This is a genomic window from Paenibacillus sp. 1SOY10 (assembly GCF_056836745.1).
The window spans coordinates 57,672-112,714 of the sequence record NZ_JBXENK010000002.1 but is presented as its reverse complement, the minus strand read 5'-3'; the positions used below and the strand labels follow the sequence as shown (position 1 = coordinate 112,714).

The following is a 55,043-nucleotide window of genomic DNA, read 5'->3' as shown; positions in this document are numbered from 1 at the left end:
CACCACAATCAAGGCGACGATCAGATACACATAATTTAAAATTAGGAACAATTTATCCGTTTTGGATTCTTTGATTGTTGTAACCATAGCCTTGTCCTCCTTTCTCTACCATAGGCTGGTTTCGCTCGTTCGCTTGGCAACCTTGTTGACGGTAATCAGCAAGAGCGCATTAACGATGGAATTAAACAAACCGACGGCGGTGGAGAAGCTATATTGAGCGCTGACCAAACCGGAGCGGTATACAAAGGTTGAAATGACGTCTGAAGACTCCATATTCAGCGGATTTTGTAGCAGCAATACTTTCTCATAGCCGACGCCCAGGATATTCCCCATATTCAGAATCAGCAAAATGGTAATCGTGGGAATAATGGTCGGCAAGTTAATGTTCAGCACACGTTTAAAGCGGCTGGCACCGTCCATAATCGCCGCTTCATGGAGTTGAGGGTCAACCCCCGCCAAAGCTGCAAGATAGATGATGGTGCCCCATCCTGTGCTCTGCCACACGCCAGACAATACATATACAGTCTTGAACCAGCGCGGGTCTGTCAGAAATGTTGGGGCTTCAATGCCAAAGAATTCAATCATGCGCACAATCATACCGGATGAAGGCGACAGGAACGTAATAATCATCCCCGCCATAACCACCATCGAGATAAAGTGGGGGGCATAAGTGACCGTCTGCACGGTCTTCTTGAACGCTCCGTTCCTGATCTCGTTGAAAGCTAGGGCCAGAATAATCGGGAGCGGGAAGCCAATGGCCAGTTCGTAGAAGCTAAGGCTCAGGGTATTCCACAGTAGGTCCCAGAAATAATAGGAATCAAAAAACCGCAAGAAATGATCGAATCCGACCCATGGGCTGCCTGTGATTCCTTTAACCGGCGTAAAATTTTTGAACGCGATTTGAATTCCGTACATCGGACCATAATGGAAGATCAAGAAGTACAGAACCGCCGGGGTTACGAATAAGTACAACTCCCAGTTCTTCAGCATTTTACGGCCGAGGGAGGATTCGCCGGTTGCGTTCCGGGTGATGCCGGATACTGTCCGGCCGCTTTTCTTCATATCGTATTCTCTCCTTTCTCTTTATCCAGCTTGTTCACGTCTGCTTTCGCCCTCCCTTTTTCTCTGTTTGGTTGGGCCGCAATTGCTAACGCTTACAATTCAAATTGTAGGGAATCAGATCTGACACCGTAAATATGTGGATTCTGAATTGTCATGTCAGCAATGCCCTTAAACCCTTTCATATCAAGGTTTTTTTGTTTTTACATTACGTTAACATCTGCCTTCCCAAGCAGCGAAATGTGTCAAACATGCATTCATGAATGCGTATGCAAATGATACATATTGTGATTTATTCAAGGGTGTGTAAATCTGCATACGAATGTGTCTTGACATAAATCCACGTATTTTCGTTTGTTGGGTTTACAAATGAATTAGGAGGGATTGATATGGCGCGGACAACCGCCCACCTGATTTCCCATTCGCATTGGGATCGGGAATGGTATATGCCCTATGAATATCATCATTATCTATTGACCGAGTTAATGGACACGTTGCTTCAGACGCTGGAGCAAGATGACCGCTATCGCCATTTTCATCTGGATGGACAAACCATTATATTGGAGGATTATCTTCAGGTTCATCCGGAAAAGAAGGAACTGCTGCACAAATACATCCGTGAGGGACGCATCAGCGTTGGCCCTTGGTATGTGCTGCAGGATGAATTCCTCACCAGTTCGGAGGCCAATGTTCGCAATCTGCTGATTGGACATCAAGACGCAGAGCAATTTGGAACCGTATGCAAACTGGGCTACTTCCCGGATTCCTTCGGTAATATGGGCCAAGCCCCTCAAATGCTGAAGCAGGCTGATATTGAGGTTGCAGCATTCGGGCGAGGAGTGAAGCCTACTGGCTTCGATAATAAGGTCGAGGACTTCTCTGGTTCTGAGTTTGAGTCTCCGTTCTCAGAAATGTACTGGGAATCCCCCGATGGCTCCGCCGTGCTGAGCTTGTTGTTCGCCAACTGGTACAGCAACGGGAATGAAGTACCGGTGGACGCTGAGGAGGCGACCCGTTATTGGAACAAGAAGCTGGAGGATGCTAAGAAATATGCCTCAACGCCAGAGTTGTTGTTCATGAACGGATGTGATCATCAGCCGGTACAAACGGATTTGCCAGATGGATTAGAACTAGCGAAGCAGTTATTCCCCGACGTAGACTTCAAACACTCCAGCTTCGATGAATATATTGAAGCTGTGAAGCATCAGCTTCCGGAGCAGCTTGCCACCGTAAGCGGAGAGCTCCGCAGCCAACATGCAGACGGCTGGGGAACACTGGTTAACACGGCCTCTGCGCGAATTTATTTGAAGCAGATGAATCAATATGGACAAACCTTGCTGGAGAAGGGGGCTGAGCCGCTCGCCACCCTGGCTTCCATCACTGGAGCGGCCACCTATCCTCACCAGCCGTTGACTTATGCCTGGAAGACATTGATGCAGAATCATCCGCATGACAGCATCTGTGGTTGCAGCGTGGATGAAGTGCATCGTGAAATGGTCACCCGGTTCGACAAGAGTAAGCATATGGCAGAAGCGGTGATTCAGGAGAGTCTGAAGGCCATTGCCGGGAATATTGGCACGCTTGACGTTGAAGCTTGGGATAAGGAAGCCATTCCGTTCACGGTGTTTAACACCTCAGGTTGGGCGCGCAGTGGAACGATCAGTGTAGAATTGATTGTCGCGAAGCGCTACTTCAAGGAAGGTCCTAACCCAGCTGCGATTGCAGCAGAGTTGGACAAGCTGCCCTTGGACCTGCAAGAAGGAAGCCTGCTGGATGACCAGGGTCATGCCTTGTCCGTTCGTGTGGACGACCTCGGGACTCACTTCGGCTACGAGTTGCCGAAGGACCGCTTCCGGCAGCCTTACATGGCCCGCAAGATCCGCCTTACCTTTGAAGCATCTGCTGTTCCCGCACTAGGCTTCCGTACGTTTGCCTGGCATGCGCAGACCGCCAAATCGACCATTCTTCCGGATTCATCGCCATTAGTCGTGACCAGTAACGGCATGGCTAATGAATTTCTAAGCGTTTATTTCCATGAGGACGGGTCTTACGATTTGACGGACCGTCAAACCGGTCACACCTTTCATAAGCTAGGGATTTTTGAAGACTGCGGAGATATCGGCAACGAGTATATGTTCCGGCAGCCGGAAGGCGATATCGCCTTGACGACGCGAGGAATTCCTGCAACCATCACATGTGTAGAGAAGGAAGCTTATCGTGTGACTTATGAAATAGTCCATGAATGGGCCATCCCTGCAGCCGCAGACGAGCGACTGCAAGAAGAGCAGCGCAAAATGATCCAATTCCGGTTGCGTAAAGCCGGAAGAAGCCCACAAATGCTACCCTTCCGCCTGACTACACGTGTGAGCTTGGAGAAATCGGGCCAAGGTCTGCTCATCTCTACGTCGTTTGATAATCAGGCGAAGGACCACCGCTTGCGTGTGTTGTTCCCGACAGGTCTGCACGCAGAACAGCATTTGGCAGATTCTATCTTTGAAGTTGCGAAGCGCGACATCACGCCTGCGCCGGAGTGGACGAACCCAAGCAATGCCCAGCACCAACAAGCCTTCGTCAGCGTGTCGGACAGCCAATTAGGTTTGACCGTAGCTAATAAAGGCTTGAACGAATACGAAGTATTGCGGGATGGAAGCAACACGATCGCTATCACGCTGCTTCGCTCGGTTGGCGAGTTGGGAGATTGGGGAGTATTCCCTACCCCAGAAGCGCAATGCCTTGGCGAGCACACGGTGGAATATGCGATATTCCCTCATCGCGGGGATGCGATCCAATCGCAAGCTTTTGCCGAAGCTTATGCGTTCCAGATTCCATGGTTCCATATCCAGCATGAGCTCAAGGAAGGACATCTGCCGACGACATATAGCCCGTTCACCTGGGACGGGCTAGGTCTGGCCTGGTCGACCTGCAAGCTGTCTGCACAAAATGATGTTGTGCTTCGCTGGTACAATCTGGACGGCAAGGCCGTTAAGCTTGGCATTAAGCCCCTTGTTCCGTTCACTGCTGCTTATCACAGTGATATTCTGGAGCGTCGTCATGACAAATTGGAATTACAGGAAGACACCCTGCAGCTAGAGGTGGGCAAGGCAAAAATCGTTACTGTGGCATTTCCTATCGACTCTACCACTACTCATTCATAACTCACATTACACATTACTAGGAGGAACTGATCATGAAACTACCTGCATCCATCGAACGATTCCTGGACGAAGCCGACGTACGGCTGGCCAATCATCCCAAATTAAAGCAATTGTTCCGCAATTGCTTCCCTAATACGCTGGAGACAACCACCAAGCTGCTGGACGATGGTACAACCTTTGTTTTTACCGGGGATATCCCCGCAATGTGGCTACGCGATTCAGTAGAACAGGTACGCCACTATATCCCATTTGCCAAAGGGGATGAGGAACTGCAGCGCATTATCGGCGGGCTGGTAAAACGCCAGATGTTCTATATCAACATTGACCCTTACACCAACGCATTTAATGAAACGGCCAATGACAAGCATTACCGCGACACCGATGAATGCGATTTGAATCCTTGGATGTGGGAGCGCAAATACGAACTCGATTCCTTGTGTTTTCCCGTACAGCTTGCGTACTCCTTCTGGCGTGAGACTGGCAACGAGACCATCTTCGATGAAGCCAGCTATCAAGCATTGAGCCGCATCGTTCAGGTCCTAAAAACAGAGCAACGTCATATGGAGCAATCCCCTTACCGCTTCGTGCGTCAAACCCATCAGGAGACAGAAACCCTGCAAAATGACGGTATGGGACTTCCGGTCAATTATACGGGCATGACCTGGTCCGGCTTCCGTTCCAGCGATGATGCCTGCCTGTTCGGCTATAACATTCCGGCGAATATGTTTGCCGTGGTCATCCTCGGGCATATCCGCGATATTGCCAAGGAAGTGTACAAGGATGAGCGTCTAGCCGAGCGTGCCGAGAAGCTGCGGAAGGAAATTGATTACGGCATTCGCGCCTACGGCATCGTAAATCACCCGACATACGGCAAGATTTACGCTTACGAAACGGACGGCTTCGGCAACTATTGCCTGATGGACGATGCTGGAACTCCAGGCTTGATGTCCATCCCTTATCTGGGCTACGTCTCGGCCGATGATCCCATCTATCAGAATACCCGCCGCTTTGCCTTGAGCTTCGATAACCCCTTCTATTTCGAAGGTGAATTTGCCAAGGGGATCGGCAGCCCGCATACACCAGGCGGTTATGTATGGCATATGGCCCTGTCCATGCAAGCTCTGACCTCCAATAACGATCCTGAAATCAAAGAGTTAATTGATACACTTATCGCAACGGACGCCGATACCGGCTACATGCATGAAGGCTTCCATCCCGATAATCCGGCTGACTTCTCACGGGAATGGTTCGCTTGGTCTAACAGCTTGTTCGCTGCCCTGATTTGCAAGGCTATGGACAAGGGATTAGTTTAAGCCAACCCTTCGCTACGTTCGCACATAAAAACATCATTAAACATTACAAAATAACCCCCTTCGCAGGCTCCTCTGAACCTGTGAAGGGGGTTGCTCTATTCATTAACTTTATTCGCTGGTAATGCTTAACGTATCCGTTGCCTTGTCATAAATGAGACTGGCACCCAGTCCTCTGGCAACCGCCTGGGCCGGAACATAGGTTATGCCATTGAGTACCTTCGGTGCAGCACTTAGTGTCTCAGCCAACCCATTATAGAAAATTTTGGAGCTGCCGATGGTTAAGGTAATCTCTTGTTCCCCCTTCACGATCCGAATCGTTTGAGTATCGGCATCCCATGAAGTTGCCGCCCCCAAGCTCTCGGCCAATTCGCGGAGAGGAACCAGATTTGTATTCTGCACAAAGATCGGACTACTGCTGAGAGCTACTACCTCGCCGTTAACTTTGAGCGTCAGACTTGATTTCTGATAGGAAGGAGCAGGTGCCTTCTTGGTCGTTTGTTTTGTTGTCTTGGTAGCCTTGATTTGTGTGCTTTTGGTGCCAGAGTCCGAGGACTTCTTGGATTTGGAGCTTCCTCCATTATGATAGTGATACTCTCCATACTCGAGCCCCCATTTCTCGCAGTTCGTCCGGCAGGTGTGTCCACCCTTGGAATCAGTGCGGCCAGGATGCGCCGCAGCGGGAATGCTTGCTGTAACCAGTACAATAATTAAAGTGAAGAACAAAGCCGCTTTTCTCATAGACTTGACCTCCCTGGTTATTCTTTCCTATCCAGTATAGCATGACCAGGTTGGCTTTTTGGGCTTTGTTCTCACTTTTCTCAGCCTATTATATTGTCCTTAAGAGTGGGGCCGGGCCTGCTGTGCTGACGAACTAGCTTGGAGCGTTGCCTTGTTAGGTCTTAGAGCCAGCACAAAGCATAAAATCAGCACGATCGCCGCCGAAATATAAGGATAGTTAATATTCATATCAAACAAGGATCCTGCTACTAGCGGACCGGCAATATTCCCCAAGCTTGTATAAGCCGAGTTCAAACCGGCCACATAACCCTGTTGATCTCCCGCCATCTTCGATAACTGCGTGCCCACGGCAGGACGCAAAATATCGATGGACAGGAACACCAGAAAGGTGATCAGGAAAATTAACCAATAGCGATGAACAAACAACGTTAGCAAAATGCATAAGCCGGCTGATATCAAAGTGATGGAGATGACTCGTTTCTCTCCAAACCGATTAAGAATAGCGCCAAATACTGTGGCTTGCACCACTGCGCCCGAGATGGAGCCAAAGGTAATAATCATGGCTATATCCCGTGGCGTAAAACCAAACTTGTGATCTACAAAGAGACCAAAGACCGTCTCATAATTCGCCAAACCGAATGAAAGCACGAATACAATAATCAAGCTGACAAAATAAGGCTGGCGATAGGAACGCGCCAATTGTACAAACAAGTTCTCTTCTACTCGTTTCGTCCCCTGTTTGCTTTCTTCTTGATTATTTTGCTCACCACGAGATTCTGGTAGCATAAAGCTGGTGACAATTGCTGCCACCAATCCGGCAACGGCTGCCGCATAGAACGGAACACGTATTCCGAATTCGGCAATGTAGCCGCCGATACCAGGGCCGATAATAAAGCCGGTTGTAATAGCGGCATTAATTAGCCCCATGCCCTTAGCTCGTTCTGCTCCAGTGGTTACATCTGCTGCATAAGCCATGACGGCTGGCATGATGAAGGCTGCGCCAACACCCCCAAGCATTCTGGCAGCAAACAGTAACAACGGCGTGCTCGCCGCGCCGAAAATCCATTCCGATAAGCCGAACACCAGCATCCCGGCAACAATAATCTTCTTCCGACCGAGCGAATCCGACAATCGGCCGGCAAACGGTGAAAATAATAGCTGAGTCAGCGAAAAGGCCGCCACCAGCATCCCTACCATACTGCCACTGATATGCAGTTCCGTCATGTAGGTAGGCATAATTGGGATGACAAGTCCAATCCCCATAAACACAAGAAAAATATTGAGCATCAACAGCAAAATAGCACCGTTATTGCGTAGCAGTAAAGACATGATGATTTCCTCCAAATAACATTAGAATAATTTTATCATTATTATATATACTGAACGTTCGGTCTGTATTAAGCGAAAGAAAAAATATCTAAGAAGATATCCCGTTCAGAAAAATCGTAATTGATGCATGGTATAACCGCCGTACTTCTGCCAATTTGACAAGACGAGTCATCTGACTTAAACCCACCATCAGACTTTCCAGCAGCACAGATAATGTCTCCGCATCCCCCTGAAACTCCCCGGAAGCAATGCCTTGTTCCAGCAGGTCCTTGTTAAAGGCAAAATGGTTGGCAAAAATATCAGCCAGTCTGGCCCGAACCTCCTCGGACAAATTATCGCCGCCTACAAACTCGTCCATAGCCTTGGCCATCGGATGATCCACATCCTCCAATGCCATTTGATCCGCCATTGCATACAATTTATCGGTCGCTGTCGGATATAAATGCTCCTTCTCCTTCCAGCGATACTCCCAATCCGCATCCCATTCCTCAATCAGATACAGGAACAGGCCTTCCTTGCTCTTAAAATGGTAATAGATATTCCCCTTGCTGCTGCCCGTAGCCTTTACGATATCCTCGATCGAGGTCGCCTTATAGCCTTTCTTGAAGATCAATTCTTTGGCTGCCTCCGTGATTCGCCTTCTCGTTTCCAAGCTTTGCTGCAGCTTCTTGTTCATAGGAACACCTCACTTTATACTGAACGTTCGTTCTGTATCTTAACAGAAAAAAGACCGCATGGTCAACTGGAAACATGAAACTTGGCGGTAAAGAAAAGAACTCCCAGACACGATATCGTGCTGAAAGCTCTCTCCTCCGTTATAACAACAAAATATTTGCTATTTCAATGAAAGCCTGACAGTCTTGATCTCAAAAGGTCTGAATTCCAGTGGAATCCCCAGGTCATGCACAGACAAGGTTGTTTGAGCCACTTCCCTCATATCGGACTGGTAAGCTTCGGCAACGGGGGCGTGACTTTGCAAGATACATCTTGTCGCCGTACTTTGGGACTCATACATTCTTATAATGACATCTCCGCTTTGATCATCTGCTTGCTTGATGGTCTCTATAATAATGTTCCCATACCGAAAATCGTGGAGGTTGCTGTTCATCGCACGATGATCCATGGAAATGGAGAATAAGCTTTGATCCGGAGTCGAGCCTTGTTGTACATGAACCGGATAATTAAGCTCATATCCATGTTGAGTCGTACCGCTGTCGGCGAAAGACCCGCGATAAGCATAGAAAGAATAAGTAAATGAATGCTTGCCTTGATCAGCATACATATCAGGAACCACGGGGGCTTTAAGCAGAGTCAGGTTGATGCTGTTCCCTTCTACGCTGCTCCCGTACTTGCAATTATTTAATACAGCAAATCCATGCCCTGCTTCCGCCAGTGCTACATATTTATGATGCCATACTTCAAACCGATCCGCATCATATTGACGCGACCGATGCGTCGGACGTTTCACGTAACCGAACTGGATTTCATGGAGGGCCTCTTCCGCATGAACCAGAACTGGAAAATTGACTTTTAGAAGCTTATGCTGCTCATGCCAATCAATCTCTGTCTTGAAATCTACCCGTCGGCTACCTTGCTCCAACCAAATGGTCTGCTGCAGAAGTGACTGATTAAGCTTTCGAGTGACAGAAATGGCAGCAAACAACCTCCCACCATCACTAACAATGTCCACTTGCGCCCGGTCCTCCAGCACCACAGGCATGGAAGCATACATCGTGCCGATCTCCCAGGCATCATACTCCATATTTACGTCTTTATACATTTTGAAATTATTGCACAGCCCATCGGCATACTGCATACCCGTTTCTTTATCCACAATCTCGGTAATCTGCCCCAAGTCATTAAATAACACACGAAGCGACTCATTCTCCAGCACGGCGCCACCGTTCTCCATATAAGCACGGCAGGCAGGAGCCTCTGTCTGTACTTCGCTAACGGCCTCTTCATAAGGATATATCGTGCGATACCCGCAGGGCGGCAGCTCTAACTCTACATAGCTTTTTCCCTCCAGCACTTGCACAGGAAGCTTATTGTCATCGCAATCGACGACTCCTGCCATTCCTTCTGGAAGCTGGACCTGCACACGCCGCTGCCAGGATAAGGAGTTGAACAGAACCAGGCCTGTTTTACCCTCCTGTTCCGGTCCTTTCATCGCCTGCCCAACCAGGGAATAGGTTGCTTGATGAAGCAGACGGGCCGTATCCGCTTGAATAAGAGCATAGTCCTGCTCAGCCTCTTCGTTGACTCTGGTAATCGATGTGCCTGCCAAAATATCATGAAACTGATTAAACAGCAGCTTCTTCCATAGAAAATCCAACGAGTCATGGGGATAGTTTGTTCCGAGTTTTGCTGAGGCAAGAGCAGCCCACAGCTCTGTTTCACGCAAAGCCACTTCAGATTTGCGATTTCCCTTTTTCAATTTGGCCAGAGAGGTATAGGTGCCTCGATGCCATTGAAGATACAGTTCACCCACGTAACGCTCTTGCGGTAACCCTCGCCGCTCGATCGCTTGAAAGAAGTCGATGGGACTCTCCAGTCTTGTTCGGGGTGCTCCCTCCAAATCCTTAACACGAGTTGACAGCTCATAAATATCTCGAGTGGGTCCCCCTCCGCCATCGCCGTAGCCATAAGGAAACATAAAGGTGTCTATGTTCTCTTGCTGGTTACGATCCTCCTCCCAACGTTGGATTAAAAGCTGGGGATCAATGCCCGAGTTGTTCTTCTTGAGCATGTGAGAAAGGATCGCCGTCCCGTCATGCCCCTCCCACATAAAAATATTGTAAGGAAACATATCGCTTTCCGGAGGACAACGCAGCAGCTTCTGTGTGGCAAAATAACGTATCCCGCAGCCAGCCATAATTTGAGGCAAAGCTGCTGTAAAACCAAAGGTATCTGGTAACCACGCCATGACAGATTCAGTCCCGCACTCTTCCTCATACCATTTCCTACCGAAGGTAAATTGCCGAATTAAGCTTTCTCCACCCGGAATGTTGGCATCTGACTCAATGTATAGACCCCCTTCGGGAATGACTTGACCGTTTGCTATTTTGTCCTTGATCCGGTCATATACGTCAGGGTAATGCTCCTTAATGCTCTCCAGAATGGGAGCCTGACACAAAAAGAAACGATATTCAGGATATTCGTCCATCAGCGCAAGCTGCGAGGAAAGTGTGCGGGCCGACTTTCGCTTCGTCTCAGCAAACGGCCATTTCCATGCCAAATCCAGATGAGATTGTCCAAACACAGTAAAGAGCGGTGCCGTAGTTCCGTTAACAGCAGCCAGCAGAGGAGCCAATTGCTCTCTGGCTTGAATGTACCCTGCAATTCTTTGTTCCGGAGGCTGCTCAAAATCTACAATTTGGGTAAACTGCTTCAATCCCTCGGCCACCTTTTGCGCACGTAAGGATTTGGCTTCCAGCGACAGCCTTAATTTATTGAGCGTGTAGACATCCAAAGTAAGCTGGTACGCAGGCTCATTCCAGATCGCAACCACGGCCGCTCCTACCTTACATTGAAATGGAGGCGGTTCTGGAACCGGAATTCTGCCGGGAGGATAAGGCCCTCCATTCTCTAGTCTTAGACCGTGTCCCGCATAGCTTTCAATCAGAATCTCGAACTGTTCACCCACTTGGGCGCTGCGGGTTAAAGTGATGTATTTATGCTCCAGATCGCGAGATCCGGCAAGCTTTCCGTTCACCCAAATCAGCATTTCTCCACCTACATCAGGACTGAAGATGATGCGGTGTCCCTCGGCTTGCGGAGGAAGCGTAATCTCAGTACGGAACCAACCATACTCCCACTTGCCCCCCCAAGGCGTTCCCGGAGGCATCGGCTGAAAATGTTGTTGTACCGCGGCTTCCGGCGTGAGCATCTCTTTTGTCGTGAAACCACTGCACTCTACAGTTGCAATAGGATGCTGGATATCCTGCTGCAACTCGTTTAGCCATATCTCTATCCGCTTATTCCACTCTCTGCTGATCTTCATTCCGCTTTGTCCTGTTGCCTGATTTCGGCCAATCTGGCCTGAATCCGCTCAGGAACCTCCTTATGCAGTTCTGACCAAGTCACATACAATAGGGGATCAATGCGGTATTCTTCAAATTCCATGGAGGGCTTAAATCTGAATTGCTGCAAGTATTGCCGTACTAATTGATCTGTTTCCTCGTCGGTACTGTACACACCTTGAAACGGGCCGGTGACGATAAGCCCTTGCCTTCCTGCTTCCTGATCCGTGCAGATCATCAAATCAGGAATAAGATAGAACATATCTGACCTCGGCATAAATGCATGCTTGCCTGGCTGCGAGTATAATTGGATATGGGTTCCCTCCATCAGATTGCTATGGTCAGGCAACAGCCCCTTAAAGTAATGGCCATGAAAGCTCGCTTCACAATCCAGCACCTCTCCATCAGCTCCCACATAGACCCAGACATGCTCAAGTTCATAGAGGTGTTGGATATCGTAATCCCAATAAATAGCATACTCAATGATTGCCTTAAGCCCTGGTTCATCGAACGGGAATACCCTTCTTGATGAAGGAGATGGGCCTGCTCCCTCCAGCACCGTAATACCTACACGAACAGGATAAAAGGGTTCATTTTGATCAAAGAAAAGATAAGGCGCATAACGAGAAATCCATTCAATATCCATAGGAATCATTCCTCCTGAAATTTTTATTCTTTGACAGACCCCAGCATAGCTCCAGAAATAAAGTATTTTTGCAACCATGGATATACAATTAGAATTGGAACGGTTGCAAACATAATGCTCGCGGCCTTAATACTTTCTGGCATAATGGAGACCAGTTGGTCTCCCTGCATGGATAAAGGATCATTGGTCATGCTGTTGACCACAATCTGATATAGCTTAAGCTGAATAGGATACAACTCTGGCTTGGTGATGTACATTAGAGCATCCATAAACCCGTTCCACCGACCCACAGCATAAAATAGACTTATCGTAGCCAGTGCAGGCAACGATAAAGGAATGACAATTTGCCATAGAGTACGAAAATGACCGCTACCGTCTACCTCCGCTGCCTCCAGCAGCCCATCCGGGAGGGAACGGATAAAATTAATGAGAATGATGAGAAAAAACGGATTGATCAGGGACGGAAAAATCAGCGAGCCTAGATGATTAGTTAAATGCAAGCTACGAATAAGCAAATAGTCAGGAATCGTCCCACCACTAAAAAACATAGTAATTAAAATCATGAACATGATTGCTTTACCGCCCCGCAACCGCTTGGACAACGGATAAGCTGCAGCAAACGTCATGATCATTGCCGAGCCGGTGTACGCAACCGTCAGTATGATGGTCAAAGCTAACGACTTGACCATGGAGTTATCCTGAAGCACGATTCTATACGCCTCGAAATTAAATTCGCGGGGGAAAATAGACACATCTCCCGATAAGATAGCTCGGCTTGAGCTAAGTGACATGGAAGCGATATGAAGCAAGGGAGCAAGGCATAGGATAACGAGCACCGTAAGCAAGCTTATATTAATGATCTCAAAGAGTCGGCTGCTCCCCTTGAGAGCTTTAGCACGTCCAATTTGTTCAGCCTTCATCAAATGACTCCATTTTCAGTTATTTTCTTGGCAATCGCGTTGGCACTCAGCAGCAACACAATGCCCACTACCGCTTGGAACAGCCCCACAGCCGTCGCAATGGAATAATCGCCTGTCTGGATTCCAACTCTATACACGAACGTGCTGATGACTTCCGAAAAATCCCGAACGCTAAAATTGCCGAGGACGTAAGGTCGGTCAAAGCTGATTTGGACAATGTCGCCTATTTTAAGAATCATCATGACTACAACCGTTGAACTAATGCCCGGAAGCGTAATCGACCACATTTTTCGAAATCGTCCTGCGCCATCAACAGATGCTGCCTCGTACACCTCAGGATTAATGGCTGTAATTGCCGCCAGGTATAGGATGGTCCCCCATCCCGCGCTTTGCCAAACCCCAACGGCCAAGTAAGTCGTCAGCCAATGGTAGGGATTGGTGAGAAACGGGACAGGCCCCATGCTAAAGTAATACAGCACTTGATTGATAATGCCTGTATTTGTAGCAAACACCTGATACATGATGCCACCTATAATGACCCAGGAAAGAAAGTGAGGTAGATAGAGCATGGTTTGTGCAAATTTCTTAAACATCTTCTGCCTCACTTCATTCAGCAGCAACGCCAGAACTATTGGAGCCGGGAAAGACACCAACAAATCTAGCAGATTCAGCATCAACGTATTTCTTAGCGCTTTGTAAAAGTCGCTCATTCCGAATACTTCACGGAATACATCCAAACCCACCCATGGGCTTTCCGCAACTCCCTTAAACAAGTTGTAATCTTTAAAAGCAATCAGAATCCCGTACATCGGACCATATTTAAAGATGAGAAAATAGGCGATCGGAAGCACTAGCAGAGTATATAGTTGCCAGTTGCGGGCTAAGTAGCCTCTCATTTCTTCATAGCCTGATAGGCTTCTGTACGTTCCTTCATAATGGCTTCCCCACCACTGGCCATATAGTCCTCGATCAATTTATCGTATAAACTGCTGAAATCTTCAGGCTTGGCCATAATGGTCTTGACGAGAAGTTCGCCATATTTAACCTCCAGAGTAGGCAAATATTTGTTCTCTGCCTCAATCGGAGTCGTAAAATTGGCATACTGAATCGTATCCGTTTGGGATATGCGATACGCTTCCTTCACATATTCACGGAATTTCTCAGGTACTGATGCGGCCGCTGCCTCCCAATTTAACTCGTCATTCCCCAAGTCCTGTCCTTGTGTGATCATCGTAATGTCCACGGAGTTATACATCCGTTTGGTCGTTTCTTCCGATTCAATACGAACAGGAATTCCTTCGACCATATTGTAGTTCTCTCCCTCAATTCCGTTCATCAAGGTAAATAGCACCTCAGGCTGTGCCATCCAGTCCAAATATTTAATCGCTTCTACGCCACGCTTGCTTGAAGCAGGAACCATCAGATAGAATCCCGTCGGAGCATAGACTGGCTTCAAGTGTTTGCCTGCATCGTTGGTATAAGGGTCCATGGGAATTAACTCAGCACCTGGGATGTTCTCCGCCAATACTTTGGCAATTCCCGGTGTGCTAGCATAACTGTTGCCCAAATTATCACTGTACATCCCGATCTTGCCGGTCATCACATCCTGAAATACCTGCTTCTCATCCTTGTCCAGGGCAAAGTCCGGGCTTATTAGCTGTTCATTATACAATTTATTGAGAAATTGAAGTGCTTCCTTATGACCTGGCAAGAGAACAGGAAAGCCCAAGCTCTCTGACATAGTGTAACGCTCTTCTTCGGTTAATCCATCCTTGATGAACGACCATACCACCGGCTCTACGGAGCCCGGTGTAAGTGAGAAACCAAGCGGTATTACCTTGCCTCCGGTGTTGCCCGGGTCCTGCTCCTTGAAAGCCTTTAACGTCTGATAAACTTCTTCTGTTGTTTGAGGAATCGGCAAATTCAATTTATCCAGCCAGTCTTTGCGAATTAATTGCTCATATTTACCAGTATGAACCCGCCGACCTGGAATAGAATACTGCACGCCATCGACTTTGCCGTACTCTAGGGTATCGGCCAAATATTTTTTTAAATTGGGACCATATTCTTCAACTAACGCGTCCAACTCCATTAGTCCCCCTGCCTTGGCATAAGCATAAGGAGTGAGTGGACTGGTGTTGGCAAACACAACATCCGGTGCATCGCCGCTGGACATCATCACGTTTACTTTATCACCAGCATCAGCTCGTGGAATCGGTACAAATTCTACATCAATATTATTGGGTTCTCCGAAATTCTGCTGTACATAATCAGTCCAATAATTTTCTGTAGCCGTGAACCCTGCCGGTGAATTGCCTCTGTCGAAAATTCCAACCTTGAGGGTAACCCGCTCGGTAGCGGTGGAAGTCTCCCCACCTGTTGTCGGATTTGCTGCATTCCCTGCCGAGCACCCGGCAAGCAGACCAACCGCTACGGTTAGAGACAGCATAGAGCGAATCACTTTGTTTCTCGTAAACATTGAAGCACCTCGCTATACGTTTTTTTTGAACTGCAATTACGTTATAGCGTTCTTTTCCATCCCACGACAATTTACATGATTCTAAGAGATATACAAAAAGGCAGTCATGGTCCAGCGTGCTTAGTTTTGTTCTGCCTTATCCAAATTCCGAAGACATACAAAAAATCAGAATCCGTTTTTGGTACTGCTTTCCCATGCCTCAGTAGTAGGGTGTATACGTCCTGGTACCATCATCTTTCGGTAGTCCCCGGGAGAAACACCTACAATTTTTTTGAATATACGACCGAACGAAATAGCATGCTCATACCCTACCTGACGGGCAATTTCATGAATTGATAAATTCGTTTCACGCAACTGCTTCTGCGCTTGCTCCAGACGAAGCCCTATCAGGAAGTCCACAAATTTGACGCCAAAAGCCTCCTTAAACAATTGACTAACATATTTCCCGTTCATGCCAAAACGATCACTTATATGATTTAAAGAGAGATCTGGATTCGTATAATTGTCCTCAATGTATTTACGTACTTCATAAATTAGCGGCTTGCTTTGAGCAGAACTCAGCCATTCTGCATATTTATCGTACAATTCACTAATGAGTTGCTCATACCAACTACGAATTTCGCTTGTCGTTTCTAAAATTCGCAAGGCTGCAAGGAGTTGGATATAAGTGGTTTGTCGCCAATACTCATTGATTTCCGGAGAGATTTCCTCCATCTCACGGGCAAACCTGTGCATAAAGTAATTTAGAATTAACTGCATATCCTCATTCTTAAGCACCCGTTCTTCTAAATGATCAAATATAAGAGCGAAATCATCCCTCCATTGAGAGGAGGGAATTCGAAAATGCAAGACCAAATCATCCAGCCATTTGTAATACATAGATGGAATCTCATGCTCTGTACCTTGAATTTGCGCATGAACAATCACCCGATTGTTCCCAGCCGTCATTTTATACTGAAGTGCGTGTCTGGCCGTGTGATAAGAATTCTTCAAGCAAGTCAAACTTAAAGCCTCAGAACCAACCCCAATCGTTACCGAGAAGGCAAGCTCATCCACACACCACTGGCGCAAACGCTCCAATACCGCATCCAACACATCCATCGAAGAAGTAAATGAAGTTGATCCATCATCAATTACTTGAACAAGTACACTTAGCCGATCTCCTGATGTCCAATCAAGACATAACGTTGTAAGCTTGCGTTCAGACAAATCCTCTGTTGCCTGAGCTAATCGTTCCTTGGAAAGAAGCAGGCCCGGCCGATCCTTTTGAAGCAACGGGACATATTTATCAATCTCCAAAATGACGATGTATAGGCTACCGTCATCTTCTCCCAGACCGAACAAGCTACGATATTGAATCAAGCTATCCGGCTGTATGTCATACCCCTCTTCCTGCAACTCCATGAAGAATTGCTTGCGCTTCACTTTGGAATTCTCAGCCTGATGCTGATCCATAAGATCAATTTGAGTTAGCATACTATCGAACGCGTGCTCAATAATTGAAAATTCATCGCTTCCGGGCGGATGGGTTTCAGATTGGTAGGATGCGGCCCTGCGCACCATTTGCTCAATCGGACGATAACTTTTGTGAATAATCCTCATAATGAAAGCAATGATCACAGCCAAGGCCAGCAAGATAGCCGATAGAGGTCCTGAAGCAAGCATGGCAGCCTGACTCAAATGCCCCTCTTGATAGGTGCCGCTGATAAAACGCCAACCTACATAACCAGACTCCATCCTTGTAAGTGGCTGATCCCTGGAGATGGATGCACTTGCAGTAGAGTAAAGCACCTGATTGTCGGTATCCACAATATCCATATAGCTCTGATTGCCCCTTTGAAAATGATTTGCCATGGACAGCAGAAGCTCTGCTTTTACATTCAGGACAATAACACCTTGACCGCCAACCGATCGCTTGGTTATGGAAATCACACGTTCGGCTGGATCAATAAGCGGAAATTCGGTGTATAAGCGTATAGGAGACCAAGTTGCATCAAGAGGTTTATCTAGCGATTCAAGAATAAAAGCATGATCGGGAAACTCCTCCAACGTGCTGATATAGTTACTAGTGAGTACCTTTTGATCCCGATAGCGGTAGAGGTAAATAGAATGGATTAAGGGATTATTGCGAATTTTCACAATCTCACCGGATGCCCGGTAATTAATGAGGCTTGTTTCGTTGGAAGTTTCGGATAAATAATTGTTGATGGCTTCATTTTTGACGATTTGATTAGCCAGCATCAGTTCGATATTCTTCAGTGCACCTTCCATGCCTTCAACAACCTGGCTGGTATAGGCGTGATTGGCTGCCTCAACTTCCTTCTCATAATTACGATAGGTTATCACAACAACGATTGAGATGATGACGGCTCCGGCGATTAGCATGGTTGCGAAGTGGGACATGAGCAATTGCTTGTACCATCTCTTGTTCTTCATTACTAATTTCATCCTTCCAAATGACCTTGTACCCCCCATCTTACCTAAGCTATGTAAAGACAGTATTGGCTATAAAAAAACTCTTTTTACATAGTGTAAAAAGAGTTTTGGGCAACATGCTATTTATAGTTATCTGGTGTATATGCCTACTTTTATAGAACGTTACTTGGAAGGCTCGTAATGCACATGCACTTCAAGCACTTCTGTGGATTTCTTCAGCTCATTCTCAACATTGGTAGCGACATTATGAGCCTCTTGGAAACCTAGCTCTCCCTTAATCGATAGAACAACGTCCACAATGGCATTACTTCCATAATTTCTGGCCCGCAGTTCTTTAACCTCTTCAACGCCCTCCACCTGCTTTACAGCCTCCTTAAAGGACTGGACAACCGTTTCGTCAAAACCATCAGATAGATGAAGGGACGCTTCACGAAAAATATCCCATGCGGTTTTGCAGATAATAACGCCAACCACGACAGCCGTTACCGAATCTAACCAAGGATATCCAAACTGAGATCCTATAATGCCTATGACCGCCCCGATACTAACCAAGGCATCGGATATATTATCTTTGGCAGCCGCCATAACCGCCTGACTTTTAATTTTAAGGGCAAGATTTTTGTTGTAGCGATACACTAAGTACATAACCACTGCACAAAAGAGGCCCGTCCATACCGATATTAAATCGGGTACCTGATGATTTCGCTGGAATACAGAAACAATGGCTGTGATCAGGACCTGTATCCCAACAGCCATCATAATAAATGAGGCAATTAACGAAGCGATGGTTTCCGATTTCCAGTGCCCATACGGATGATCTTCATCCGCCGGTCTTTGGGCTAGCTTGAGACCAATCAGCACCGCTATGGAGGCAACGATATCTGTTGCATTATTTAAACCGTCCGCTTTCAGGGCTTCCGAATTGGATACTACGCCGATAATTAGCTTCAACGTAGACAAACAAACATAAGCAATAATACTTATGATAGCTCCGCGCTCACCCAATTTTAAATTCTCATAGCGTTGATGCTGCTCCATGATCTATTCGCCCCTATCGCCCTGAACTTCGTTTTTACATACTAACAGACGCGATTTGAGTGGGTCTAGAGAAACGTTTTTATCCAAAGGACGAAAAATGGCCCTGATCAAAGAAGGTTGCACAACGCCAAAATGTTTGCAGACAAGCATTCTTAATCGCCACAAGCATCACCTCCCTTAGAATAAAAGAAAAAAGCCTGCAGCAATGGCAGGCTCATGGTATAATTTGGCTTGTACAACACACCTTGAGTGGGTGCGGTCTCCTCCGGAAAGGAGGTGAACCGTATGAACTTCTCTTTCTCCGATGTAGTCATGTTTGCAGCCTTTATCGTTGCACTTTTAACATACATTGAAAGGAAAAAGAAGTGACCCACTCTAAGGTCGGCACCTGTGAGGGTCACTTCTTCATGAATTAAACTTTCTTGGAGGGCATAACCCCACTCAAGTTGTTTGTACAGAGGACGGTTTGCCGACCGTCCTTGTTTCTATTGTTATCGTAACACATCAGAACTAGATGTAAAACATATATTTTTGTCAACCTACAACAGTCTACAAGAATGAAGTTAAATCTTTGTTGGTAAAGGGCTTTTGCGGTTTCGGGTATTGTTTAGGCTAGCCCAAAAAATATGTGTAAAGTTATGTGTTTGCGGGTAATGTGCGGGTAAGGAAAAGACTCCATCTTTAATTGATGGAGTCTTTATTCATTTGCTAAGAAAGTCAACAAGGTCCATATCTATTTCATATGCGTTTACTAAGGAAATTGCTACTTTTAATGTTATTTTGCTTGGGTTATTTTCAAAATATATTAATTTGTCTCGATCTATTCCTATTTTTTCGGCTGCTACGCGCAGGCTAAACCTTTTTTGCAGCCTAATTTCCCTTATATTTGTAGGCATCATAACACATCCTTGTTGTGATTGTTCAAATAATAGCATAATGATAGAATGATATTGGAACACCTTACCCGAAAGGAGTAAGTTATTTTTGGATATCTCCCGAGGGAGATGCTTACTTCCTGACTTGCTCAAACAAAAAGGATGGACCCAAACCTTTTTTGCCCAAAGGTCAGGTCGCAGCATCCGTATGGTCTCCCATTTCTGCAATAACAAGCGCGCAATGTTGCCGGAGGATATGTATGTGGCAGCTTTGCTGCTGGATTGCAATATGGCTGATCTGTATGAGTGGGTCAGAGAGTGAGCTTGCGGACTCCGCACTCCCTCGGTCGTTTCTGGAACAATTTGTTCCAAAAAATCTTTTATACCCTCGCCATCTTATTATTTCCTTCCTCTATTTTTCCTAGCACCTCCTTAACTGACATCAATTTAAGGAATCCCTATAAATCATATTTAATACCAAATGATGGTGCTTGTAAATTTAATTTCGTCTGACGAATTTTGTGAGTTCGACACCACAATTCGACAACATTCCCCATTCGTTATATGATAAAATGTCCACCGAAATAAAAAAAGAAGCCGTTATGCACGGCCTCTAATAATATCTGTATTTTCACTTGTTCTGTTCGCTAACAATTTTTCAATTCGTTCAAACCTTGACCACGCAATAGTACACCGCTTACCCCTGCGTGTTTCCTCAAAATACACTAGTTTTTTTATTGGGTCTAGCGCAGTTACCCGGTCCAAATTGACCACGTTATTTCGATCAACTTGTCTAAACCAGTACCCACTACTATTTAAAACCGCCGTCCAATACTTGAGCGTGCCTGTACAATAAAACACATCGTCTATTGTATGTATTAGCACCCTGCCAGCATTGCGGTCATACTCCATATAGATAACATCACCGACGCGCAAATTGTGTATGCCCGCTGTACCGTCGGCGTCCCTGGTGACCGTAAGCATTTTATCATCTCCAAGTTATTTTCTTAACAATTCTTCTGGCGGCTTTGGGTTATTGATAAAAATCAAGCTGGCCGGAACCACTGAAGCAGCAGCAATCACACTGAGTATACTCGCAACGGAGCTATACAAAAACGTTTTCATTCCCTCACCTCCTTTCCCTGATTAAGTATAGAATTAAAGTAATCGACTGGATAAAATAAGCCATAGCTGCCAGCGAAGATAAAAAATAAAAGTTGGTTGCAACAAGTATTAATGCAGCTACCTTTAAAGCCGGAAAAAACTTAGCGGGGATTATCGTCTGCTGCTCTACTCCTATCGGTGCTAATATTGCAATAATAACCACACTGATTGCTGTCAGCACTATTATTGATAACTGGTTAAGAGTAACAAAGGCTAAAGCGCCAGCCGAAATAGCAGTCACTATAGCGCAAGTCATGCTTGACTCAAGATGGATGCCTCCCGTAATTTGGCGCAGTAGAGCAAAAAACACGAGTAGCAGCATAGTTTCAACTGTTTTTCCGGTGATGATAGAAATCAAAAGAGACAAGCCCACAACGGTAAAAAAATTGATCATAATTATTAATGAATGCTTCAACACATTTAAGCTCGCTGGATGGTGAGGCACAACACTTTTGATATGTATCGCCATTTTGTTTGCCATTGTCTCAATCATCGATTTCACGTTCCTTTGCTATCCCGTAGTAAATGAAAATGATTGACGCCGCGCCGAAAAAGACAAGACTGACCCATAAGTCACGTTGATACATTGTCACGCCTGTCAATACGTAGGAAGAGATAATAAGTAACAGAACGAGAAGGCGTTCTCCTTTAAATCGTAATTTTTCAAAATCCATCGTGAATCCAATTCCCAGCTTGTACAAAACTAGAGAAAGCAAGAAGGATACTACGCTTGTCACCAGTTGCGTCAACGGGTTCAACTCCATAAATGTCAGCAGTATAGCCTGGATAGTTCCATAAAGAAAAAATCCTGAAAAAGATATTATTGCCGACCAAATGAAGGGTATTTTAATGATCGTTGTTAGCAAAAATACATAGCACATGAGATTAATAATTGTTGCTAAATACCCCAAGTCGTAATCTGATCGCAAAAAGTAGCTTTGTAACCCCATCAAAATAGAGATAATGATGGAATTCCAAACATAGTCCAATGCATTGATCCTAAATATAGATAGCATCAACGTCAGTGCTGCCAGTACCTCTAAAATGCCAAAAAGCAAAAACAAAATTATCTCACTCATTAATGGTATCATCCTTAAATGTATTAGTAATGATGATATTCCACACTTGGTCCTTTTTTCCTGCTTATTCGACATCTCTATCCACTTGATTATATAACAGTTCTGGGGTTAAAATAAGAACAAACGTTCTGTTAAGAGGTGCATATAATGCCGCCATTACTAACCAATGAAGACCAAATAAACGTTAAGCTATATATACTACTACCTATGCTGATAACTGTTTTTGAGCGAGATAAGCAAATAGCGGCCAAGGCGTTTAAATCTCCAGACCCGTACCTTGCGTTGATCGACAAAGCGATTCGGTCAGTCGAGCTTGATGCCCGAGAGGTGCGCCGCAAACTTAGGCTGCTGGGGATAAAAGTATATGAAGAGAGACGAACTGTAGATGGCCTAGAAACCAAGTATCTATGTAGGGGGTATCATCACAACTTTGGGATGTTATGGCCCATGATCAAGGCGGAGTCCCGTATATTGATGGATAGGTATTTAGGGTTGGATGTATCGCAGTATATTAACCCGGCGGTACCGATAGGCAATGATGATTTTGATAGGTTGGGCAAAGGAAAGACCGCCAAGTGATGGCGGCCCTGGTAGGTTTATTGTGCTTCTTCTGCTGCTATCCGGTCACGATGTCGCGTCAAAGCCCGCGTACTGCTGTTGTGCTTGTAAATCGTATACGGTACTTCGATATCGCATTCAAGCTTTCTCACAATGTTTTCAATATCTCCATAATAAATCTCAAACCATTCACCGCGGATACGTTTGTCAGCAAATAAGTTGTGTAATTCGCTCTCTAACCTACTACTGTTAGGTGTGGTCAAAATTAACGTTTCAGTTAATTCATATGGTAGTTTGGCCGTGAAATGATGCATTCTTGATGAAAGATTGATTGTCCTTCCGATTTTGGTTAATCCATTATCTGCCGTAAGAAAATAAACATATTCAATCTTTTTCTCGTCATCGTTCTGCTCGCATTTATTGGGAGTAAACCTTTTATTAATATCATCTTTCTTTACATATCCGACCAATTGTTCAAGCGCATTTTTCAACCTATCCGGAATACGAAAACTTGTACTGGTATGTTGATTGTAATAATGCCTGTCAATGATGGCTACAGCATACTCTGTAAAGCTAGCGGAAAGTTCATCATTGCAACTTAATATATAGTTTACCGTGCGGGCAACATTCGGGATTCTGATACTATCTGAATTTCCGTACCAATGTGTGACTAATATCAATCTATTATTACTAGTCAGCGCAAGATATTCCCCTTTATCTCCAACAACGTATGCTTCGGTTATTTCTTCATCATGATACAGTAAATCATTTATATGTTTAAATCCTAACGACTCTGCAACGCTTTCTTCAACTTCGCGGATATTCATTCAAATGCCCCCATTCAATTTTATAAACAGGATGCTAATTCGTGTTGGGTTAACATCTTATCATAACAGCACAAAATATAACAATGTTCTGGTGTTCTCATAAAAGGCGAACAAAAAAATGCCCGATAGTTATCGACAATTAGTCGAGTTCTATCGGGCATTTTCACCTATGCTTTAGGATTTGATAAGTTAATTATCACCTATTATCTGGAAACCCGCAAGCCCACAGCTAAGGTACGCCACCCCTCTTGGGTAAACTCTGGCTCACTGATCACGCCGCCCAAGTCTGCGGAACCAAACTCCGACACAAACCACTTGGGAGCCGGTACGCGCTTAGCTGCTGTCTCCAACTCTACTACCCTCTTGGTCAACTTACTCAGCTCTTCCTTCATTGCTTCGTCATCCTCTCTATTAATAACTGCTAAAGCTCTTGCCATAGCCGTTTCAGTGGGCTGTCTGCCCGCTCGATACTGTGTCGTGGTCAAACCGAAGCACATCTCAAAGTGAGGATAGTCCTTAAAACTCTTCCAATCCCCACCCCATTCAAATCCAAGAGACTTAGCGATCTCGACCACCATCATCCAGGATGGACCAACTTCCCACGACACTGATTTTCCGTCGGCCCTAAGCAGGCAGAAGTCTACGGCCACCCCAAAGTTGTGATTGCTATAGCCACCTCGGGCATTGGTGACGATGTTTCCCGGCTTAGTACGTCCCTGCGCATACAGTGCGTCTTGCTCCGCTATGGTCCGCAGTCCTTGCGTGATTAGGATAGGCACACCGCAAGCAAAAGAGCGCTCAATTAAGCGCTCCGTAGCCTGACGTACGACCGGATGCAAGCCGGATAGCCTGGCCTGCGACTTACCCTTTACGTAGTCCAGTGTCAGCGTCATTGTCCTGGTCGCCTCCTTTACCTCTCAGTACAGCTATGGCCCGTTGCAGCACTGGCGGGATCGGGGCCCCTAGCCGTCCAGCGTTTTCAAGCAGGCTTAACAGCTCATTAGACAAATAGAAAAATATAGCCGCATCCCTAAATAGGTGGGCATCTCCCAACGCCGTATCAACCAGGTGAGCCATAGCCACAATGACTAAGATCATTACTTTACGAGCGATGCCCAGGTATCCGACCTTGCTACTAAGTTTCCCCTCGTAACCCGCAGCGACCACGCCAGAAATATAATCCACTACCATAAAGACCAGCAAGATTGTAAGCAACACGGACCATCCTCCAAATAAAAAACCAGCTATAACACTAATCACGGGCAAAATTGTTTTGTATACATTATCCATTCTTATCATCCTCTCAAATGCGAATATCCCGGACCATCTCCTAGGTCAGGAAAATTATCCTGGGCATGACAAAAAGGCGCTCCCATTGGAACGCCCTCATAAGTAAATTTTATTTTATTGAACAAGGAAACGCTTGTGCTGCTCTCGTTTGCGCTCCTCGGTGTATTGGGCATATATCTGTGTCGTTGCTGGTGACTCGTGCCCTAGAAGCTGCTGCACGGCTGCTAGCTCCGCTCCATTATTAAGGGTTAGCGTTGCGAAGGTGTGCCGCATCGTGTGAGGGCTTACTCGTTTGTCCAGTCCTGCCTGTGCGGCGATGATGCCTATCTCTCGCTGTATGCCGCGCTTGGATAATCTCCGGTGCGGTTTGCGCTCAGTGACAAATAGAGCAGGGTCATCGTCTGTCCGGGCCATCAGGTATTTTTTGATATGGTACATGGCTTTAAAGCTAAAGTATACCTCCCGCTCCTTGTTTCCCTTACCGATTACGCGGCAGCTCATAGTTTGAGGGTTAATGTCGGTACGGTTGAGCCCCTGAATCTCCGATAGACGGCATCCGGTGGCGTAGAGCGCTTCAACAAATACGCGTTGCCGGATCGTCTGGCATGATTCTCGCAGCAACTCCAACTCTTCAATGCTTAACGCCTTGGGCGCTCGCTTCTCCTTTTTCGGAGTTTTTAGTTTTGCTGTTGGGTCGCGCTGAATCATTTCCTCCGATGTTAGCCAGCCGTAAAAACTCTTGAGTACCGATAGCTTGCGGCCAACAGTGCTCATCTTGAGATGAGAGAATTGCCCCAGGTACATGCGAATGTCTGCCGCTGTGGTATCTGATGTCTTCTTTTTCACTCGATCCGCGAATGTGTTCAGTTCGAGCCGGTAGCCCTTAATGGTTTCCGGGCTCTTTCCCTCGAGTTGAATTGATGCCAAGTACAGGTCAATCTTCTCGTGCAGGTCTGGATGTACTTCATCCTGCTGCACCCGTGTGACATGGAACCTGGACATGACTGCCGACAACTTGCTACGTAAAGACTCAACGTCAATCGATGGTACCATGTTAAAAATCATGGCAACCATTTGGGAGAGCATTTGCTCACCAGCCATTTGCATATTCACTTTTCATTCCCCCGAGAGTAGGATTACGCTTTAGAGGATCGTCCCGCAAAATAAAAGGAAGCAGGAACGCCTCTCGGTGCGTTACGGCCAGATGATCAGTCCAGCCTACCTGCTTCTATGATACCATACCACGAACCTGTTTTGGAGTAAAATGGGAACTTTTGTTCTCGCTAATTGTCCTCTTAATTGTTGCGCTAAATGGTCCCACTGCGTAAAAAACCAGTCATTGCTTATGCTTTTGAAATGATATCACTCAGTTTTGACAACAGATAACTAGGGTAAAAATCACCCAACTGCGTATGTTCTTGATAATCTCCAATATCTAAAACATACGGGATATTCACGCTATCCAGATATTCTGTAAAGGGGATAATATGTCCTTTGTAATGATGATCACCCTTCCCTACATGCAGGTATATTTCTGGGGTATTCACTGTTTTTTTTGCAACATCGAACAACAGATTATTGAGATATTCTTTACTCTCTTGGTCAGTACCTCCTGATATAAACTGTCCAATATGCTTAGATGGCGAATTGCTCCACAGAAGATATTCACCTAACCTAGTCTGCGCCCCGCCCGCTATAATATAACCCAATGAATACTTTAATCCGAAATATAAAGAAGCAAATCCACCTTTACTTGATCCGGCTGCTATTATATTTTTATGATTTATACCGCTTTCATTGGCTATCTTCGTGATCAGAGCAATACATGACATTTCGACTGATGAATCTCTATTAATCCCAAGATAATAAGTAGCTCCAGAGATATCAGTAAAATTGTGGTTATCCAGTATAAAAAGTTTATTACACTCGATATCGTTAAGCGACTTTATATAATTGTACACAGGAGTCTTCCCTGGACTAGGAAATCCCGAAAACACTACTATTAGATGTGAAGAGTTCTTGTCTGATTGATAAATGTATTTGATATCTCTGCTCCCATGGAATACCTTTTCTTCAGAAAACATCAGTTTAAACACCATCTTTTTTTGAACCCATTATATCATGATTAAGTCCCGATAGTACCGAATGTTTTCCATGTTCCCACATCTGTACCATCACCTACGACACATACCCATCCTAAATTTCCTCCAGCAGTCGGAAATAGGTGGTACATAATATCGCCCCGGTGCCAAAATCCAGCCGTCGGACTTGCTGTTCCAAACAATATATTGCGGCTGAATTCCTGCATGTATACCGTGCTGCCTATAACTTGTATTTGCTGATTAACGAGATAACTACCTGAATTGTTTGTAAGTGCTCTTCCATTCATTTTATTGTTCTCGTATTTAATTTTTGCAGAGGCTGAATCTGTTCGAATGGAATATGCCGTAGCTGACGCAGAAGAAATTCTGTTGCCTGAAATTATACCAGTTATTACGTCGCTGTTAATTCGAATGACACTTTCGAAATCATTTGCACTAGTATCAATCATGTTGTTTATGATTGTTAGCTTATTCGCTAATCCAATAGAAATATTTGAACTAGACCCCATACTATTCATGGTTTTAAAAGAATTGTTACTTATGACAAGGTCATTGACAGTGAATGCCAATGTGTCTCGATATGTTATAAACGTTCCAAGATACGACGGATCATCGTTGACCATCTCGTTGTTATCAATACGAACCATATCAATATCCCAGGCATCGCCGGCTCCAGCGCCAAATGCAATGGCTTTATTGGAAACATTGTAAAAATAATTGCCTGTGATAATAGCCCTTTTCCCTTTGATTACTATAGGCTCATCATGCATATATCGAAACGTGTTTCCGTGTATAAGAATATACTCGCAAAACTCTAAAAAATAAATTGCATTATCCCTAACATTTTCATTAAAATTTCCAGTAAAAAATGTTTCATTATTGGGATGAGCGTTGGATTTAGTCAAAGACCAATAATTATCATCTGTTGGCGATATCGATCCTGACGATGTGTGATTTTGAATGCATCTGTATCTATTAATGCTGACGCCGTCATCATAGTTGATGGTGTTCCCTACTTGATAAGATGTACCACTTTCCCAATAATCATGTTCTCCGATTACGACCGACTGAAACACATCGATGAATTTATTTTCTGAAATTGTTGTGCGATTGCAACCTGTATTAACTGAAATGCACCGATATTGAGCATCCGGCATGCTTGTGCCGTCGAAGTCTTGGGCTATATTTTGAAAGCGGCATTCTTTTACTACGCCGAAAGGGGAATCAGATAAGTAAATAGCATGGCGATTTGTTTTGTCAGTTGCCTCTGCCTTGAAATCATGAATCTTGCATCTAGTTACGATAAATCCTTCACATTCAGTAAGATTCAAAATTGACTTACCCGTGTTATTACAATCAAAGTCCATTCCCTCTATCCTCAAGTTGGGACAGTTGTTAAAACTAAACATGTTATCCAGGTCTTCCGTTTCTGTAGTGAGTATAACATTATTAAACGCCATTAAAGTCAAATTCGGAATATCCGATACTTGAATTGTTTGATTGACTACATACGTTCCTGGTGGAAAATAAACCGTGCCGCCTCCGTTTGCTTTGGCGGCATTTAACGCTGCTTCAATCGACCCTAATGTTTTCACGTTATACGCAATATCCGCCAACTGCGCATCACTGGCGTTGAGTCTTGCCCCCAAAACAGGGTACCCTCCGCGAGCGTCTGCCACCTCCGGGCTGCTGTCTCCGCTCTCTATGATGAGGTTATCTATACGCTCGTTTACATCCTCTATGCCAGTGTCAGCATTATCCAGGGCCTGCTTTACGCTGCCTGATCCGTGTGTAATTTGCTCCGACGTATGGGCGGTGTTTGAGGTTAAGTGATTATTGACTACGGCTGCTTTAGCGTCTACATCAGCTTCCACGGCGTCAAAAGCCTTGTTTATGTTATCCCAATCCTCACTTATCTTTTTGCTGCCCGTTATTCCCCCGTATCGACTCACGTTCTTCAGCTCCTTTCTTGAGTATAGCTTGACGTTTCTCCACGGCTTCTTTGACCCCCTGAAGTATCGCTTCTTCTTGTCCGACGTTGTAAGGCAACACGGCCATAATCACTGCGCATATCTCCGGCACGGGCTCCAGCGGGTTAAGCTCACATCTCACTATTGGTTGTACATTTGCCAATTCGGTCACCTCCGAATATATGTTTGCAAGGAAAAACCTCCCTTATTGTCGAAATAGTGGTTACTATCGACAGAAGGGAGGTTTTTGTATGGAAACAGAAAAATTTTATGCCAAGGGTTCTAATATGAACATTACTCACCCATTGCCGGTATTGGATAACTACCAATACCCCATCGAAAATGGAGTGGTTAACGTTTACCACTACCCCGACGACACTGTACTAATTCAAATCGTTCAAGCCGGGAAGCAGCCTGATTTATGGGTTAATAGAAAATTTACAGTAGACTCAGCAACAAACACCGTTACAATCATACCAAAGAGCTCGTGATAGTTCCCACTGAAGCTATTTCTTCTGTCCCCAGCCGTTCCTCGTGAGCGGCTAACTCTTCCTTTACAATCTCGCGAATTTGATCTGCCACATTAGGCTGAGAATTTCCCAACACAACCCCATAATATTTACGTCCAACCTTGCTAAGATCAGCAACATGCTCACTCAAAGATTTTAGAGGACTGATTTCCTCTGGCTGTTTCCCACCTCCAATTTCAGGCGGCATAACTGTTGCGCTATCCACAAACAACGTCACCGTGAGTTGTGCCCCGTAGCTTACTAATTCCTCAAGCTTGTAGTCGATAACGCCTTTTAATGGAGTGTCGTCAAGGTAAATCGTCTTATCCTTAATCTCCAGTTTCATCTTCCTTCACCCTTCCCGGCCAACCAAAAAGGCCCCGCCGATGGCGAGACCTGATTGCTGGCGATATATTTTATTGTTGTAGCGATTGTAGTGCTTCGTTTACTTTGTTTAGTTCTTCGGCGAGATATTCTCTTCTTTCTTCAAGTTGTTTTTTGTCCGCAGCCTTGAATTTCTCGGCAGTTTCCACCATTCCACCCTCGATTAACTCTTCATACCTCTTTTTATATTGTTCTTCTTGCTCAGGTAACTTGTTTATAGAGTTCTCTATGTCCGTCTTTTTGTTTAGCAAGTCATATTTAGTATAATACTTTCCGTCAAAGAGAGTGACTTTATCATTACTTGTTTCGCTCGAAATAATAACCGTCTTCCCCTCCAATTCTATACTAGCTCCCATTGCATCGGATAAGGCCCGGGCTGGAACGTTTGTAACTCCATCAATTATTGCACCTTTACTAGTCAATGCAGTGCCATTAACCACTACAGTCACTTCCCCAACAACCTTTTTTCCGATCAAACTTTTAACTTGTGCATAAGCTTCGTTTCCGGATAAAGCAACGACGGCCCCTAGAAAGAACGCAACGGTTATATACAGCCATTTTCTCACGGAATTACCTCCACTTCATATATTTAGGATCATTATATCCTATCAATACATGTTGGTAAATCCTACAATCCAATTACTGTTGCATCACTAAAATCTACAATTCCATCAAATTTCACAGTACCTTGGAACAAGGTTATTCCGAATGACCTAAAGAACAACTCGTTTTCTGCAATTATATGGAGCGCGTTACCGGGGCTGGAGTATATTTGTCCTGCGTAAGCCTCTGAAGGCCCTCGAAACACAAACCCGGCCATTCCAGCTTCGCTGTTAAAGCTTAACGTTACTCTTTCGCTGCCGGAACTATCAATAGACCCAAGACCCATGGAGTTCATGATTATTCTGCTACCTGATGCTGATGTTCTTATGGTGCTACCAGTAATGGTACCGCCTGTCACGGTTGTCCCGTTGATCTGTCCACCAGTTATAACCGATGCCGATATTGTACCGCTAAATTCAGCTCCTACCGCCACCATATGCCCGGAGTTATTGACGGAGAAAGAACTTCCTATCTGGATACTACCCCCGATAAACTGTCCGCCTTGGATTGTGCCGCTGAATATTCCGTCTACGCCCTCAAGCCTGCCTGTAAACTTGAGACGGTTGGCTTGAGCGTCATAGTATAGACTTGACTGACCATTTACTTGCCAATCCATTACGTCACTGTTAAGCGTGAGTTTGCTTTTGTGATCCTCTCGCTCGACAACAATCCCCTCTGTTCGGCTGTGAGTGATCCCATAGTAAGGTTTTCCGTATCGTACTGCATTCTGATTCAACTTATTTACTTGTTGGGTAAGCGAACCCTCAAGTACAAATTCGCTTTGTTGATCCGACTTGCTGGGAGCTTCAATCTTGTGCGTCAATCCTCCCTTAAAGCTATAGGTCTGGCGCAAGATGTAGCTGGTATAACGCTGGATACCGTCCCAAGGTATGTGCAGACTATCCCAGGATAGATTCGTATCCAGCCAGCTCCCGCCCTCACGTTGCTCAAAAGCTATACAGTCGCCCTGGTCAAACTGAGGAAAGCCACGGGAATTCATTTCTACAGGCAAGTACGTCAGCCCATTGAGCTGCATATACAGAGCGTTGACCTGAGTTTGTGTCATAAACGGATTCTCAAGCTTCAGCGTGTGGTTCTCATCTCCTGAACCCGCCTCGTAGGTCAATTGATCCTCTGTGTTGTATGTGACGACAACCCGTGTAAATGTCTTGATAGGGTTTAATTGTTTGGCCCTCACATAGTCCGCTGTAGTCATCTCTACCGCTGCAGGCTCATTGGCAGCAAAGCGTTTAAATCGCATCGTACCATCTTTGGACATGTAAATGCTACATCCGTTTGCCCCGGCGATATAGGCCAGCACTTGACGACATGTGTACCCCGCTGGCCCGGCTTGTATCTGGTAGGAGGGATTGATCATCACGCTACTGTCATACGTCAATCCTATGCGACCGCAAATCTCATCAAATACGGCCCTTTGTGTCGTTGGGTAACTGAGCTGCGAGATATAAGCCACATCTGCCGTGATCAGCTTGTCATAACAGACATACGTCCAGACATCGTTGATCTTTTCTCTGGAGTCAATATAAAACTCGCCCAGCGGTAGCCACTCCGTAGCCCCCGACACCCACGGGACGGACATCTCATCCCACGGATAAGTAGCCTCAACCCAGCTCATGCTTTCCAGCGATAAGGCCAGATAAGGGATAACCTGGGCGTTAGCTGGTATCGGATCCGGCAGGCGTAACTTGATGGTGAGTTTAGACGGGATGGCCGTCCCTACCTCAAACTCATCAGCCGCTGCCAAAAGGTTCTCCACGCTAAACTCCACGATACTGGCGCTGGTATACTCCGCCCCATCGATCAGCGCCATGACCTTATAGGTCTTGTCTCGCCTTTTGATATAGTCATTAAATATCGGTGATATTGGATACATAGCATCACTGCTCCGTTAAGGTTACTTTTAAGCCGGTCCACATAATCTCGTTGTCCTTGGCTACCGCAAACGGTGCCGGACGATTGCCGACATAAAAGGTCTTGGTCTCATACTTGCCTGTCATGGGGTCCGGGTAGGTGACTGGGAAAAATACGTCTTCCATTGACCGCATAATGGATGAAATCTGCCCCCAGGTGAGCGGGCCCCAGCTCATTTCAATTTGTCGTTTGACCGCAATCCGGTCCCGGCTTAGCTCTCCGTTAGTGGTGCGGACAGATGACTCCCCATCATCCAGATCAAGCACCGTCACCGTAAAGGCGGACGGATAAGCAGCGACCTCTTGACCATCAATCTCTAATCTCATCATGTCCTCCTAGCGGGCGAACAGCGGTCTGCCAGCCTGTCTTTCGGCAGCGCCAATAGCCTGCGCGGCCAACCGCCCAAACTCTGTTTCTCCAATTTTTAGTATCGTTTCCTTGTCCCCGCTGCGTAGTGCATCCAGGATCATCAGCAACACATCCACTACCATCTGATTGCTGCTAGAGAGCATGTCTTGCAGTGTGGATAGTGGCGAGATGACTTCCGGGTCCGCCGCTGCGCCTTTGTTATCCCCTACCATTGCCAGCGTAGGGCCATAAGCCAGACCGCCTTTAGCAAGCTTGGGGATCGTCGGGACGCTCATGCCAAGGGACTTGCCGCCAAGTTCTCCCGGTACCCAGTCCGGGATATCAATTTTAATCTTGTTGACCTGTTTGATCAGCCAGTTGATAGATTCAATGATGGAGTTAACAGCACCTTTAAAGATGCCCTCTATGGCATCGCCTATCCCGCCCATAAAGGTCTTAATGCCGTTCCAGGCTTTCTCCCAGTCCCCCGTAAACACTCCGGCAATAAAGTCAACAATACCGCCTAAGGCTTTAATGATACCTTTGGCCGCGTCAATGATGCCACCTAGCGCAGTGCCTATAACGGTTACTACGCCATCAAAGACTTCGGCAAAAACGGGACCTAGCTTATCAACCAGCCACGTGACGAGCGGTAAAATGAATTTATTGAATATATCCTGGGCGGCGGTAATCAACTTACCTGTAAAGTTTACAACCTCAGCAACCAAGTCCTTCAGATGTTTATCCCAAAGGTCCTTGAGAAACTTCAACGCTGTTTGGGTTATGGGTTTTAGGAATTTCTCCCAAAGGGTATTCCAAAGGTTCCTTAATCCGTCCACCGTCTCCATTACTCCTGCAATGATCTTGTCGCCCCACTCGTCCCACCAGTCGAAGATAATATCTAAGGTGTCCTGAATGATTTGAGACAAGATTTGCATGGCCGGATCAACCGCATCCATCCAGATGTCGTCAAATATCTGTTTGACCAGATCAAACAAATTGCCCAGGATATCCAAGGCCCCGTTGAGTAGGTCAGTCAGGATCGGCAGGCCCTCAGTAACGAGCTTTGACCAAATGGGAAAGGCGTTAGCCCAAAAGCTCTCTAGGGTCAATAGTATAGAGTCCATCACGCCAGCAACGATATGCCCGAGGAATGTAATCTCCCGCTGCCAAAAAGGGACAAGGTCATTCATTACCCAGTTTTTCAGCGGCTCGCCCAGCGTCATAATGTCGTTAAACATTATGCTAAACTGCTCTTTCCATCGTACTAGCACCGGGGATATCTCGCCCCATGCCGTGCTAAGGGATGGCCCGAAGGTTGATACTGTCCAAGCCCAGCCGGATTGTATACCTGACCAGGTCTTATCAAATACGTTCTTTATGTCAGCTGCCAACGTGTCCATCTTAGATTGGATGCCTGTGATGTCCATATCTGGCTGCTGCATCGTAAAGCCATCAGAGCCGCCACCGCCAGCATCGGCTGCATCGCTTTTGCTAAAGTCCAGCGTGTTAAGCTCATCAAACCCGGCCAGCGCTCCTTTTGCTTCCTTGCCCGCCTTTTTGGCTGATTTTCCGTAGCCGGCCATTGCCTTTTTGGCGGTCTCTATCCCCTTGGCTGCTTGGTAGGACTGTTGATAAGTCTTACCAAACAACGCCGATATAAAGGCCGCAATATAGGCTGTGATCTTAGCCAGAGCGCTCATAAACGCATTGATCGCGGGTAAGATCGCGTCATAAATCGGCTGAAAGGCTACTCGCAAGTTGGTCTGTATGGCATTGAGACTTGCCGCATATTGGGCATTGGTTTTAAGGCTACTACCCAGGTACTCATTAAACCCCCGGATAGCTTTATACAAAACCGCGAAGACAAACACCTGCTTAAGGATACGACCGAACGCCCTTGTAAAAGAGTTGCCCATCCGCCCAGCTCCACGGCCAGCCGATCCCAAAGATTTACCCGCTCCGGCTGCGGCCTTGCTTGCCTTGTCAAGACTCCCTTTGACTTGCCGTAACGGCTTATTCGATTGGGTAAGCTTCTGGCCTAAATTCCCTACAGGCTTCTCCGCTTGTTCAGCAGCCTGACCGGCATTCTTCAAACTGTCTTCCAGATCCCATATTTTCTTGGCGGTCCTGTCACTGGTCGCCGTTAATCGCAGCAAAGTAGCTTCGGTGTTGACGATCTTTTCATTAAGTTTACTTTTCCCAGCCTCGTTAAAGGTCTCAGCGTAGGCCTGCTTCAGGTCCGCTAGCTTGCGCTGTTGTATCTCTATCTTTTTATTAACGTTAGATAGGATAGCGTCCAGACCTTCAATTTCCGCATTGACCGCCGATGTATCAACCTCTAGGGGCTTAGTCCTTACCGCTTTTGCGGTGGGCATTACCGGCGTTGCTGCAGCAGTTGCAGCAGGCTGTATATTGGGCATAACCATCTTGCTAAAAAAGGACGGAGCCTTTAGCCCGCCCAATTTAGCACCGATGCTATCAATTGCCGTCTCAGCAGCAGTCCGGTTATCAGCAATAGACTTCTTCATGGCCTCGTCAGCCGCGGATATTGTCTTGAGTAGCCGCCCCTCTACTGCGGCTACTGATTGCTCCATACCGTCAACAATACCCTTCATGGCCGTTTCCGTCGTATCCTTGAGCGTGGCAGATATGTTACTGGCAAAACCCTTTAAGCTAAACCCACCAAAGGTAGATTGCAGGGACTTGGTTAACTGCTGACCGATAGCCCCGGCAGCTACTGTGATCTGCTTGCTCAGGTCATTTCCCCCGACAAGTTCCAGCCCTAAACTGACTTTTCCTACTTCATCCGACATTCGTTCACCCCCTTGCCGGACAAATCAAAAGGCGGCCCCTATTTTGGAGTCGCCCCGAATGCTTGTTGTATGATCTTCTGGAATTCCTGTATCTTGCTGGCCTTTTCTTCGTCTGACCATTGCTCTGTCTGCTTAAGTCCGCGCGTTCGCCAGTCATTACGGATCCGCTTTTGCTCCGGACTGAATTGCTTCAACTTCTCTCGGTCATTTTCTGAGCGGATCTGCACGATTTGCCCCAACGGTGTCTCCGGCATAATGCCAGCCAGCAACGTGCAAAACTCATCCCAGCTCATATCTGGCTCACTACGCAACCTGATGCCGTATTGCATGGCTATAGAGGACTCAATGAGCCCCCAATCCTCGTACAGGTCATACCATTGGTCAGACCGTTTGCTTGGCCTTGAGAAATCGGGCCTCAATGACATCGTAATCCTCGCCCAGCGCTCCGGCCAGAGTAGCGATAAAGATAATCTGATAATCAGCAAAAGAAATATCTGATTCATCAATTTCCTTCGCTGCTTTTTCGCCCAATGCTAGAACCAGTACTTCATTCATTAAATTGGTACTTCCTTCTCCCTCATCCATCTTCTCCTGGATCATCAGCACCGTATTTTTCCGGTTATCAACCGGGTATTCCTTGTCGCCTAACTTTAAAATCGGGCGATCATTTGTCAACTTACTTGTAATATCAATGGTTTTTGCTGCCATCTTTTATCATCTCCTATTATAGTATTAGGCTGCTGTATATACTGGCTTGCCGTCGCTCATCAATTCGCATTCCAAGGCCGACACCGCAGTGCTGTCACCACCATTAGGGGCCGTAACATTGATGATGCAGTCAAAAGCCAACTTCGACCCATCGGGGAATTCAATCTCGGCTTTACTTGAGCAATCCAGACCAGACTTCCAGGCCGTCTCTGCAACATAGTCATTACCTGGATCGCCTACATGCCGCTTGCCGTTTAAGGTAATGGAGAAGCCTTTACCCGTCATCAGGCGGCGTACCCAGCCTTCTGTCTCCATAGGAGTCCATTCTTCAACGTTACCGTCAATGGCAATTGTGAAGGTTTCCATCTCTTTGATGAGAGCCATATCTGCCTCTACGCTGGCCCGACCTTCTGTACCAATCTTAAACGCGATATTAAATACAGGGAAAACCCCGCTCGTTACTAATGGCATCTATCTCACCTTACCTTTCGTGATAAATATGAACCTCAATTACATACTCGAAAATGCCCTCTGAATCTGTACCGACATTAACCGGCTGTGGCGTGACCATGTTAAACATAGCAACGCGCTTTCCGCCAACCAGCACCCCAGAAACACCGAAGAAGGCATTATATACTTCCTGCGCTTTACGCTCTGCCAGATCCGCGTTGCGTCCCCAATGTACGAGAATAGAAATAGGCTTGATAACATACCCCGTAGCATCCAAGCCCCCTACAGCAAGCCTGGACTGCGCTCCAGTTGTGTTATACAAGCCTATGCATTGATCTTTCTTGCCGATCTGCCCAACATACCAGTTCGGACAGTCTACCACAGTTTCCAGCCAGCTACACACATCATCAAGTGTCATTTGATCAACCCCTTGCTGAGCTGCTTCACAAACTTACCGAAAGTATCCCGGACAAACTTCTGCTTATCCCCTACGTGGTACGACTCCATCCACTTACCTTGCGCATTCGGATTCTTGTCCTTGCGGAAATTATATTCAGGATGCCAGTACAAGCGGCGGGCATAGGGAGTATCGTAAACGATTCTTGCCTTGCCTGGTGCGACTACGACATGAGCGCTACGCTCAAGCTCGCCTTTATCCTTCGGCACAACTGCTGAGGTGACTATATCCGTCTTGACGGCTTCTGCCGTCATCTCTACGGCCTGCTGCTTAATCTGCTCCAGTTGCTTGAGGGCAGCTTGGTTGACGGTGACCTTCACATTGACCTTCATCAGCTCAGCTCCAACTCGGTGCTAAAGACGGTACCGTCAGGATTGCGTGGCCGCTTGGCTCGATAGATGTTCTTACGTTCATCACCGATCAGGACATAGCCCTCAATCACCTTGCCTGGGTTAATGTCTCCCTCAATGATGATCAGACCAGACAGCAGCACTAAGCGCCGCTCAGCGTCAAGGACTTGGCGTGACTTCTCGTCGTAGAAACATTTGTCGTCATAGATCAGCGTCTCAACCTCGCCATGCCGCCCCTGCTCCGTCTGGTAGACTTGCACAGGCGTGACCTGCGTCCAAGTAGGAAAGGGGAATCTCATTAGCAGAACCCCCTATTACTTAGCCCTGTAGGGCGCAGTAGATCAAGCACAGAATCAGATGTCCGTACACCGCCCGTTACGCTTGCATCCTTATCAAACCCCATCGATATACTACCAGCTCCAAAGCTAGCAAATGGGACATCCAGGAACGCTCCATACTTAACGGTGAAGTCCGCTTGATGGCACACAGCCTTGACCACGCTAGTACGCTGAAAAGGCGAGAGGCTATCAATCCCCCTCGCCACAATACGATTGTATGTCAGCCGGTCAATCTGGTCAGAAGCTCGTTCAAGCGCCTTGTCTAGCTGTCCTGTTGGGATCGAACCATCCCCATATAAGGCGTAGTCAGCTTCAGTTGCATAGGCCATGTGATCACCGCCTATTCGTCAACAGGAGGCTGATCATCACCAGTTTGCTGACCTTGTTCTCCTTGATCGTTCTGCTGGTTACCCTCGTCGTCCTGTCTTTTCTGTTGGATCACCTGTAAAATGTCTTCTTTCTTGGTTGCTTCGCCTAGTTCGATTTTGTTCTGCTTGGCGTAATCTTTGAGTTGAGAAACAGTCATTTTCTCAATAGGGATATCCTTCTGCTCTTCCTCAGCCCACTGGATTTCATACCCTTTGGACCCAAACCAGGCTAACAGGTTCGGATTATCCGTCTCACCTACACCGTTTACAAACATGACTGTTGCCGACAGGCCGTTATATTGCTTATTAGGAGCTATAACCTTCGCCATTACGGTGTGCCCCCTTCCTCTTCGTCATCCTCTTCTGCCGGTTCTGGGTAATTCGGTTCCAACGCGTCCGGCGTGACCGTGCCTTGCCTTACTGTACCGCGAGGTACTTCATAGCCATCGGCGGCTGGTTCTAGTTCGTCCTGCGTCGGTGAGCCCTGCCGAATCCCGACATAATAACCATTTACATAGCCATTGGCTAAATCGTCTTTATACTGCATGTGTCATCCCTCCTTATTGAACCTTGATTTTCCGCATTACGCCAGCTGCCTTCGTGGCCTTAAGTGCTACGGCGGCAACCATTTCGGCTTCACCCTTTTTAACTGCTCCAGCCGTGGAGAAATCAGGTAGCCAAGCCTTAACAGGTGGGTGACCTGCCATGCTCACCCCATGGAATCCATCCAGACCAAGACGAGCAACATACAGCGACGTTTCACCTGTAGCGATATTGGTTCCGACAACAGGGTCATTAGTACCCGCCTTTTCCCCCAAGTCGATCAAAGGAATTTGACCGTAGTACTCAACCTGATCACCAAACTCATTCAATTTTGTCATATACATACCAGATCGACGAGCAACGGCGCGAATTTTGGCAATCAGCTTGAGGTTACCCATGATCGCAGATGGCGTACCATCCAGCCCCATCAAAAATTCATCCAACACGTCCAAAAACGATTTGTAGTTAGTATCTACAGCCGAAGACGAAGACAGGTCAATAGCGGCTGTCGGAATCAATTCAGTAGAAGAGCCTGTTAGCGCCTTGTCCAATCCGTCGAAATATTCAGCATCTACGGCACTGTCACCATTAATAACGGTGTCGTTAAACAGCGCCTGAGCTGCTTTGATTTTCTGGCTCATTTGTAATTGCACTTCATCTGCAATTCCACCCATACCTGCAATGATACGATCAAGTTCAAACGAACCGCCGAATACTTTCAAATCTACGGTATAACGTTGCTTCTTAACTTCCTGCGGTGTGTACTCACTGTTCACGGCCCGGAATTGTGCTGTCGGTTGCGTAGTCAACCTGGTATAACCATAAGTCAATGTAGCTCCACCACCAGTTGGGCTGACTGCATCATCAAAGGTCATGTTCTCCAACAAGAAGTTATTCTTGCGGAATTCATCAATTACGCCCACTGTAAGGGCATCTTGTACATTCTTTTTTGCTTCAGACAATGTTACTGCCATGTTTGATCACCTCATAATTTATTTTGTAAAATGTGCTGCGATTGCATCTTTAAGGGACGCACCTGCAGCCGGCGGCGTAGAGTTGCCTGGGGCGCCTACCTGGAAGCCCGGCGGCTTTTGCTGACCTCCATCCTCTGGTTTAAAGAGGAATGACTTGTCCGTCTGCAGCACCTTAAGCTGCTCCTCCAAGCCGACAACCTTGTCACCATCGACAACCAGCTTCGTCTTGTCAAACAGACCAGCTACAAGCCCCTCGTCATGTACTTTGCCATTGAGCGCGGACTTGATAGCATTCGTAAGTTGCAGTTCCTTAAGTTCGGCAGCATGTCTCTCGGCAGCAGCCGTATTCTCAGTTGTCAGTGTTTCAATTTGCTTCTTAAGCTCCTCGGATAGCCCCGCTGTCTTGCCAAGCTCGGTAATCTGATTGTCACGGTCAGCGACATCCTTCTCGGCCTTCTTCTTAGCTTCGTTCAGCTCGTCAAAACGGGATTTCGGAATAAACCCCTCAAGTTCTTTGGCAGATGCAGCAGCAGCCTTCGTGGCCTGTTCCTCAGTAAATCCTAATGCAACAAATTCCTCTTTTGTCATCTATAATCCATCCCTTCATCTTCACTTGTTATCCCGGTCGTGTCCGGTGATGTCTTGTTCTTTAACGTCTGCAATACCAAAAAGACGAGTTATCACTTCCACTTTGTACCTAAAAGACTCAGCACAATTAAAGTGCTACAAATGATTGCAGTAATAAGCACGCCATCGGACATATACTTCACCTCATTTCTTGACATAAAAAAAGTACCCCGGCCTATGCTTGGGTACCATCTTCTAAAGCTAAAACTTTCTTCATTAACGCCTTGCGCTCTTTTGCCGGGACTTCGCCGTCAATGCGTTCTCGCCTGCGGTCATGTCGCAATTCTGGACGCTCTGCAAGATGGTTCTTAAGCCGATCCTGCCACTCAATCACCTTCGCCCCATATTTGGCCTGATTGCCTTTGTCCAAACTTCCAAGTTCAAGCAGTTTGTATCGTCTGATCTGGCGTTCCATATACCTTTGTTTCTGTTCTGCTTCATAGAGCGCTACGGCCTTTTCGGGATCCGCAGGCTTCGGCATCTGGCTAATGCCTGGGAACCACGTAGCCAAAGTATGACGACAAGCCGGATGAAAGGCGTTCTGCTCCATGGCATAGGAGAGCAGCAAATACCCGGTGTCTCGGCTTAACTGCTCAGCCTGCTCCTTGCTGATGGATGTGTATACATCATCAATCATGACGGTGCCCTGAAACGGCAAGCACCACGGAGAGCAGTTATCATGACTGCTCATTACTACGGTGTACACGCCCCATTCGTCGCGCTTAGACCCTTCACCCAAAAACGTAGCCCGCTGGCTGGCTGTTCGCAATGCCATCTCGGCATAATACGGAAGTGGCACCCGGCGGCCATCGCTATAGACTATAACATCCAAACCGCGCTCCAGAAAATCCTTTGTCGCCATATCTACCGCCTGGTCAAGTGTCTTAGCCCCAGCGGCCATGTGCGCCTCCGCTTTAAATATCACCTGCCTGTACACATCGTCCATCTTGCGCAATGCCCCGCTACTCCCCTTGGCAATATCCTCCTTAACACTATCCTCAAGCGCTTTAAGCTTTTTCTCGTTCATCCCAAAAAAATCATTCTCAGGAGGAGCTTGAGGCAACTGGCTATGTGGCTTCGGTAATTCGGGTAGCGGCTGATCCATATCCAGTATCGGACTTGATGGCTTAGGTAATTTAGGCTTTGGTGAGCTGACAAGTCTTTTGAAATCCTGCGGAAAGTCAATTTCACCACTCATTTTAACGGCCTTCTCCGCTACGATCTCTACACTCTCTTCACCGAACTTGAAGCTTTGCTGCAGCACGTCCTCAACCAGGTCTATGGCTTCTTTACTAGCCTCCTGAACGATCTCCCTGTTCTTCTTGCGGAACACGTTCAGGCTCCGCAGTTTAGCAAGCTGCCATTGATCAAAACGAAAACCGACTCGCTCCTCTTCTCGTTCGTGGCGAGATAAGTTCCGCTTAAGACTGGCGATGAGCCCCATGGTCATCTCTTCAAAGATAAGCCGGATATCGTATGGATCCTTTGCCATTACTCATCACCGTCCAGCGTCTCCGGCGGTTCATCCTTCTCCCTTACCTCAGGCTCATCCACATTGACCTGACCCGACTCCTCTTTCAACCTCTGAATTTCTTCGGCCTTCTCGGCATCGGTCAGACTATCCCCGTACAACTCGTCAATGGCCCGCTCCACGGACATGATACCGTAAGTACGGGCCTTACCGACCGTCTCCACCACCGTATCAAATGACGGTGAAGCGTATTCCCCGAAGCTCACAGTTACGTCGTATTCTCCGGCGTTGTGGGACTGCATTGTGTCATATACCTTCATAGCTGTTGAGACCAGCTCCGGCACGACCTGATTCAGCCGCTCCACGATCTTGCCGCGCGTGTAGAGAGTAGCCTTCTCTTTTTCCCGCTGGGCCTCTGCGTTGTCCATCTTTTTTAGGTCAATCCCCAGCGTAGAAGGGCTGATGATGCCTTGTAAGCACATATCCAGCGCGGATGCGTAGGAACTGACAAACGCTTCGTAAAGGATTTGTGGCTGCACGGTATTGATCTGTCCCTTGGCATCCTCAGCCATGACACTACCGACGCGGATAAACTGGTTATCGAATGGATTAGGCCGCAGCAGAGAGCCGTCCGCAGGGTTGCGTGGGATCATATCTTCCGGGATGTACTTTTGCACTCTCCCAGCTCGGATAGCATCAATCCATTGGCTTATAACCTCATCCAGCGCATCAAAGCTATCGGCCTTGCTGTCATAGATGGACTTCCCCCGGCCGGGCCACTTCTTACTCCTAAAAAACATCAGAGGCACGGCCATAAGAAAGTCACCTGTAAAAGTAACCTCTGGAGCCAGCTTGGCAGTCTCCGGCAGCAAGGTAAGCATGACCTCTTTGCCCTCAGCATTGAGTAGTCGGCAACGGATATACCCCCGGCCAAATGTCTCCTCCAGACGATAGTCTTTATCCTTGTAGCGATAGTCCGTGTAGAATATAACCTCTTGCAACCTACCACGCTGACGCTTGTATTCAACCTGATCGCCACTGTAAAACTCAATGATCGGGTATTCCGTCACATCTAAATCAACGGTGATCTTAAAGGCTCCATCGCCCGTGACCAGTGCCTCTCCGATGCTGTCACCCAATAGCTCATCAAAGCCGTTATCCTCAGCAATCTCCTGCCAGGTATCTGTCTGCTGCTTGTTGGCAAGCTCGATGCCGTCCAGATCCGCGATGACGATATCGGCCAGGCGCTCAACTATCATTGCCGGCAGTCCGCTGTGTATCTTACGTATCTGCAAGTCTGCCGAAGGAACTGCCGCCCAGAAGCGAGATTTACCGACTGCGCCGCTGGCATCGGCAACCTGCTTATAAAACTGGTCCAACTCAGACGGATCGCCACGATACCAGAGCTGGTTGCGTAGCACATTGGTGCGATAGCTAAACGGCTCCGTAATCGTGATGATCCGATTATCTGGTGCTGGATTGATACGCAACATCTTCATGACCATATTCTTTAACCACCCCATTCCTATACCTCCAATCTCGGCTTGAACGGCTGCACAGCGTACTCACTACTATCCAAGCAGTCAACCGGATAGCTGCCATCATCTGTCCGAACCCATTCTCCTTTTTGGCGCTCATCCTCATCCCATGTCGCATTCTCCAGCGCCTCAATCCAAGGCTTCAGGTGCTGCATGACCTTGTACCGTCCCTGATTGATCAGGATGTTGGTCAGACGGATACGGTCAACGATGCCCTCTTTCTTATAAGCCGGTACAACTGGAATATTGATACCCCGACGCTTCAGCTCATTAGCAAGCGCCTGACGAAAGAGCTTATCCGCTGACTCGGCAAAGATATGAGCAAACGCAAAAAAAGCAGGGTATGTTTTACCCCACTCTACAATCTTATCGACAACCTCTTTAGCATATCGGTCATGCGTATATCCGCTCTCTTTGCCTTGCCTATGGTAGTAGCCATCAAGTAAGGCCACATCCTTGTACTGCAGCGTGAAGCCAGTTAGTGTCGCCACGGTCGCATCTGTACCGCCGATATCGATCCCGATAGAAAACTCCAGGAACCTTTTATCCTTCGCCCAATCTCGTGTGACGATAACCTCTTTGCTGATGTATCCGGTATATATCCGCCCTGTAGCTGCTGTACGCTTGCCCTTAATGTCAGCCTGATACCAAAGACTAGACTTATCGTAGGTCGCCAGCACACCCTTCAAACGGTCGTCGGGAATAGACAGGTTATCGAACAGTGTGAAATGCTCGTAATTATATCCCGGATTCTCCCCGCGCTTCTTGGTCTCGTCCTGATAATCCAGCACATCCCGATAAAACCAATGCGCTGGCGGCTTCGGGTTAAGGTCGAAGAATAACTGCCGCTTGGAGCTGGCGAGCGTCCGGTCAAATACCTCTTGAACAAAAGACTGATGACACTCGTTAACCTCGGTAATGTATACCGTGCCGTAGGAATTACCCTTGATCCTCGCTGCATCATTGGCCTTACCTCCACCCGCGATAATAACGATCTTCTCGCCGGCCTTAGTCTGGATGTATAGCGCGTCTCTGTTCTTGTATTCACCTTCCCGGCAACGCCCAGCAAATAGGTGCTGTAGACCGAAACCGTTGGAGTCGATTGCGTTCATCTTGGCCGCTGCCAGCGAAACCCCCGCGACCAGGTGTAACTTATCCGGATGGATCTCCAAACACATGGCATAGGCAATCAGGTTGATAATGTTCTTCCCTGCCCGTTTACCGCCCTCAGCTACATTGAGCCATGAGTCGGTGCAACGGCGTATATAATCAGCCTGCCTGGCCGTTAAGGGTGCATACTCAATCATCATCAATCACCCGCTCAGGGGCTGGGTTGTTGATCAGATCCGCAAGGGCTGTAATCTGCGCGTTAGGGTTAATACCGTCTTTATTTGGCACCTTACTACGCAGCACCTCGATACGGGCGCGTTGCTCGTCCGTAGCCAGATCAGTCCGTAATAACTCATCATACTGCCGGATAAGACTCTGCAGCGTCGCCATAGCCCGGCTCTGAGCCTGCAGGAAAGTTGCCTGCTTATCCCATGCCTGTTGTACTTCCCATTTCTCCCCCCAGGACTTCTCACCGTTGGTCTCGCTTGTCTTAGTTGTCGTTACGTCGTCCCGATCCTTGACATACATAATCTGCTGCGCCCGAATAATGGCCGTGTACTGAATCATGATGTTGTCCCAAACGATATCAAGCGCTGACCGCTGCTGGAGCTGCTCCATGATCTCAAGCGATTCAGCGGGAAGGTATTTCTGGAACAGGCCGTGAGTGACCGCGTTACTGTTCTGCGGCGGTGCCCCTCCTCTGTTGCCTATGGCATTCTTATTGCCTGGTGGTGCACCCGGCTTTTTTGTATGCACACCTTTTTCAGAGGGCGCACCCTTTTGACGCCGCCATCCGTGCCGCTGCTTCCAGCTCTTCACGGTATTGATCGACACGCTATATTTTTCGGCAATGTCCTTGTACTTCATACCGCGCTGATAATCGGCCTCAGCCTTCCTGTGCATATGTCACCATCACCACCTCCAAGGTTGAGTTGTTTTGGAAATAGAAAAAGCCGCCATTAGGCGGCTAGTTATACCTGCTCAGCAATTCAATTACTAATTCCCTTTTAGCTATCAGCTTTGTGCGAGTGTTGTTTGTATCTGGGTCATCACTCAAAGCTATGCTGTGTAATTCATCGGTTAACGAAGTCAACAAACCTCGTAGTTCTTTTATAATCTCATCCATTCGTATCACCTCAAAGAGATAATAACACAAACCGCTTTACTTAGGCAGCGGCAGCCTCGACGATCCACCCCTTAGCCGCTGTCGTCACGGGCAAAAGGAGGCGCGCTTTTATGTCGTTGCGCATTTAGGCAGGGATGGAGTAAACGATATGTTAAGGTTATGAAACTCTATTTAACGCAAACAACGGACCAGATCATTCTAGTCCGTCATTCGCTTGCACATGATTATGTGCCTCTATATATAGGTGGCAAGCGACAAGGTAAAATCAAGCAATCGTCAGGAATAGATTATTTCGGAGACTGTCATTTATCTTTGCCTCTGCACGCTTAATGTTTTGATGTACTGCCTGTTGCGACGTTGCAAGTAGTCTCGCTATCTCTCTCTCTGAGTAACACTGTCCATACTTAAGCATATAACAGTCACTCTCTCTCGGTGTAAGCGTACACATTGCCTCATCAAGCCTGAACCTCTCACTATCCGTGATTGTTGTCGGGCTACCACAAGCGGCGGGGTTAGCGTATGATTGCATCTTTAGCGGATCCATCAACACTTCCCGCTGTTCTCTCGAGCGTCTGTGTATGGCTCTCCTTGGATTAGGTGCGTGTCCTCGACTCAACCATGAGACAACGTACATTACGTTGCTGATAAATGAGTTGATCGTGTCGCAATAATCTTGTGCAGCATCCCATTCCGCCTTGTTTGATTCGGTGGCACTCTTTTCGAACGCCTCTTTTGCCTTGTCTCGCTCTGAGTCTGCTCTGATCTTTACTTTTTGGAGATCATATAATGTCTCCCGGTAGCTTTTGAGCAGGTCCTGCATAGTTATCACCCCTTATTTTTTACTGCACATCTTCGTATTGCCAAAATCCCTTAAGCATTAAGTTATATACAGTCTCTCCCCTGTGTTGCTCGGCATGGCATAGATCACATAGGGTCACCAAATTATTCATTTCATCCTTCCCACCTTCAGCCCGGTGGATTATATGATGCACATGCAACTTTTTTCTCGACCCACATTTAGTACATTTCCTTTTGTCTCTCTTTAAGACTCTTGCCCGCAATTCTTTGTCAATTTCCCTTCTCTTTCTCTTCTTTTTACGTCTTCGATTAATGAAATCGTCATTTCCCTTGCCCCTTACTACTCTACCTCTCGAAACCCCTATTTCACCTTGTAATTTACTGCAGCAAAATCGGTCAAAAAGTAAATTTAGAGTCCTCCCACATTTATAGCAAGGGAATTCATTATTGTTCATTCTGCCCTCCTATAAAATCAAACAAATCAGCCTGCCCTGATTCCTTATACTCCGACCGATCCACGATTAAACCGCCATCCAGCCACTCTTTAGGCGCATCCTTGACGTAATGCGGCCACACTGTCTCCCCAGCTCTATGACGTTTAGGCTCCTGTTGCTCGGCTTTATCTGTCCATACCCACTCCGTTGTTGCTCTTACGGTCAAGTGTGTCATATCTAAACCTCCTTACCCTAAGATATATACGGCCCCCGCTCTGCTGGGTTGATTCAGTCGATTGAGGGCCTTCGGCCTATTGGTGTTATGATGGGGTATTGACTAGATCATCTATTGCTTTGATAAACGCCATAACAGGAAATATTTGTGCTGGGAAAACAGCATTGCCTAGTGCCTTTACTCGATGTTCGTCCATCCTTCGGGAAACCCCATAGCCTTCTCCACTAAAGTCGGAGGGGGATACTTGAGTCCATACACCTGTCTGCAATAGTCCCTGAAATTGTTTTTCGATCCTCTTCCGCATTTTTTCGCTGCTTCTGGAGACCTGCCTCCACGGAAATCGCTCGCCGTAGGTGTGGGAAAGAATAAATACCCTGTCTCTACGGTGTAAGGCTCCGATGGCTGTAGCTGGAATAACAACCGGTTGCGAGGTGTATCCGATGCTATCCAAGTCAGAAAGCACGTCGTCGAGGCCCAAAGAGATGTGTCCAGCAACATTTTCACCAACAAACCAATGTGGTCTAATTTCTTCAAGTAGGCGCTTAACTTCCGGCCAGAGTGCGCGGTCATCATCCGAGCCTTTTCGCTCCCCGGTAAGACTATAAGGCTGGCAAGGGTATCCCCCTGAAATAATGTCAATTGTTCGACCTGGGCCAATGATTCCATCCTCCTTTAGCCGATCTGCTGTTAATTCACACACATCATCGTATATTGGTACATCAGGCCAGTGCTTCTTTAAAACTTTCTGCGGGTATGCCTCTCTCTCACAAAAGGCTACTGTCTCCATGCCGGCCCAATGAGCTGCTAAATCAATACCGCCAATGCCGCTAAACAGGCTGAGTTTTCTCAGAATATAACCTCCCCTAGTAATTCAGGGTTATCCCATCGGTTACCGATAAGCATAATGGTATCTACACTCTCTGAAATGAGAGCAATTTCATCTTTACCCCATACCCATGCACCTGTTTCATTATTCCAAACAACTCTATCGACTAGTTGACCAACATCTTCTCCGTAGGAGTTATCTAAAATGATATCCCCCTCATAAATCTCCTTGCCGTTGCGATCTCTAAGGCCTGTGTATTGACCTACTGTTTCGGGATCGACCTCATAATGGATGTTGAATACCTTCTGGGTATCTGTAATGCCATCATCGCCAATATCGTAGTCCATAATATAACAGCGTCCTTCTACTTGACGCAGGTCTCCTCGCACCCATTTGCCGCTTTTGATTTCCTTGCCCCTGAATTTAATCTCTCTCATACCTTTTGTCCTCCCATAGTTCAGGATTATCATGGATGTTTCCAATTACCTCTGAATTATTTAAACGCCCATCTGACTCCAACAAGTGATATTTACTTGGGTTGCGCGTGAACACCATAAATGCGTAATGTTCCTGCACCCACTCCACTTCCCCGCGCCCCTCACCATCCTGCATAACATCCCCCTCATAGATATCTCTGCCGTTGCAATCTTTAAGGCCTGTATGTCTATCACGAGATGCAAGTTGGTATCCATCGTCTTCCCAATCAGGTATCGCTCCCCATTTATTTTCTTCCATATCGTCTATTGTGATTATTATGGATTTGACATCGCCTGTTTGGTGATTTTTAAAAATGTAACGGAATTTATAGTTGTTCATACCTTTTATCCCTCCCTAACTTATGGGCCTCCATACCGGAGGCCTGTGACGCTATATTTTCGAACTATGCAGTAAGTCGGAGTTATCATAGATATTTCCGATCACTTCTACCGCCGACCTATCGTGTTTGTCAACTATGTTTACATAGCAAATGTAGGTATCCCCGCGCGGCTTGCTGTGTCTCCCGATGTAACGGGAATTGTCTGCGTCCCAAGTTACGGCATACACCCAGCCAAGACTATCCCTGCAAATATCACCAACGAAAATCTGTACTCCGTTCCTGTCTGAAACACCTAATGACTGCCCTGTTGTATCAGTATCAACCTCATATGAGTACATAGCCGACGCATGAGACGGCATTATAAATGCCTTGCCGATATGATCACCGTGGTCTAATTCGTGATACCAGCCCTCAACCCATTCACCGTTGTCTTTCCGCTTTCCCCTATATGGTCTTTGTGTCACTGCGATTCACTCCTTCGCTTTTTGGGTCTACTGTGCCTTATCCAGCCACATTACAAGCTGTTTTGCGTCTAAGTCGTAGACTAATTCAAAAATCTGGAACCGTTCATCTATTTCCATTTCTACGAAATCTACATGCTTTAAGGCTACAATCTCATTTTCCGACAACCATATTACCTTCTCTTCAAAATCATCCATTGTGGATTTGATTGTAACTTTGATTGGTTTCATGAGGTTTTCTCCTTTCCCTTGTCGCCTTACACCTTAGCTAGAGCAGCACGAGCAACCCTGCCAGATTCTCCGCCTGTTGCGTAATGACGTAGTGCAGATATCAATATTTGGTTTTCCTCATGTAGCTCTCCAGCCGTCTTATCATAGGATTGATGTGTATGGAGGGCTTGTAGGCGTTCTACTTCTGATAGGAGATAGGCTATGTCCTCAGGGTCAGCGGCCCACTTTACTCCGTCTTTGTATCTTTCGTTTATCTCTTGTATCCGTTCATTCATGGGAAGCCTCCTTAACTTGCGGCTTAATGCCCCATATTTGTTCGTATCTGTCCAACCACTCTGCAAGCTCACTTTCACTCTTGATTTCCTTTACATCCAGCAGAGCCACTTTGTTATTGGCATCGTATGAAAAGTGGTAGACGTCCCAATATTTAATGTTTTTCATAGTTACTTTTTGGTTAGTGGTCTTTTGTGCAGATACCCATTGCTCTCCAGTTTCGATGTTGCGAATTAAGCTAAAAGTAAATCTAGTTGGGTATTTAAAGTTGAGTTGATTCATCCGTTACCCTTCCTCTCATAGTTTCAATCCCTGTATACTCAGGTTTTTGCTTGTGACGGTCTGTGAGGCTTTTTAAGGGGCCTCTTCGGCTTACCCTCCCGTTTATGCTCGCCATTGCCATAAGTCTCTTAAATCATGGTCTACGGCGCTTAAAACGCTATAGTCAGATCACAACCTCAAACTCTATTTCGATCCTCGGGTTCTGGCGGTCAATTTGATAGTCAATCACTTGGGGCAACGCAAACTTATCATCCTCATAAATGCCTCCGTCTTCTAAGGCATCTAGCAGGGCCTTGAAGGCGTTGTGTGTGTCGCGCCTCCGATTGTCCGGGAAGTAGAACCAAAGCCGTACAACGACCTTTCTGGAAGCCGTAGGCCATCTGTTATCTAGTCGCCATTGGATGGCGCGATACACGGTATCATCAAACCAATCTTTTGCCGTTGGCGTTAACACTTTCATTCTCCGGCCTTTTACATAGGCGTTGTTGTACATGTGGTTAACGCTGGGAGCTATGCCGGGCAATATTAATCTGCTCATACGATGTTGGCCCCCTTATAATAATTTGGCCGATCCAGCACATACCTACTGTCACCTAGCTTGAGTGCTAGGATAGTTCCGTTTTTGACGTTGGCTACCGTGACCGTCTTTTTATCACCGGCACTCGTTACCTTCCATGGAGATAGATCGCGTATCGATTCAAACACTGGGCGCACATCGATTTTCTTTCGGTAAAACTCTATCGCTTCATCTGCCAAATCAAGTTGGCATCTGTTGCATACTGGCACCGTAGCCCAATATACAGTGGCGTGGTTTTTACATCCCGGTACGTTACATTGCATTGCTTCGTCCCTCCCTTTTGTCTGCTATATCCTTGATCATGCTTATTAAGCAGCATGTATTCAAAGGATTCAAATATCTCGGTTATCTCCTTCTTCTGCCGGTTCGCTTCGTATATCTTGTTTTTCAAACTCATACGTTTCACGACCTATCTGCAAAAATCTTTCGAAATCCTTGTCAATCAACTCGTAGTCGTCAATGTTATCCACCGTTACACCTCGTCTCTCAGGCGATAATTCAGCCCCTCTTGATCAAGCACCACTTTGTAATTGCGGCACATTTCGTTGATTCGGCTGCCTGTCGCCTCGTCAAACTCGCACATTTTGGCAATCGTCCATTCGCTGCTGATCATGACAGGCAATTGATTTAAATAGCGATAGTTTATAATTCCGAAAATTTGTTCGAGTTGGAACGGAGTTGGCTTTTCGCGGCCCTTGAATAGGTCGTCTATAAAAAGCACCTCTACCCGTTGCAGCCTGTATACCTTGTCTGCCAAATCATCAAAACTTGATTTTAAATCCGCAAATCCTTCAATCCACGGAAAGTACAGTACTTCGATGTTGCGAGATAGGAGGTTGTTTGCTGTCGCCATCAGCAAATGAGTCTTGCCAGCTCCAGGACGGCCAAGGAGGCATATCCCGTTGCTGCGGCTCTTACGGACTGTTTGAAAATTAGTGGCGTACTCAGCCGCTACTTTAAAGGCATGTTGGACAATAGTCGGTCCACCTTTAGCCTCAAAGTTAGCGAAGCTCATCTCCCGGAAACTATCTGTGATCTGGCTGGACTGGATTAGTCGGTCCTGCCGTCGTCGCAATACGCATTCGCAATCGCGCCAATACCAGTTGTCATCAACCCTGTAAAAACTCCCTTCTTCTCCCCGGCACTTTGGGCACGTATCAGAAGAGTCCCATTGCTTTGAGGTCGATTCCGTCAAGTTCTCTTGGGTCGAAGGGCTTGTTTTTGTCTGCCGAAGCAAATTTACTCGGGCTTGTAGGTCTGTCATTAGGTCCTTCATGCTTTCCAGACGCCTTACCTCCCCTCTGCTTTGTAACTGCCTCTATAACCCATCTCCTAATGGTCAGGTTGTCTGATTTGGTTTTGTAATTCTTTTCGGCCTTGTAGGAAGTTAGATAGTCGATAGCTCTTTTGGTTATTTCCTCACCAAACTCCGAAACCAGTCTATCGTGTTCAACCTGTGTCAATGTAACCGATTCGGAAAATGAGATTTTAGGTATAATATCTTTAATACTTTTCTTTTCTTTTACTTTTACTTTCCTTTTACTTTGTGTACTTTCTTCCCCTGTTTCTGCGTCAGAAACTTCACAGGAATTAGGAAGTAACTCAACTTCCGCGCCATTACGGGGTTTGTTGCGCATCTTCACACGCTTATCAACCACCACTTTTGACCGCTTTTTGACCCCTTCTGATGTTAAAACACATCTTTCTTGGTATGCCGTAGGATCAAAACACTCTCTTTTTATTGCCGTTTGAAGCATACTGTTGAATTTCTCCTGTGATACTTCCACTTTCTTGGCGAGTATCTGAATAGTTTCTGCGTCAGAAACGTCTAACTCAAAATCAGGCTGCTTGTAAATGAGTTCCAAGAGTATAAAGTAAAACGCATATCCATCATTTCCGTACAGCATTCTCATTGCTTCGATTTTGGTATCATTAACGGCATCTGTATCATGTGGAAAGTAATCCATACCTTCTTTTCGAGGCCGCGCCATCTTATCACCTACTTGCTTTAGATCGTAATTTTTCAAGTGCCTTCGTCGGGTCTCGGCCTGCCTTTTTAGTTGCCAAAAACTCAAGTAACAGCGGCTGCCATAGCCTTTTATTGGAGTGTACAAGGGTATGCATTTCGGTAGAGAGCAGCACGCAGTTCCAAATTTCGTACTTTCCGTTGCCGCCGCCCATACCGCTGTAAACAACCCGGTGCAGATGTAGTCCTGGACCGGGCTTACCGCTAAGTAAGCACCAGTCTCCATCCCGCTTCTTGACTACCGCCCTAACCTGTTCTTTGGTAAATTCCTTTTCCTTGCTACGCTTCCGCAATGGAGTTTCTACCTTATTGCGCCGTCCCAACTGTTCTTCTTTGGAGTATGGTCTGAATCCAAAGTCCATAAGGATCACCTACATATCCGTTTGGTATTTGAGTATTGTTTGTAAAGCTGATACTTGCACCTTGATAGCGTCAGCAGCTTCGATGCCAGCCTTAAACTGCGCCTCCGCTAAATCACGTTCGAAAAGTTTGTCAGACACGTTGCCTTTGGCTAAGTCCGTAACAATCGATACTGGTATATTGTCTGCACGTATTCTTACAATCTCCTGTGCAAGCGCTAGGCGGTAATCTCGCTCTGCTTCGGCCTTTGCCCTACCTAATCCAAACAATGCGTCAGCGGACTTGCTAAGCCGCTGAGATGCGGCGTGTATCTCTTGAGTGATATTAACTAGCTCCATGTATCTCCTTTCCGGCATTTTCAAGCCTTGAGCATAATTCGTCATATTCTTGCTTAGTTAGATCCTCCGCTTGTGTCTTGTTGTAATCTTTCATAAGAGCCTTCTTAACATCTGCGGTATTGATTCCCTTGCTGTTTGCAATTGCAAATAATCTCTTCACCTGATTTTCTGATAGTTTCTTTGGACCATACTCCACTTGATTTCCAGAAACGCCGTTGGCATCATCATCTTTTTCAGTCGATATTCCCGATATAGCAGACAATGAGTAGCGCTTCATGTAGGTTATTTGCCCGCCCAAATCCTGCATATTGTTACTAGCAGCTACACTTAGCGGCTCAGACTTTACCCATTCCCCGGATTCGTGTAAAAGCATCGTCTCTACGGAAATCATTAAGTTTCCATCTTGAGCGAAGGTCTTAGGCGTTTGTAACACGGCTATCCCATTTTCCTTGTACACACCCTTTAGAGCATCGAAAATACCGTCTAAATCGGTGTAAGAAAATTCATACGTGCCTCCGGATTTAGTTTTAACAGTTACGTTAGTATTGTGTTTAGGAGTCTCTACGGCCCCCCATGCAACAACCAGAGACTTAGAAATAGATTGATTAGATTCGGAAAAAATCATTGTCACACCTCCGGTTTAATCACAAGTTCGTCTCCGCGATATTCCACCGTGATTCCTTGTACTTGCTGTCCATCTGGATCGACGACAGCCCCGGATTCGCTGGGAATAAATAATTTTTTAATCTCACTCTTTGCGGGCTCTTTTTTAGTGCGGATCAACTCATGCGCCCCATTTTCTTCTAGCCAGGCGACTAATTTTTCATCATCATAGTTCCACTTTGGTTGCTGCTTTTTAAAACTAAACGACCCATAAGGCGTTTTCTCTGATTTAAACTTAGGATCAGTTGCGCGGCGTTCGGCTGCATATTCGGCCACAAGGCTATCGAAATATTCTGTATCGCGTTGAAGTTTCTCTAACTCTCTGGTTCGATATGATTCAATTCGATACTTTTCAGCATCCGCCACCTTGTTAATCTCGGACTTTTTAGCCTCAATTGCGGCCAGTTTGCGCATTACCCAAGTTAAGGATTCAAGGTCAGTTACGGAAAAGCGCTGGCGTTCCTCTTCCTCTTGCGACTGCATTTCATCCAATTCCTCTTGCAACAACGGATTGATCATCCCTTTACAACCTCCTAATAATCGTGTTATTGTTTACGTGATAATTTTTTAAAGCTTTTGACCTCTGTTGGCGCAGTGGTCATTTTCTGTTTTTAGGACCTGTTCGGCAGTTTCTAAAGCGGCGATTACCTTAACAAGATCGATAGCGATAAAGTCTCCGGTTATTTTTAAGGCAGTTGCGGCCGACACGTTTTCTAGGTCCATTTCCAGTTGTTTCAACGGGGCCATCCCCTTTTGTAGCCACTCCATTCCGTTCATGTTCTTCCTCCAAACTCCGTCTAATGCGGTCGTATTCGGACCGCTGTACGGCATTTTTAAAGACAAATTTGGGATGCGGGCCTTTTGTACGCGTTGCGCCTACAAAAGGCCGGGCAAACTCAGATATAAAGTCATCTTTCGCCGCTATCCGTATCTGCATGTTCAACTGGTTCAATCCTCCCAACTAATATTTGACCGTTAGTTTCCAAGGCTTCCGACAGGCACATCGGGCAATGAGGCTGTTTGATTTCGTAGACAATGTATTTTGCCTCCCTGCCACACCCGCACTTCAC

68 protein-coding genes (2 of these 68 cut by a window edge) are annotated in these 55,043 nt (G+C 46.5%); 4 read left to right on the top strand and 64 right to left on the bottom strand.

All coding sequences use genetic code 11. The annotated features are described in order from the left end of the window. Window positions 1-87, bottom strand: the beginning of a protein-coding gene (locus AC1VOR_RS06435; RefSeq protein ID WP_482616614.1) for a carbohydrate ABC transporter permease. Its footprint begins 825 nt before the window's first position; the window shows 87 of its 912 coding nt (coding positions 1-87); it begins with the start codon at window positions 85-87; its stop codon lies off the left edge, out of view. A gap of 18 nt (window positions 88-105) precedes the next feature. Continuing rightward, entirely contained in the window at window positions 106-1,062 is a 957-nt protein-coding gene (locus AC1VOR_RS06430; protein WP_482616612.1) for an ABC transporter permease, read from the bottom strand. A gap of 386 nt (window positions 1,063-1,448) precedes the next feature. Here AC1VOR_RS06430 and AC1VOR_RS06425 point away from each other — a divergent pair, with 386 nt between their 5' ends. Together AC1VOR_RS06425 and AC1VOR_RS06420 are read left to right on the top strand one after the other, a co-directional pair. After that, entirely contained in the window at window positions 1,449-4,214 is a 2,766-nt protein-coding gene (locus tag AC1VOR_RS06425; protein ID WP_482616611.1) for an alpha-mannosidase, read from the top strand. A 32-nt stretch (window positions 4,215-4,246) separates the two neighbouring features. Continuing rightward, window positions 4,247-5,527, top strand: coding sequence for a glycoside hydrolase family 125 protein (locus AC1VOR_RS06420; RefSeq protein ID WP_482616609.1), 1,281 nt, complete (start codon window positions 4,247-4,249; stop codon window positions 5,525-5,527). Window positions 5,528-5,635: 108 nt separating this feature from the next. Here AC1VOR_RS06420 and AC1VOR_RS06415 read toward each other — a convergent pair whose 3' ends face one another. The 15 genes from AC1VOR_RS06415 to AC1VOR_RS06345 all read right to left on the bottom strand — a co-directional run bounded on the left by AC1VOR_RS06415 (window position 5,636) and on the right by AC1VOR_RS06345 (window position 22,253). Next, the gene (locus AC1VOR_RS06415) at window positions 5,636-6,265 is read right to left on the bottom strand and encodes a stalk domain-containing protein (protein ID WP_482616606.1); all 630 of its coding nucleotides are present in this window, start codon (window positions 6,263-6,265) and stop codon (window positions 5,636-5,638) included. A gap of 99 nt (window positions 6,266-6,364) precedes the next feature. Next, window positions 6,365-7,594: an MFS transporter gene (locus AC1VOR_RS06410; protein WP_482616603.1), complete on the bottom strand. Its 1,230-nt coding sequence runs from the start codon at window positions 7,592-7,594 to the stop codon at window positions 6,365-6,367. 88 nt (window positions 7,595-7,682) lie between these two features. Then, window positions 7,683-8,270, bottom strand: coding sequence for a TetR/AcrR family transcriptional regulator (locus tag AC1VOR_RS06405; RefSeq protein WP_482616601.1), 588 nt, complete (start codon window positions 8,268-8,270; stop codon window positions 7,683-7,685). A 159-nt stretch (window positions 8,271-8,429) separates the two neighbouring features. Then, a complete protein-coding gene (locus tag AC1VOR_RS06400; RefSeq protein WP_482616597.1) occupies window positions 8,430-11,597 on the bottom strand; it encodes an alpha-mannosidase in 3,168 nt (1,055 codons plus the stop codon). Next, window positions 11,594-12,262 carry a hypothetical protein gene (locus AC1VOR_RS06395; RefSeq protein WP_482616596.1) on the bottom strand — a complete coding sequence of 223 codons (669 nt, stop codon included), beginning with the start codon at window positions 12,260-12,262 and terminating at the stop codon, window positions 11,594-11,596. Before AC1VOR_RS06395 ends, AC1VOR_RS06400 begins: the two co-directional genes overlap by 4 nt. A 23-nt stretch (window positions 12,263-12,285) precedes the next feature. Continuing rightward, complete coding sequence (locus tag AC1VOR_RS06390; RefSeq protein ID WP_482616594.1) at window positions 12,286-13,182, bottom strand: carbohydrate ABC transporter permease; 897 nt, start codon at window positions 13,180-13,182, stop codon at window positions 12,286-12,288. Further along, window positions 13,182-14,078, bottom strand: a complete 897-nt coding sequence (locus tag AC1VOR_RS06385) for an ABC transporter permease (RefSeq protein ID WP_482616593.1) — start codon at window positions 14,076-14,078, stop codon at window positions 13,182-13,184. The genes AC1VOR_RS06390 and AC1VOR_RS06385 overlap by 1 nt, the downstream gene beginning before the upstream one ends. Next, entirely contained in the window at window positions 14,075-15,661 is a 1,587-nt protein-coding gene (locus tag AC1VOR_RS06380; protein ID WP_482616591.1) for an extracellular solute-binding protein, read from the bottom strand. Before AC1VOR_RS06380 ends, AC1VOR_RS06385 begins: the two co-directional genes overlap by 4 nt. A gap of 165 nt (window positions 15,662-15,826) precedes the next feature. Further along, on the bottom strand, window positions 15,827-18,097 hold the full coding sequence (locus AC1VOR_RS06375; protein WP_482616589.1) for a helix-turn-helix domain-containing protein: 2,271 nt from the start codon (window positions 18,095-18,097) through the stop codon (window positions 15,827-15,829). A 162-nt stretch (window positions 18,098-18,259) separates the two neighbouring features. After that, the gene (locus tag AC1VOR_RS06370; protein WP_482616588.1) at window positions 18,260-19,135 is read right to left on the bottom strand and encodes a cation diffusion facilitator family transporter; all 876 of its coding nucleotides are present in this window, start codon (window positions 19,133-19,135) and stop codon (window positions 18,260-18,262) included. A gap of 701 nt (window positions 19,136-19,836) precedes the next feature. Next, window positions 19,837-20,214, bottom strand: coding sequence for a helix-turn-helix domain-containing protein (locus AC1VOR_RS06365; RefSeq protein WP_482616586.1), 378 nt, complete (start codon window positions 20,212-20,214; stop codon window positions 19,837-19,839). 396 nt (window positions 20,215-20,610) lie between these two features. Continuing rightward, window positions 20,611-20,994 (bottom strand): LytTR family transcriptional regulator DNA-binding domain-containing protein, encoded by a 384-nt coding sequence (locus tag AC1VOR_RS06360; protein ID WP_482616585.1) that lies wholly within the window; start codon window positions 20,992-20,994, stop codon window positions 20,611-20,613. Window positions 20,995-21,009: 15 nt separating this feature from the next. After that, the gene (locus tag AC1VOR_RS06355) at window positions 21,010-21,135 is read right to left on the bottom strand and encodes an AgrD family cyclic lactone autoinducer peptide (RefSeq protein WP_482616583.1); all 126 of its coding nucleotides are present in this window, start codon (window positions 21,133-21,135) and stop codon (window positions 21,010-21,012) included. Between the two features lie 4 nt (window positions 21,136-21,139). Further along, window positions 21,140-21,667, bottom strand: a complete 528-nt coding sequence (locus AC1VOR_RS06350; protein ID WP_482616582.1) for an accessory gene regulator B family protein — start codon at window positions 21,665-21,667, stop codon at window positions 21,140-21,142. Next, window positions 21,660-22,253, bottom strand: coding sequence for a hypothetical protein (locus AC1VOR_RS06345; protein ID WP_482616581.1), 594 nt, complete (start codon window positions 22,251-22,253; stop codon window positions 21,660-21,662). The genes AC1VOR_RS06350 and AC1VOR_RS06345 overlap by 8 nt, the downstream gene beginning before the upstream one ends. A gap of 147 nt (window positions 22,254-22,400) precedes the next feature. Here AC1VOR_RS06345 and AC1VOR_RS06340 point away from each other — a divergent pair, with 147 nt between their 5' ends. Next, a complete protein-coding gene (locus AC1VOR_RS06340) occupies window positions 22,401-22,832 on the top strand; it encodes a YhjD family protein (protein ID WP_482616579.1) in 432 nt (143 codons plus the stop codon). A 17-nt stretch (window positions 22,833-22,849) separates the two neighbouring features. On the opposite strand, the gene AC1VOR_RS06335 is transcribed toward AC1VOR_RS06340, so the two are convergent. From AC1VOR_RS06335 to AC1VOR_RS06305, 7 genes are all read right to left on the bottom strand, one after another. Further along, window positions 22,850-23,638, bottom strand: a complete 789-nt coding sequence (locus AC1VOR_RS06335) for a GIY-YIG nuclease family protein (RefSeq protein WP_482616578.1) — start codon at window positions 23,636-23,638, stop codon at window positions 22,850-22,852. A gap of 203 nt (window positions 23,639-23,841) precedes the next feature. Next, window positions 23,842-24,531: a M15 family metallopeptidase gene (locus AC1VOR_RS06330; RefSeq protein WP_482616576.1), complete on the bottom strand. Its 690-nt coding sequence runs from the start codon at window positions 24,529-24,531 to the stop codon at window positions 23,842-23,844. Further along, window positions 24,500-24,928, bottom strand: coding sequence for a phage holin family protein (locus AC1VOR_RS06325; RefSeq protein WP_482616574.1), 429 nt, complete (start codon window positions 24,926-24,928; stop codon window positions 24,500-24,502). The genes AC1VOR_RS06330 and AC1VOR_RS06325 overlap by 32 nt, the downstream gene beginning before the upstream one ends. A gap of 114 nt (window positions 24,929-25,042) precedes the next feature. After that, window positions 25,043-26,035 carry a site-specific tyrosine recombinase/integron integrase gene (gene xerA / locus AC1VOR_RS06320; RefSeq protein WP_482617647.1) on the bottom strand — a complete coding sequence of 331 codons (993 nt, stop codon included), beginning with the start codon at window positions 26,033-26,035 and terminating at the stop codon, window positions 25,043-25,045. A 236-nt stretch (window positions 26,036-26,271) separates the two neighbouring features. After that, window positions 26,272-27,012, bottom strand: a complete 741-nt coding sequence (locus AC1VOR_RS06315; protein WP_482616572.1) for a Two component regulator three Y domain-containing protein — start codon at window positions 27,010-27,012, stop codon at window positions 26,272-26,274. Between the two features lie 41 nt (window positions 27,013-27,053). Then, window positions 27,054-28,982 carry a hypothetical protein gene (locus AC1VOR_RS06310; RefSeq protein ID WP_482616571.1) on the bottom strand — a complete coding sequence of 643 codons (1,929 nt, stop codon included), beginning with the start codon at window positions 28,980-28,982 and terminating at the stop codon, window positions 27,054-27,056. Further along, window positions 28,939-29,163: a hypothetical protein gene (locus AC1VOR_RS06305; protein ID WP_482616570.1), complete on the bottom strand. Its 225-nt coding sequence runs from the start codon at window positions 29,161-29,163 to the stop codon at window positions 28,939-28,941. The genes AC1VOR_RS06310 and AC1VOR_RS06305 overlap by 44 nt, the downstream gene beginning before the upstream one ends. Before the next feature lie 88 nt (window positions 29,164-29,251). On the opposite strand from AC1VOR_RS06305, the gene AC1VOR_RS06300 reads away from it, so the two are divergent. Next, on the top strand, window positions 29,252-29,491 hold the full coding sequence (locus AC1VOR_RS06300) for a hypothetical protein (protein WP_482616569.1): 240 nt from the start codon (window positions 29,252-29,254) through the stop codon (window positions 29,489-29,491). Here AC1VOR_RS06300 and AC1VOR_RS06295 read toward each other — a convergent pair. The 40 genes from AC1VOR_RS06295 to AC1VOR_RS06100 all read right to left on the bottom strand — a co-directional run. After that, entirely contained in the window at window positions 29,472-29,855 is a 384-nt protein-coding gene (locus tag AC1VOR_RS06295) for a hypothetical protein (protein ID WP_482616568.1), read from the bottom strand. The two genes, AC1VOR_RS06300 and AC1VOR_RS06295, sit on opposite strands and share 20 nt — an antisense overlap. Before the next feature lie 70 nt (window positions 29,856-29,925). After that, the gene (locus AC1VOR_RS06290) at window positions 29,926-30,459 is read right to left on the bottom strand and encodes a stalk domain-containing protein (RefSeq protein ID WP_482616567.1); all 534 of its coding nucleotides are present in this window, start codon (window positions 30,457-30,459) and stop codon (window positions 29,926-29,928) included. Between the two features lie 62 nt (window positions 30,460-30,521). Further along, complete coding sequence (locus AC1VOR_RS06285) at window positions 30,522-32,390, bottom strand: hypothetical protein (protein WP_482616566.1); 1,869 nt, start codon at window positions 32,388-32,390, stop codon at window positions 30,522-30,524. 4 nt (window positions 32,391-32,394) lie between these two features. After that, a complete protein-coding gene (locus tag AC1VOR_RS06280; protein WP_482616565.1) occupies window positions 32,395-32,757 on the bottom strand; it encodes a DUF6711 family protein in 363 nt (120 codons plus the stop codon). A 6-nt stretch (window positions 32,758-32,763) separates the two neighbouring features. After that, window positions 32,764-35,592: a phage tail protein gene (locus tag AC1VOR_RS06275; RefSeq protein ID WP_482616564.1), complete on the bottom strand. Its 2,829-nt coding sequence runs from the start codon at window positions 35,590-35,592 to the stop codon at window positions 32,764-32,766. Window positions 35,593-35,630: 38 nt separating this feature from the next. Continuing rightward, a complete protein-coding gene (locus tag AC1VOR_RS06270) occupies window positions 35,631-36,017 on the bottom strand; it encodes a Gp15 family bacteriophage protein (protein ID WP_482616562.1) in 387 nt (128 codons plus the stop codon). Beyond that, window positions 35,974-36,300: a hypothetical protein gene (locus AC1VOR_RS06265; RefSeq protein ID WP_482616561.1), complete on the bottom strand. Its 327-nt coding sequence runs from the start codon at window positions 36,298-36,300 to the stop codon at window positions 35,974-35,976. Before AC1VOR_RS06265 ends, AC1VOR_RS06270 begins: the two co-directional genes overlap by 44 nt. A gap of 24 nt (window positions 36,301-36,324) precedes the next feature. Then, window positions 36,325-36,771 carry a phage tail tube protein gene (locus tag AC1VOR_RS06260; RefSeq protein ID WP_482616559.1) on the bottom strand — a complete coding sequence of 149 codons (447 nt, stop codon included), beginning with the start codon at window positions 36,769-36,771 and terminating at the stop codon, window positions 36,325-36,327. A 10-nt stretch (window positions 36,772-36,781) separates the two neighbouring features. Further along, complete coding sequence (locus AC1VOR_RS06255) at window positions 36,782-37,168, bottom strand: minor capsid protein (protein WP_482616558.1); 387 nt, start codon at window positions 37,166-37,168, stop codon at window positions 36,782-36,784. Beyond that, window positions 37,165-37,539, bottom strand: a complete 375-nt coding sequence (locus AC1VOR_RS06250) for a minor capsid protein (RefSeq protein WP_482616556.1) — start codon at window positions 37,537-37,539, stop codon at window positions 37,165-37,167. The genes AC1VOR_RS06255 and AC1VOR_RS06250 overlap by 4 nt, the downstream gene beginning before the upstream one ends. Then, complete coding sequence (locus AC1VOR_RS06245; protein ID WP_482616555.1) at window positions 37,539-37,856, bottom strand: hypothetical protein; 318 nt, start codon at window positions 37,854-37,856, stop codon at window positions 37,539-37,541. Before AC1VOR_RS06245 ends, AC1VOR_RS06250 begins: the two co-directional genes overlap by 1 nt. Beyond that, window positions 37,856-38,224: a head-tail connector protein gene (locus AC1VOR_RS06240; RefSeq protein ID WP_482616554.1), complete on the bottom strand. Its 369-nt coding sequence runs from the start codon at window positions 38,222-38,224 to the stop codon at window positions 37,856-37,858. Before AC1VOR_RS06240 ends, AC1VOR_RS06245 begins: the two co-directional genes overlap by 1 nt. 11 nt (window positions 38,225-38,235) lie before the next feature. Then, window positions 38,236-38,592 carry a hypothetical protein gene (locus AC1VOR_RS06235; RefSeq protein WP_482616552.1) on the bottom strand — a complete coding sequence of 119 codons (357 nt, stop codon included), beginning with the start codon at window positions 38,590-38,592 and terminating at the stop codon, window positions 38,236-38,238. Continuing rightward, entirely contained in the window at window positions 38,592-38,810 is a 219-nt protein-coding gene (locus tag AC1VOR_RS06230) for a hypothetical protein (protein WP_482616550.1), read from the bottom strand. Before AC1VOR_RS06230 ends, AC1VOR_RS06235 begins: the two co-directional genes overlap by 1 nt. 13 nt (window positions 38,811-38,823) lie before the next feature. Then, window positions 38,824-39,768, bottom strand: a complete 945-nt coding sequence (locus tag AC1VOR_RS06225) for a major capsid protein (RefSeq protein WP_482616548.1) — start codon at window positions 39,766-39,768, stop codon at window positions 38,824-38,826. Window positions 39,769-39,798: 30 nt separating this feature from the next. Then, complete coding sequence (locus AC1VOR_RS06220; protein ID WP_482616547.1) at window positions 39,799-40,368, bottom strand: phage scaffolding protein; 570 nt, start codon at window positions 40,366-40,368, stop codon at window positions 39,799-39,801. A gap of 214 nt (window positions 40,369-40,582) precedes the next feature. Beyond that, window positions 40,583-41,899 (bottom strand): phage minor capsid protein, encoded by a 1,317-nt coding sequence (locus AC1VOR_RS06215; protein WP_482616546.1) that lies wholly within the window; start codon window positions 41,897-41,899, stop codon window positions 40,583-40,585. Further along, window positions 41,899-43,401: a capsid protein gene (locus AC1VOR_RS06210; RefSeq protein WP_482616545.1), complete on the bottom strand. Its 1,503-nt coding sequence runs from the start codon at window positions 43,399-43,401 to the stop codon at window positions 41,899-41,901. The genes AC1VOR_RS06215 and AC1VOR_RS06210 overlap by 1 nt, the downstream gene beginning before the upstream one ends. Window positions 43,402-43,403: 2 nt before the next feature. Then, complete coding sequence (locus tag AC1VOR_RS06205; protein WP_482616543.1) at window positions 43,404-44,726, bottom strand: phage terminase large subunit; 1,323 nt, start codon at window positions 44,724-44,726, stop codon at window positions 43,404-43,406. After that, window positions 44,716-45,429, bottom strand: a complete 714-nt coding sequence (gene terS, locus AC1VOR_RS06200) for a phage terminase small subunit (protein WP_482616542.1) — start codon at window positions 45,427-45,429, stop codon at window positions 44,716-44,718. Before terS ends, AC1VOR_RS06205 begins: the two co-directional genes overlap by 11 nt. Window positions 45,430-45,917: 488 nt before the next feature. Next, window positions 45,918-46,181, bottom strand: a complete 264-nt coding sequence (locus AC1VOR_RS06195) for a sigma factor-like helix-turn-helix DNA-binding protein (protein WP_482617646.1) — start codon at window positions 46,179-46,181, stop codon at window positions 45,918-45,920. Between the two features lie 310 nt (window positions 46,182-46,491). Further along, window positions 46,492-46,905 (bottom strand): HNH endonuclease, encoded by a 414-nt coding sequence (locus tag AC1VOR_RS06190; protein ID WP_482616540.1) that lies wholly within the window; start codon window positions 46,903-46,905, stop codon window positions 46,492-46,494. Further along, on the bottom strand, window positions 46,895-47,119 hold the full coding sequence (locus AC1VOR_RS06185; protein WP_482616539.1) for a hypothetical protein: 225 nt from the start codon (window positions 47,117-47,119) through the stop codon (window positions 46,895-46,897). The genes AC1VOR_RS06190 and AC1VOR_RS06185 overlap by 11 nt, the downstream gene beginning before the upstream one ends. Window positions 47,120-47,204: 85 nt before the next feature. After that, window positions 47,205-47,954, bottom strand: coding sequence for a DNA cytosine methyltransferase (locus AC1VOR_RS06180; protein WP_482617644.1), 750 nt, complete (start codon window positions 47,952-47,954; stop codon window positions 47,205-47,207). Window positions 47,955-47,965: 11 nt separating this feature from the next. Continuing rightward, on the bottom strand, window positions 47,966-48,382 hold the full coding sequence (locus tag AC1VOR_RS06175) for a YopX family protein (protein WP_482616537.1): 417 nt from the start codon (window positions 48,380-48,382) through the stop codon (window positions 47,966-47,968). Next, window positions 48,369-48,761, bottom strand: a complete 393-nt coding sequence (locus AC1VOR_RS06170; protein WP_482616535.1) for a YopX family protein — start codon at window positions 48,759-48,761, stop codon at window positions 48,369-48,371. The genes AC1VOR_RS06175 and AC1VOR_RS06170 overlap by 14 nt, the downstream gene beginning before the upstream one ends. Window positions 48,762-48,812: 51 nt before the next feature. After that, complete coding sequence (locus AC1VOR_RS06165) at window positions 48,813-49,226, bottom strand: YopX family protein (RefSeq protein ID WP_482616533.1); 414 nt, start codon at window positions 49,224-49,226, stop codon at window positions 48,813-48,815. A gap of 27 nt (window positions 49,227-49,253) precedes the next feature. Next, window positions 49,254-49,454, bottom strand: coding sequence for a hypothetical protein (locus tag AC1VOR_RS06160; RefSeq protein ID WP_482616531.1), 201 nt, complete (start codon window positions 49,452-49,454; stop codon window positions 49,254-49,256). 26 nt (window positions 49,455-49,480) lie between these two features. Further along, the gene (locus AC1VOR_RS06155) at window positions 49,481-49,729 is read right to left on the bottom strand and encodes a hypothetical protein (protein ID WP_482616529.1); all 249 of its coding nucleotides are present in this window, start codon (window positions 49,727-49,729) and stop codon (window positions 49,481-49,483) included. Beyond that, a complete protein-coding gene (locus AC1VOR_RS06150; RefSeq protein WP_482616528.1) occupies window positions 49,722-50,009 on the bottom strand; it encodes a hypothetical protein in 288 nt (95 codons plus the stop codon). The genes AC1VOR_RS06155 and AC1VOR_RS06150 overlap by 8 nt, the downstream gene beginning before the upstream one ends. Before the next feature lie 163 nt (window positions 50,010-50,172). Then, window positions 50,173-50,547, bottom strand: coding sequence for a RusA family crossover junction endodeoxyribonuclease (locus tag AC1VOR_RS06145; RefSeq protein ID WP_482616526.1), 375 nt, complete (start codon window positions 50,545-50,547; stop codon window positions 50,173-50,175). A gap of 371 nt (window positions 50,548-50,918) precedes the next feature. After that, complete coding sequence (locus AC1VOR_RS06140) at window positions 50,919-51,056, bottom strand: hypothetical protein (RefSeq protein WP_482616524.1); 138 nt, start codon at window positions 51,054-51,056, stop codon at window positions 50,919-50,921. Between the two features lie 2 nt (window positions 51,057-51,058). Next, complete coding sequence (locus tag AC1VOR_RS06135; protein WP_482616522.1) at window positions 51,059-51,850, bottom strand: DnaA ATPase domain-containing protein; 792 nt, start codon at window positions 51,848-51,850, stop codon at window positions 51,059-51,061. After that, window positions 51,744-52,553, bottom strand: coding sequence for a DUF4373 domain-containing protein (locus tag AC1VOR_RS06130; RefSeq protein WP_482616521.1), 810 nt, complete (start codon window positions 52,551-52,553; stop codon window positions 51,744-51,746). Before AC1VOR_RS06130 ends, AC1VOR_RS06135 begins: the two co-directional genes overlap by 107 nt. A gap of 28 nt (window positions 52,554-52,581) precedes the next feature. Next, on the bottom strand, window positions 52,582-52,974 hold the full coding sequence (locus tag AC1VOR_RS06125; RefSeq protein ID WP_482616519.1) for a hypothetical protein: 393 nt from the start codon (window positions 52,972-52,974) through the stop codon (window positions 52,582-52,584). 9 nt (window positions 52,975-52,983) lie between these two features. Further along, window positions 52,984-53,310, bottom strand: coding sequence for a hypothetical protein (locus tag AC1VOR_RS06120; protein ID WP_482616518.1), 327 nt, complete (start codon window positions 53,308-53,310; stop codon window positions 52,984-52,986). Next, the gene (locus AC1VOR_RS06115) at window positions 53,297-53,935 is read right to left on the bottom strand and encodes an ERF family protein (RefSeq protein ID WP_482616516.1); all 639 of its coding nucleotides are present in this window, start codon (window positions 53,933-53,935) and stop codon (window positions 53,297-53,299) included. The genes AC1VOR_RS06120 and AC1VOR_RS06115 overlap by 14 nt, the downstream gene beginning before the upstream one ends. Before the next feature lie 2 nt (window positions 53,936-53,937). Further along, on the bottom strand, window positions 53,938-54,492 hold the full coding sequence (locus AC1VOR_RS06110; protein ID WP_482616514.1) for a host-nuclease inhibitor Gam family protein: 555 nt from the start codon (window positions 54,490-54,492) through the stop codon (window positions 53,938-53,940). Window positions 54,493-54,540: 48 nt separating this feature from the next. Next, on the bottom strand, window positions 54,541-54,750 hold the full coding sequence (locus tag AC1VOR_RS06105; protein WP_482616512.1) for a hypothetical protein: 210 nt from the start codon (window positions 54,748-54,750) through the stop codon (window positions 54,541-54,543). 198 nt (window positions 54,751-54,948) lie between these two features. Next, on the bottom strand, window positions 54,949-55,043 hold the final stretch of the coding sequence (locus AC1VOR_RS06100) for a hypothetical protein (protein ID WP_482616510.1). The gene runs 127 nt beyond the window's last position; 95 of the gene's 222 nt are visible here — the last part of the coding sequence; its start codon lies off the right edge, out of view; its stop codon occupies window positions 54,949-54,951.

Excerpts from the sequence above, each read along its gene's own strand:
- AC1VOR_RS06110 (WP_482616514.1), bottom strand. The coding sequence starts at position 54,492 with ATGATCAATCCGTTGTTGCAAGAGGAATTGGATGAAATGCAGTCGCAA.
- AC1VOR_RS06340 (WP_482616579.1), top strand. The coding sequence starts at position 22,401 with ATGCCGCCATTACTAACCAATGAAGACCAAATAAACGTTAAGCTATAT.
- AC1VOR_RS06230 (WP_482616550.1), bottom strand. The coding sequence starts at position 38,810 with ATGCAGTATAAAGACGATTTAGCCAATGGCTATGTAAATGGTTATTAT.
- AC1VOR_RS06315 (WP_482616572.1), bottom strand. The coding sequence starts at position 27,012 with ATGTTTTCTGAAGAAAAGGTATTCCATGGGAGCAGAGATATCAAATAC.
- AC1VOR_RS06335 (WP_482616578.1), bottom strand. The coding sequence starts at position 23,638 with ATGAATATCCGCGAAGTTGAAGAAAGCGTTGCAGAGTCGTTAGGATTT.
- AC1VOR_RS06195 (WP_482617646.1), bottom strand. The coding sequence starts at position 46,181 with ATGCAATCATACGCTAACCCCGCCGCTTGTGGTAGCCCGACAACAATC.
- AC1VOR_RS06400 (WP_482616597.1), bottom strand. The coding sequence starts at position 11,597 with ATGAAGATCAGCAGAGAGTGGAATAAGCGGATAGAGATATGGCTAAAC.
- AC1VOR_RS06115 (WP_482616516.1), bottom strand. The coding sequence starts at position 53,935 with ATGATTTTTTCCGAATCTAATCAATCTATTTCTAAGTCTCTGGTTGTT.
- AC1VOR_RS06235 (WP_482616552.1), bottom strand. The coding sequence starts at position 38,592 with ATGGCGAAGGTTATAGCTCCTAATAAGCAATATAACGGCCTGTCGGCA.
- AC1VOR_RS06130 (WP_482616521.1), bottom strand. The coding sequence starts at position 52,553 with ATGGATTACTTTCCACATGATACAGATGCCGTTAATGATACCAAAATC.
- AC1VOR_RS06155 (WP_482616529.1), bottom strand. The coding sequence starts at position 49,729 with ATGAATGAACGGATACAAGAGATAAACGAAAGATACAAAGACGGAGTA.
- AC1VOR_RS06260 (WP_482616559.1), bottom strand. The coding sequence starts at position 36,771 with ATGCCATTAGTAACGAGCGGGGTTTTCCCTGTATTTAATATCGCGTTT.
- AC1VOR_RS06415 (WP_482616606.1), bottom strand. The coding sequence starts at position 6,265 with ATGAGAAAAGCGGCTTTGTTCTTCACTTTAATTATTGTACTGGTTACA.
- AC1VOR_RS06300 (WP_482616569.1), top strand. The coding sequence starts at position 29,252 with ATGGAAACAGAAAAATTTTATGCCAAGGGTTCTAATATGAACATTACT.
- AC1VOR_RS06145 (WP_482616526.1), bottom strand. The coding sequence starts at position 50,547 with ATGAGCAGATTAATATTGCCCGGCATAGCTCCCAGCGTTAACCACATG.
- AC1VOR_RS06375 (WP_482616589.1), bottom strand. The coding sequence starts at position 18,097 with ATGAAGAACAAGAGATGGTACAAGCAATTGCTCATGTCCCACTTCGCA.
- AC1VOR_RS06205 (WP_482616543.1), bottom strand. The coding sequence starts at position 44,726 with ATGATGATTGAGTATGCACCCTTAACGGCCAGGCAGGCTGATTATATA.
- AC1VOR_RS06295 (WP_482616568.1), bottom strand. The coding sequence starts at position 29,855 with ATGAAACTGGAGATTAAGGATAAGACGATTTACCTTGACGACACTCCA.
- AC1VOR_RS06405 (WP_482616601.1), bottom strand. The coding sequence starts at position 8,270 with ATGAACAAGAAGCTGCAGCAAAGCTTGGAAACGAGAAGGCGAATCACG.
- AC1VOR_RS06250 (WP_482616556.1), bottom strand. The coding sequence starts at position 37,539 with ATGAAGGTCAATGTGAAGGTCACCGTCAACCAAGCTGCCCTCAAGCAA.
- AC1VOR_RS06220 (WP_482616547.1), bottom strand. The coding sequence starts at position 40,368 with ATGACAAAAGAGGAATTTGTTGCATTAGGATTTACTGAGGAACAGGCC.
- AC1VOR_RS06160 (WP_482616531.1), bottom strand. The coding sequence starts at position 49,454 with ATGAAACCAATCAAAGTTACAATCAAATCCACAATGGATGATTTTGAA.
- AC1VOR_RS06390 (WP_482616594.1), bottom strand. The coding sequence starts at position 13,182 with ATGAAGGCTGAACAAATTGGACGTGCTAAAGCTCTCAAGGGGAGCAGC.
- AC1VOR_RS06430 (WP_482616612.1), bottom strand. The coding sequence starts at position 1,062 with ATGAAGAAAAGCGGCCGGACAGTATCCGGCATCACCCGGAACGCAACC.
- AC1VOR_RS06385 (WP_482616593.1), bottom strand. The coding sequence starts at position 14,078 with ATGAGAGGCTACTTAGCCCGCAACTGGCAACTATATACTCTGCTAGTG.
- AC1VOR_RS06395 (WP_482616596.1), bottom strand. The coding sequence starts at position 12,262 with ATGGATATTGAATGGATTTCTCGTTATGCGCCTTATCTTTTCTTTGAT.
- AC1VOR_RS06270 (WP_482616562.1), bottom strand. The coding sequence starts at position 36,017 with ATGTCATTGAGGCCCGATTTCTCAAGGCCAAGCAAACGGTCTGACCAA.
- AC1VOR_RS06345 (WP_482616581.1), bottom strand. The coding sequence starts at position 22,253 with ATGAGTGAGATAATTTTGTTTTTGCTTTTTGGCATTTTAGAGGTACTG.
- AC1VOR_RS06240 (WP_482616554.1), bottom strand. The coding sequence starts at position 38,224 with ATGGCCTATGCAACTGAAGCTGACTACGCCTTATATGGGGATGGTTCG.
- AC1VOR_RS06120 (WP_482616518.1), bottom strand. The coding sequence starts at position 53,310 with ATGGAGCTAGTTAATATCACTCAAGAGATACACGCCGCATCTCAGCGG.
- AC1VOR_RS06425 (WP_482616611.1), top strand. The coding sequence starts at position 1,449 with ATGGCGCGGACAACCGCCCACCTGATTTCCCATTCGCATTGGGATCGG.
- AC1VOR_RS06255 (WP_482616558.1), bottom strand. The coding sequence starts at position 37,168 with ATGACACTTGATGATGTGTGTAGCTGGCTGGAAACTGTGGTAGACTGT.
- AC1VOR_RS06365 (WP_482616586.1), bottom strand. The coding sequence starts at position 20,214 with ATGCTGCGACCTGACCTTTGGGCAAAAAAGGTTTGGGTCCATCCTTTT.
- terS (WP_482616542.1), bottom strand. The coding sequence starts at position 45,429 with ATGCACAGGAAGGCTGAGGCCGATTATCAGCGCGGTATGAAGTACAAG.
- AC1VOR_RS06265 (WP_482616561.1), bottom strand. The coding sequence starts at position 36,300 with ATGGCAGCAAAAACCATTGATATTACAAGTAAGTTGACAAATGATCGC.
- AC1VOR_RS06410 (WP_482616603.1), bottom strand. The coding sequence starts at position 7,594 with ATGTCTTTACTGCTACGCAATAACGGTGCTATTTTGCTGTTGATGCTC.
- AC1VOR_RS06420 (WP_482616609.1), top strand. The coding sequence starts at position 4,247 with ATGAAACTACCTGCATCCATCGAACGATTCCTGGACGAAGCCGACGTA.
- AC1VOR_RS06355 (WP_482616583.1), bottom strand. The coding sequence starts at position 21,135 with ATGAAAACGTTTTTGTATAGCTCCGTTGCGAGTATACTCAGTGTGATT.
- AC1VOR_RS06285 (WP_482616566.1), bottom strand. The coding sequence starts at position 32,390 with ATGTATCCAATATCACCGATATTTAATGACTATATCAAAAGGCGAGAC.
- AC1VOR_RS06380 (WP_482616591.1), bottom strand. The coding sequence starts at position 15,661 with ATGTTTACGAGAAACAAAGTGATTCGCTCTATGCTGTCTCTAACCGTA.
- AC1VOR_RS06325 (WP_482616574.1), bottom strand. The coding sequence starts at position 24,928 with ATGGATAATGTATACAAAACAATTTTGCCCGTGATTAGTGTTATAGCT.
- AC1VOR_RS06215 (WP_482616546.1), bottom strand. The coding sequence starts at position 41,899 with ATGGCAAAGGATCCATACGATATCCGGCTTATCTTTGAAGAGATGACC.
- AC1VOR_RS06185 (WP_482616539.1), bottom strand. The coding sequence starts at position 47,119 with ATGACACACTTGACCGTAAGAGCAACAACGGAGTGGGTATGGACAGAT.
- xerA (WP_482617647.1), bottom strand. The coding sequence starts at position 26,035 with ATGCAAATGGCTGGTGAGCAAATGCTCTCCCAAATGGTTGCCATGATT.
- AC1VOR_RS06370 (WP_482616588.1), bottom strand. The coding sequence starts at position 19,135 with ATGGAGCAGCATCAACGCTATGAGAATTTAAAATTGGGTGAGCGCGGA.
- AC1VOR_RS06175 (WP_482616537.1), bottom strand. The coding sequence starts at position 48,382 with ATGAGAGAGATTAAATTCAGGGGCAAGGAAATCAAAAGCGGCAAATGG.
- AC1VOR_RS06275 (WP_482616564.1), bottom strand. The coding sequence starts at position 35,592 with ATGTCGGATGAAGTAGGAAAAGTCAGTTTAGGGCTGGAACTTGTCGGG.
- AC1VOR_RS06245 (WP_482616555.1), bottom strand. The coding sequence starts at position 37,856 with ATGAGATTCCCCTTTCCTACTTGGACGCAGGTCACGCCTGTGCAAGTC.
- AC1VOR_RS06350 (WP_482616582.1), bottom strand. The coding sequence starts at position 21,667 with ATGATTGAGACAATGGCAAACAAAATGGCGATACATATCAAAAGTGTT.
- AC1VOR_RS06360 (WP_482616585.1), bottom strand. The coding sequence starts at position 20,994 with ATGCTTACGGTCACCAGGGACGCCGACGGTACAGCGGGCATACACAAT.
- AC1VOR_RS06150 (WP_482616528.1), bottom strand. The coding sequence starts at position 50,009 with ATGAATCAACTCAACTTTAAATACCCAACTAGATTTACTTTTAGCTTA.
- AC1VOR_RS06330 (WP_482616576.1), bottom strand. The coding sequence starts at position 24,531 with ATGACGCTGACACTGGACTACGTAAAGGGTAAGTCGCAGGCCAGGCTA.
- AC1VOR_RS06170 (WP_482616535.1), bottom strand. The coding sequence starts at position 48,761 with ATGAACAACTATAAATTCCGTTACATTTTTAAAAATCACCAAACAGGC.
- AC1VOR_RS06280 (WP_482616565.1), bottom strand. The coding sequence starts at position 32,757 with ATGATGAGATTAGAGATTGATGGTCAAGAGGTCGCTGCTTATCCGTCC.
- AC1VOR_RS06210 (WP_482616545.1), bottom strand. The coding sequence starts at position 43,401 with ATGGGGTGGTTAAAGAATATGGTCATGAAGATGTTGCGTATCAATCCA.
- AC1VOR_RS06125 (WP_482616519.1), bottom strand. The coding sequence starts at position 52,974 with ATGGACTTTGGATTCAGACCATACTCCAAAGAAGAACAGTTGGGACGG.
- AC1VOR_RS06135 (WP_482616522.1), bottom strand. The coding sequence starts at position 51,850 with ATGACAGACCTACAAGCCCGAGTAAATTTGCTTCGGCAGACAAAAACA.
- AC1VOR_RS06190 (WP_482616540.1), bottom strand. The coding sequence starts at position 46,905 with ATGAACAATAATGAATTCCCTTGCTATAAATGTGGGAGGACTCTAAAT.
- AC1VOR_RS06105 (WP_482616512.1), bottom strand. The coding sequence starts at position 54,750 with ATGAACGGAATGGAGTGGCTACAAAAGGGGATGGCCCCGTTGAAACAA.